Source organism: Stenotrophomonas sp. MMGLT7, assembly GCF_021168555.1.
Lineage (GTDB): Bacteria > Pseudomonadota > Gammaproteobacteria > Xanthomonadales > Xanthomonadaceae > MMGLT7.
In genome coordinates this window covers 1-57,138 of record NZ_JAJOZS010000011.1, presented here as the reverse complement: position 1 = coordinate 57,138, position 57,138 = coordinate 1, and the positions used below count along the sequence as shown (strand labels likewise).

Annotated in this window: 49 protein-coding genes (1 of these 49 only partly in view); 15 read left to right on the top strand and 34 right to left on the bottom strand. The window is 70.5% G+C overall.

Annotation, left to right across the window (positions count from 1 at the left end):
* From LRX76_RS13695 to LRX76_RS13680, 4 genes are all read left to right on the top strand, one after another.
* Window positions 1–2,054: the 3' portion of a TonB-dependent receptor gene (locus tag LRX76_RS13695; RefSeq protein ID WP_231806146.1), read on the top strand. 484 nt of this gene lie to the left of the window's left edge; the window shows 2,054 of its 2,538 coding nt (coding positions 485–2,538); its start codon lies beyond the left edge, outside the window; it ends in the stop codon at window positions 2,052–2,054.
* 50 nt (window positions 2,055–2,104) lie between these two features.
* Entirely contained in the window at window positions 2,105–3,223 is a 1,119-nt protein-coding gene (locus LRX76_RS13690; protein WP_231806236.1) for a phytase, read from the top strand.
* Window positions 3,220–4,593: a metallophosphoesterase family protein gene (locus LRX76_RS13685; protein ID WP_231806144.1), complete on the top strand. Its 1,374-nt coding sequence runs from the start codon at window positions 3,220–3,222 to the stop codon at window positions 4,591–4,593. The genes LRX76_RS13690 and LRX76_RS13685 overlap by 4 nt, the downstream gene beginning before the upstream one ends.
* 338 nt (window positions 4,594–4,931) lie before the next feature.
* On the top strand, window positions 4,932–5,555 hold the full coding sequence (locus tag LRX76_RS13680; protein WP_231806142.1) for an inorganic diphosphatase: 624 nt from the start codon (window positions 4,932–4,934) through the stop codon (window positions 5,553–5,555).
* A gap of 64 nt (window positions 5,556–5,619) precedes the next feature.
* On the opposite strand, the gene LRX76_RS13675 is transcribed toward LRX76_RS13680, so the two are convergent.
* The gene (locus LRX76_RS13675; RefSeq protein ID WP_231806140.1) at window positions 5,620–7,125 is read right to left on the bottom strand and encodes an aminotransferase class III-fold pyridoxal phosphate-dependent enzyme; all 1,506 of its coding nucleotides are present in this window, start codon (window positions 7,123–7,125) and stop codon (window positions 5,620–5,622) included.
* Window positions 7,126–7,288: 163 nt separating this feature from the next.
* On the opposite strand from LRX76_RS13675, the gene LRX76_RS13670 reads away from it, so the two are divergent.
* The 6 genes from LRX76_RS13670 (at window position 7,289) to secF (ending at window position 13,660) form a co-directional block, all read left to right on the top strand.
* A complete protein-coding gene (locus tag LRX76_RS13670) occupies window positions 7,289–7,720 on the top strand; it encodes an Lrp/AsnC family transcriptional regulator (protein ID WP_231806138.1) in 432 nt (143 codons plus the stop codon).
* 192 nt (window positions 7,721–7,912) lie between these two features.
* On the top strand, window positions 7,913–8,965 hold the full coding sequence (gene queA / locus LRX76_RS13665; protein WP_231806136.1) for a tRNA preQ1(34) S-adenosylmethionine ribosyltransferase-isomerase QueA: 1,053 nt from the start codon (window positions 7,913–7,915) through the stop codon (window positions 8,963–8,965).
* A gap of 61 nt (window positions 8,966–9,026) precedes the next feature.
* On the top strand, window positions 9,027–10,184 hold the full coding sequence (gene tgt / locus LRX76_RS13660) for a tRNA guanosine(34) transglycosylase Tgt (RefSeq protein ID WP_231806134.1): 1,158 nt from the start codon (window positions 9,027–9,029) through the stop codon (window positions 10,182–10,184).
* Between the two features lie 226 nt (window positions 10,185–10,410).
* Entirely contained in the window at window positions 10,411–10,761 is a 351-nt protein-coding gene (gene yajC / locus LRX76_RS13655; RefSeq protein ID WP_231806132.1) for a preprotein translocase subunit YajC, read from the top strand.
* Window positions 10,762–10,818: 57 nt separating this feature from the next.
* A complete protein-coding gene (secD, locus tag LRX76_RS13650; protein ID WP_231806130.1) occupies window positions 10,819–12,672 on the top strand; it encodes a protein translocase subunit SecD in 1,854 nt (617 codons plus the stop codon).
* Between the two features lie 16 nt (window positions 12,673–12,688).
* Window positions 12,689–13,660, top strand: a complete 972-nt coding sequence (gene secF / locus LRX76_RS13645) for a protein translocase subunit SecF (RefSeq protein ID WP_231806128.1) — start codon at window positions 12,689–12,691, stop codon at window positions 13,658–13,660.
* 106 nt (window positions 13,661–13,766) lie between these two features.
* Here the strand turns inward: secF and LRX76_RS13640 are convergent, their stop codons facing one another.
* On the bottom strand, window positions 13,767–15,245 hold the full coding sequence (locus LRX76_RS13640; protein WP_231806126.1) for an efflux transporter outer membrane subunit: 1,479 nt from the start codon (window positions 15,243–15,245) through the stop codon (window positions 13,767–13,769).
* A 118-nt stretch (window positions 15,246–15,363) separates the two neighbouring features.
* Here LRX76_RS13640 and LRX76_RS13635 point away from each other — a divergent pair, with 118 nt between their 5' ends.
* From LRX76_RS13635 to LRX76_RS13625, 3 genes are all read left to right on the top strand, one after another.
* Window positions 15,364–15,966, top strand: a complete 603-nt coding sequence (locus LRX76_RS13635) for a TetR/AcrR family transcriptional regulator (protein WP_231806124.1) — start codon at window positions 15,364–15,366, stop codon at window positions 15,964–15,966.
* A 409-nt stretch (window positions 15,967–16,375) separates the two neighbouring features.
* On the top strand, window positions 16,376–17,569 hold the full coding sequence (locus tag LRX76_RS13630) for an efflux RND transporter periplasmic adaptor subunit (protein ID WP_231806122.1): 1,194 nt from the start codon (window positions 16,376–16,378) through the stop codon (window positions 17,567–17,569).
* The gene (locus tag LRX76_RS13625) at window positions 17,566–20,667 is read left to right on the top strand and encodes an efflux RND transporter permease subunit (protein WP_231806120.1); all 3,102 of its coding nucleotides are present in this window, start codon (window positions 17,566–17,568) and stop codon (window positions 20,665–20,667) included. Before LRX76_RS13630 ends, LRX76_RS13625 begins: the two co-directional genes overlap by 4 nt.
* Before the next feature lie 157 nt (window positions 20,668–20,824).
* Here LRX76_RS13625 and LRX76_RS13620 read toward each other — a convergent pair whose 3' ends face one another.
* The 11 genes from LRX76_RS13620 to LRX76_RS13570 all read right to left on the bottom strand — a co-directional run bounded on the left by LRX76_RS13620 (window position 20,825) and on the right by LRX76_RS13570 (window position 35,077).
* Window positions 20,825–22,660 (bottom strand): chemotaxis protein CheA, encoded by a 1,836-nt coding sequence (locus LRX76_RS13620; protein ID WP_231806118.1) that lies wholly within the window; start codon window positions 22,658–22,660, stop codon window positions 20,825–20,827.
* 301 nt (window positions 22,661–22,961) lie between these two features.
* Window positions 22,962–23,585 (bottom strand): protein phosphatase CheZ, encoded by a 624-nt coding sequence (locus tag LRX76_RS13615; RefSeq protein WP_231806116.1) that lies wholly within the window; start codon window positions 23,583–23,585, stop codon window positions 22,962–22,964.
* Window positions 23,585–23,977 (bottom strand): chemotaxis response regulator CheY, encoded by a 393-nt coding sequence (gene cheY, locus LRX76_RS13610; RefSeq protein WP_231806114.1) that lies wholly within the window; start codon window positions 23,975–23,977, stop codon window positions 23,585–23,587. The genes LRX76_RS13615 and cheY overlap by 1 nt, the downstream gene beginning before the upstream one ends.
* A 190-nt stretch (window positions 23,978–24,167) precedes the next feature.
* Entirely contained in the window at window positions 24,168–24,917 is a 750-nt protein-coding gene (locus LRX76_RS13605; protein ID WP_231806112.1) for an RNA polymerase sigma factor FliA, read from the bottom strand.
* The gene (locus LRX76_RS13600; RefSeq protein WP_231806110.1) at window positions 24,914–25,798 is read right to left on the bottom strand and encodes a P-loop NTPase; all 885 of its coding nucleotides are present in this window, start codon (window positions 25,796–25,798) and stop codon (window positions 24,914–24,916) included. Before LRX76_RS13600 ends, LRX76_RS13605 begins: the two co-directional genes overlap by 4 nt.
* Complete coding sequence (gene flhF / locus LRX76_RS13595) at window positions 25,785–27,188, bottom strand: flagellar biosynthesis protein FlhF (protein ID WP_231806108.1); 1,404 nt, start codon at window positions 27,186–27,188, stop codon at window positions 25,785–25,787. Before flhF ends, LRX76_RS13600 begins: the two co-directional genes overlap by 14 nt.
* Window positions 27,189–27,361: 173 nt before the next feature.
* Complete coding sequence (gene flhA, locus LRX76_RS13590; RefSeq protein ID WP_231806106.1) at window positions 27,362–29,449, bottom strand: flagellar biosynthesis protein FlhA; 2,088 nt, start codon at window positions 29,447–29,449, stop codon at window positions 27,362–27,364.
* Window positions 29,446–30,576, bottom strand: a complete 1,131-nt coding sequence (gene flhB / locus LRX76_RS13585) for a flagellar biosynthesis protein FlhB (protein ID WP_231806104.1) — start codon at window positions 30,574–30,576, stop codon at window positions 29,446–29,448. Before flhB ends, flhA begins: the two co-directional genes overlap by 4 nt.
* 392 nt (window positions 30,577–30,968) lie before the next feature.
* On the bottom strand, window positions 30,969–33,893 hold the full coding sequence (locus LRX76_RS13580) for a diguanylate cyclase (protein ID WP_231806102.1): 2,925 nt from the start codon (window positions 33,891–33,893) through the stop codon (window positions 30,969–30,971).
* Window positions 33,894–34,004: 111 nt separating this feature from the next.
* Window positions 34,005–34,796: a flagellar biosynthetic protein FliR gene (fliR, locus tag LRX76_RS13575; RefSeq protein ID WP_231806100.1), complete on the bottom strand. Its 792-nt coding sequence runs from the start codon at window positions 34,794–34,796 to the stop codon at window positions 34,005–34,007.
* A gap of 11 nt (window positions 34,797–34,807) precedes the next feature.
* Window positions 34,808–35,077 carry a flagellar biosynthetic protein FliQ gene (locus LRX76_RS13570; RefSeq protein WP_231806098.1) on the bottom strand — a complete coding sequence of 90 codons (270 nt, stop codon included), beginning with the start codon at window positions 35,075–35,077 and terminating at the stop codon, window positions 34,808–34,810.
* A 220-nt stretch (window positions 35,078–35,297) separates the two neighbouring features.
* Between LRX76_RS13570 and LRX76_RS13565 the strand changes: the two genes are divergently transcribed.
* Window positions 35,298–36,776, top strand: coding sequence for a catalase (locus LRX76_RS13565; RefSeq protein ID WP_231806235.1), 1,479 nt, complete (start codon window positions 35,298–35,300; stop codon window positions 36,774–36,776).
* Between the two features lie 65 nt (window positions 36,777–36,841).
* Window positions 36,842–37,387, top strand: coding sequence for an ankyrin repeat domain-containing protein (locus tag LRX76_RS13560; RefSeq protein ID WP_231806096.1), 546 nt, complete (start codon window positions 36,842–36,844; stop codon window positions 37,385–37,387).
* Between the two features lie 125 nt (window positions 37,388–37,512).
* On the opposite strand, the gene fliP is transcribed toward LRX76_RS13560, so the two are convergent.
* The 21 genes from fliP to fliD all read right to left on the bottom strand — a co-directional run bounded on the left by fliP (window position 37,513) and on the right by fliD (window position 56,886).
* Window positions 37,513–38,244 (bottom strand): flagellar type III secretion system pore protein FliP, encoded by a 732-nt coding sequence (fliP, locus tag LRX76_RS13555; protein ID WP_231806234.1) that lies wholly within the window; start codon window positions 38,242–38,244, stop codon window positions 37,513–37,515.
* A gap of 50 nt (window positions 38,245–38,294) precedes the next feature.
* Window positions 38,295–38,717 carry a flagellar biosynthetic protein FliO gene (fliO, locus tag LRX76_RS13550; protein WP_231806094.1) on the bottom strand — a complete coding sequence of 141 codons (423 nt, stop codon included), beginning with the start codon at window positions 38,715–38,717 and terminating at the stop codon, window positions 38,295–38,297.
* Window positions 38,714–39,058, bottom strand: coding sequence for a flagellar motor switch protein FliN (gene fliN, locus LRX76_RS13545; RefSeq protein WP_231806092.1), 345 nt, complete (start codon window positions 39,056–39,058; stop codon window positions 38,714–38,716). The genes fliO and fliN overlap by 4 nt, the downstream gene beginning before the upstream one ends.
* Entirely contained in the window at window positions 39,055–40,068 is a 1,014-nt protein-coding gene (fliM, locus tag LRX76_RS13540) for a flagellar motor switch protein FliM (RefSeq protein ID WP_231806090.1), read from the bottom strand. The genes fliN and fliM overlap by 4 nt, the downstream gene beginning before the upstream one ends.
* A 15-nt stretch (window positions 40,069–40,083) precedes the next feature.
* A complete protein-coding gene (locus LRX76_RS13535) occupies window positions 40,084–40,596 on the bottom strand; it encodes a flagellar basal body-associated FliL family protein (RefSeq protein ID WP_231806088.1) in 513 nt (170 codons plus the stop codon).
* Between the two features lie 243 nt (window positions 40,597–40,839).
* On the bottom strand, window positions 40,840–42,003 hold the full coding sequence (locus LRX76_RS13530) for a flagellar hook-length control protein FliK (protein ID WP_231806086.1): 1,164 nt from the start codon (window positions 42,001–42,003) through the stop codon (window positions 40,840–40,842).
* Window positions 42,000–42,455 carry a flagellar export protein FliJ gene (gene fliJ, locus LRX76_RS13525; RefSeq protein ID WP_231806084.1) on the bottom strand — a complete coding sequence of 152 codons (456 nt, stop codon included), beginning with the start codon at window positions 42,453–42,455 and terminating at the stop codon, window positions 42,000–42,002. The genes LRX76_RS13530 and fliJ overlap by 4 nt, the downstream gene beginning before the upstream one ends.
* A complete protein-coding gene (gene fliI, locus LRX76_RS13520; protein ID WP_231806082.1) occupies window positions 42,452–43,843 on the bottom strand; it encodes a flagellar protein export ATPase FliI in 1,392 nt (463 codons plus the stop codon). Before fliI ends, fliJ begins: the two co-directional genes overlap by 4 nt.
* Before the next feature lie 187 nt (window positions 43,844–44,030).
* A complete protein-coding gene (locus LRX76_RS13515; protein ID WP_231806080.1) occupies window positions 44,031–44,633 on the bottom strand; it encodes a FliH/SctL family protein in 603 nt (200 codons plus the stop codon).
* Window positions 44,630–45,646, bottom strand: coding sequence for a flagellar motor switch protein FliG (gene fliG, locus LRX76_RS13510; protein WP_231806078.1), 1,017 nt, complete (start codon window positions 45,644–45,646; stop codon window positions 44,630–44,632). Before fliG ends, LRX76_RS13515 begins: the two co-directional genes overlap by 4 nt.
* Window positions 45,636–47,342 carry a flagellar basal-body MS-ring/collar protein FliF gene (gene fliF / locus LRX76_RS13505; protein ID WP_231806076.1) on the bottom strand — a complete coding sequence of 569 codons (1,707 nt, stop codon included), beginning with the start codon at window positions 47,340–47,342 and terminating at the stop codon, window positions 45,636–45,638. Before fliF ends, fliG begins: the two co-directional genes overlap by 11 nt.
* A 13-nt stretch (window positions 47,343–47,355) precedes the next feature.
* Window positions 47,356–47,715 carry a flagellar hook-basal body complex protein FliE gene (fliE, locus tag LRX76_RS13500; RefSeq protein ID WP_231806074.1) on the bottom strand — a complete coding sequence of 120 codons (360 nt, stop codon included), beginning with the start codon at window positions 47,713–47,715 and terminating at the stop codon, window positions 47,356–47,358.
* 234 nt (window positions 47,716–47,949) lie between these two features.
* Window positions 47,950–49,341, bottom strand: a complete 1,392-nt coding sequence (locus LRX76_RS13495; protein ID WP_231806072.1) for an NAD-dependent succinate-semialdehyde dehydrogenase — start codon at window positions 49,339–49,341, stop codon at window positions 47,950–47,952.
* A 394-nt stretch (window positions 49,342–49,735) separates the two neighbouring features.
* Complete coding sequence (locus LRX76_RS13490) at window positions 49,736–51,193, bottom strand: sigma-54 dependent transcriptional regulator (RefSeq protein ID WP_231806070.1); 1,458 nt, start codon at window positions 51,191–51,193, stop codon at window positions 49,736–49,738.
* Window positions 51,190–51,570, bottom strand: a complete 381-nt coding sequence (locus tag LRX76_RS13485; RefSeq protein ID WP_231806068.1) for a response regulator transcription factor — start codon at window positions 51,568–51,570, stop codon at window positions 51,190–51,192. Before LRX76_RS13485 ends, LRX76_RS13490 begins: the two co-directional genes overlap by 4 nt.
* A gap of 10 nt (window positions 51,571–51,580) precedes the next feature.
* On the bottom strand, window positions 51,581–52,987 hold the full coding sequence (rpoN, locus tag LRX76_RS13480; RefSeq protein ID WP_231806066.1) for an RNA polymerase factor sigma-54: 1,407 nt from the start codon (window positions 52,985–52,987) through the stop codon (window positions 51,581–51,583).
* Between the two features lie 308 nt (window positions 52,988–53,295).
* The gene (locus tag LRX76_RS13475) at window positions 53,296–53,925 is read right to left on the bottom strand and encodes a response regulator transcription factor (RefSeq protein WP_231806064.1); all 630 of its coding nucleotides are present in this window, start codon (window positions 53,923–53,925) and stop codon (window positions 53,296–53,298) included.
* A gap of 194 nt (window positions 53,926–54,119) precedes the next feature.
* A complete protein-coding gene (locus tag LRX76_RS13470) occupies window positions 54,120–54,689 on the bottom strand; it encodes a PilZ domain-containing protein (RefSeq protein ID WP_231806062.1) in 570 nt (189 codons plus the stop codon).
* A complete protein-coding gene (locus LRX76_RS13465) occupies window positions 54,686–54,991 on the bottom strand; it encodes a hypothetical protein (RefSeq protein ID WP_231806060.1) in 306 nt (101 codons plus the stop codon). Before LRX76_RS13465 ends, LRX76_RS13470 begins: the two co-directional genes overlap by 4 nt.
* A complete protein-coding gene (fliS, locus tag LRX76_RS13460; protein ID WP_231806058.1) occupies window positions 54,991–55,404 on the bottom strand; it encodes a flagellar export chaperone FliS in 414 nt (137 codons plus the stop codon). Before fliS ends, LRX76_RS13465 begins: the two co-directional genes overlap by 1 nt.
* 147 nt (window positions 55,405–55,551) lie before the next feature.
* A complete protein-coding gene (fliD, locus tag LRX76_RS13455) occupies window positions 55,552–56,886 on the bottom strand; it encodes a flagellar filament capping protein FliD (protein WP_231806056.1) in 1,335 nt (444 codons plus the stop codon).
* Window positions 56,887–57,138: the final 252 nt, after the last annotated feature.

Genomic DNA, 57,138 nt, shown 5'->3' with positions numbered 1-57,138 from the left:
CCATCGGCGGCGCGATCCTGGTCGAGTCGGCCTCGGCGTTCGACCGCGACGGCCGCAGCATCCGCGGCAAGCTGGAAGCCAACCGCCAGCAGCTCAGCGGCAAGACCAGCCCCAAGGCCTCGTTCAACTACAGCGACATGTTCGCCGACAACACCTTCGGCGTGGCGCTGGGCGTGAACTACCAGGACCGCGAGTTCCAGTCCGACAACACCGAGGGCGAGTACGACGAGATCGGCAACGGCGACATGGTCATGATAGAGCAGCAGCGCCGCAAGTACTACGTGGACCGCAAGCGGGTCGGCGCCAACCTCAACCTCGACTGGCGCCCGGACGAGGACAACCGCTACTACCTGCGCACGCTGTTCAGCGACTACCAGGATGCCGAGACCCGCCAGAACACGGTGATCGCCTTCGATACCGACGATGTCGAGGCCAGCGGCGACGGCACCTATTCGGCGCCGGTCGACGAGATCACCAAGCGGGTGCGCTACCGCACCAAGAAGCAGGACACGCTGGCGGCCAGCCTCGGCGGCGAGAACCGCTTCGACGGCGCGGTGCTGGACTACCAGGCCGGCTACACCAAGACCCGCGAGCGGGTGAACGACGAGATGGAGGGGCGCTTCGAGTACGGCGGCGACGATCTCGACGCCACCATCGACCAGAACGGCAGGATCCCGGTGATCGGCCTGTCCAGCGACGACTGGATCTCCAACGGCAACTACGAGTTCGACAAGGTCGTGCTCTCGCCCGGCCGCACCGACGACGACGAGTACAGCGCCAAGGTCAACGTGCGCTTCGACGGCGACAACGCCAGCTACAAGTTCGGCCTGCTCGGGCGCTGGCGCGAGCGCAACGTCGACAAGAACGAGACCGAGCTGTCCGAGGGGCCCGACATCGATCTGTCCGGCTGGACCGTGGCGCCGCCCTCGCACCGTCGCAACAGCCTGGGCGAGGCGCTCAGCTCCTCGGCGATGCGCGCCTACTGGGCGCAGTACGGCCACCTGTACAGCGCCGACGAGGGCGATGCCAGCAGCAACGCGGTGAGCCTGCTGTCGGAGGACTATGCCGCCAAGGAGGACATCCTTGCCGCCTACGCGATGGGCACCTGGGACATCGGCGCGTTGCGGTTGATCGCCGGCGTGCGCGTGGAGAACACCCAGTTCAAGGCGACCGGCAACGAGGTCTCCGTCGCCGACGACGAGTCCTTCGCGGTGAGCCCGCTGGAGGCCAGCACCAGCTACACCAACGTGCTGCCGGGCCTGCACCTGCGCTGGGACAGCGGCGACGATTGGGTGCTGCGCGGTGCGGTCAACAAGACCGTCTCGCGCCCGGGCTTCGGCCAGATCGCCCCGCACGCGACCATCAACAACGCCGACCGCGAGGTCGAGCTTGGCAATCCGAACCTCGATCCGTACGAGTCGACCAACGTCGACCTGTCGTTCGAGAAGTACCTGGGCAAGAGCGGCATCGTCTCGCTGGGCCTGTTCCACAAGTCGATCGACGGCTACATCGTCGAGACCGTGAGCAACAACGATCCGGCCTATGTCGGCTACGACGTCAGCACGGCGATCAACGGCGACAAGGCCAAGGTCTACGGCGCCGAGTTCAACTGGCAGCAGCAGTTCGACTTCCTGCCGGAAGGCTGGGACGGCCTGCTCGGTGGCGTCAGCGGCACCTGGCTGCATACCGATTTCGACCCGGGCCTGGATGGCCGCGCCGGCGAGGACTTCAGCCTGCCGCGCGCCTCCAAGAACGTCTACACCGCCTTCCTCGGCTACGAGAAGAACGGCTTCTCCACGCGGCTGTCGGCGGTGCACCGCAGCGAGTACCTGGACGAGTTGGGCAAGGCCCGCGACTACGATATCTTCGTGGCACCGAACACCCAGCTCGATTTCAGCCTCGACTACCAGGTCACCGACAACGTGCAGCTCTACTTCGACGCCTCCAACCTGCTCGACAAGCCGCTGGAACGCTACCAGGGCACGCGCTCGCATACCCAGCAGTACGAGGAGTACGGCCGTACCTACGCCGTCGGCATCCGGGTGAAGCTGTGAGGGCGGCTGTGTCTATCCTGCGCCTGGGCACGCTGGCGCTGGCCTGCGGCCTGGCCGTGGCCTGCAGCAGGGCGCCGCAGGCCGAGGTTGCGCCGGCGAGCGCGCCAGCCGCGGCTGCGGCCGCCGACCGCGAACCGGACGAGCAGGCCGAGAAGGATCCGCTGCTGAGCGAGGCCCAGGTCCCGCACGAGGTGGTGGCCGAGGCCTTCGTCACCGCCGCGAGCCCGGCCGACAACCTCGACTCGCCGGCGAGCTGGATCGCGCCGGACGGCAAGCGCTGGGTCATCACCACCGCCAAGAAGAGCGGCGAGCTGGTGGTGTTCGACGGCGACAGCGGGCAGCGCCTGCGCAGCGTCGGCGGCAAGGGCAGCGCCCCCGGGCAGCTGGACCGGCCCAACGGCATCGCCGTGGTCGGCGACAAGGTGCTGGTGGTGGAGCGCGACAACCATCGCGTGCAGGTGTTCTCGCTGCCGGGATTCGAATCGCTGCTGACGTTCGGCGCCGAGGACCTGGGCAAGCCCTACGGGCTGTGGGCACGCGAGAAGGACGGCGGCATCGAGGTCGTCGTCAGCGACAACTACATGCTCGGCGCCGACGAGGAAACGGTGCCGCCGCTGGCCGACCTCGGCCACCGCTTCCGCCGCTACCAGTTGCAGGAGCAGGGTGGGACCTGGAGCGCGCGGCTGCTGCAGAGCTTCGGCGACACCGGCGAGGCGGGCGCGATCCGCATCGCCGAGTCGGTGTTCGGCGATCCCGCGCACGATCGCCTGCTGCTGGCCGAGGAGGACACCGCAGTCGGCACCCGGCTGCGCGAGTACGGCCTGGCCGACGGCAGGTACCGCGGCCGCGACATCGGCGCCGACCTGTACAAGGCGCAGGCCGAGGGCATCGCGCTGCAGGCCTGCGCCGACGGCAGCGGCTACTGGATCGGCACCGACCAGTTCAAGGACCGCAGTCTGTTCCACGTGTTCGACCGGCAGACGCTGGAGCACGTCGGCGCGTTCGCCGGCAAGGTCACCGCCAATACCGACGGCGTGTGGCTGGACATGCATGGCGACGCGCGCTTCCCGCAGGGCGTGTTCTACGCGCTGCACGACGACCAGGCGGTGGCGGCGTTCGACTGGCGCGACGTCGCCAAGGCGCTGGCGCTGAAGGAATGCGCGCAGTGAGGCGCAGGCATCCCAGGGGATGGGGCGGGGCGCTGCTGCTGGCGCTGGCATCGGCGTTCGCCACTGCCGCGCCGGCAGCCGAGCCCAACACCCAGGTGCCGGCGTCGAGCCGGCACTATGCCGCCAGCGGCTTTCCCGACCGCATCGTCGCCTCGCCGGCGCAGGACGGCGCGCACGGTTTCGCGGTGATGTGGCGGACCGATGCTTCGGTCGAGAAGCCGCTGCTGGAACTGGTGGTGGCCGGCGACTCGCCCGACCTGGGCACGCCGCGCCGCATCGTCGCCGCGACCACCGTGCTGGAGAGCGAGAACGGCCTCTCGCACCACCACCGCGCCGACATCGACGGGCTGCAGCCGGACACGCTGTACGCCTACCGGGTGCAGGGCGCGGATACCTGGGGTGCGTGGACCCATTTCCGCACCGCCGCCGCGGCCGGCGCGCCGCTGACCCTGCTGTACTTCGGCGACACCCAGAACAAGAATCTCAGCCATGTCTCGCGGGTGATCCGCCAGGCCTGGCGCAGCACGCCGGATGCGCGGCTGGCGCTGTTCGCCGGCGACCTGGTCAGCGGTGGCGACGGCGCCGACGACAGCGAGTGGGGCGAGTGGTTCGAGGCCGGGCGCTGGCTGCTGGAAGGCACCGCGGTGGCGCCGGCGGCGGGCAACCACGAGTACTTCGAGGAGTTCGAGGACACCCCGCAGGAGCGCCGCGTGCTCGGCCGGCACTGGCCGGCGACGTTCGCGCTGCCGCGCAACGGCGCGCCGGCGGCGGACGGTACCAGCTACTGGTTCGACTACCAGGGCGTGCGCGTCGCCGTGCTCGACGGCACCTCGGCGCTGGACCTGGGCACCGGTGCGGCGCAGGCGGCGTGGCTGGACAAGGTGCTGGCCGACAATCCGCATCCATGGTCGATCGTGATGGTCCACCAGCCGTTCTATTCGCCCAACGCGGCGCGCGAGAACGCGAAGCTGGCCGAGCAGGTGCTGCCTGTGATCCGCCGGCACAAGGTGGACCTGGTACTGCAGGGCCACGACCACACCTATGGTCGCCGCAGCGACGAGGGCAGTGCGTCCACGCCGGTGTTCGTGGTGTCGGTGGCCGGGCCCAAGCAGTACCGGCTATCGCAGCATGCGCGGCGGACGATGAAGCCGGTCGCCGAGGACACCCAGCTGTACCAGGTGCTGCGGATCGACCCGCAGCGGCTGGCCTACGAGTCGCGCACCGCCACCGGGCGGCTGTACGACGCCTTCGAACTGGTCCGCGACGGCGCCGGCAAGCGCCTGGTCGAGCACGAGGAAGGCCGCATCGCCCCGCGCGACTGCGCCCGGGCGGTGTCGCCGAAGGGCAGGGCGGACCGCTGCTGGGAATGACCGGGAGTCCGTTGCGGTGGCTCCGGATGGCGTCGGCTCCCGGGGATGTCTTCGATGGCGGACAGGCCGCTTCCCTTCTCCCGCTTGCGGGGGAAGGGGGCGCGCAGCGCCGGATGGGGGGAGCTTTTGCTGTGGCTTTCCCATGCTCCAGGCAGCCCCCATCCGCCCTTCGGGCACCTTCCCCCGCAAGCGGGAGAAGGGAGCTTTCAGCTGCTGTTGGATTAATAAGCAGGCGAAGGCGGAGACCGGGCGACTTGATACGCGCTGCCGCCTAGCACCGAGTCCCGCTTCGCGGGAACGACGGATCCGGACTCACACGTGGTTTGCGAGGAAATCCCATGACCAGGAAACGAACGATCCGCCCGCTGCTGCTGGGCCTGCTGCTCGCCGTGGCGACGGCGCAGGGTGACGACCACGTCCGCCACCCGTTCCTGGCCGCGCAGCCGGCGACCGCGCCGGATGAGGTGAACCTGGCGGTGGAGATCCCGGCCGGCAGCTTCACCAAGTACGAGATCGGCGAGGACGGGCTGGTGTTCGTCGACCGCTTCCAGTCGATGCCGGTGGCGTACCCGGCCAACTACGGCTCGATGCCGCGCACGCTGGCCGGCGATGGCGATCCGCTCGATGCGCTGGTGCTGACCCGCGAGCCGCTGTACCCGGGCGTGCTGATCCGCTTCCGCCCGATCGGGGTGCTGCGCATGATCGACGCCGGCGAGCACGACGAGAAGGTCGTCGGCGTGCCCACCGACAAGGTCGATCCCAGCTACGCCGGTATCCGCGACCTGGGCGACCTGCCGCAAGCCGAGCGCGAGCGCATCGAGGCGTTCTTCCGCGTCTACAAGGACCTGCCGAAGGGGCGCAATCCGGTCGAGCTGCACGGCTGGGGCGACGCCGCCGAGGCGCGGCGGCTGATCGGCGAGGCGCTGCAAAGGTTCGGCGAGCGGCAGGACAGATCCCCGTAGAGCGGAGCTTGCTCCGCTGGGGCTTTACCGGCAAAAGCAGCGGAGCAAGCTCCGCTCCACGCGCCTACGCCGCCGCGGCCTGCTCCCGCCGCGGGCCTTCGCGCAGCGCACGCCCGACCAGCCCGACCAGCAGGTCCAGCTCGGCCTCGTCGATGGCGAAGTGCGGGGTGAAGCGCAGCGAGTTGGCACCGCCATGGATCACGTTCAGGCCGTGCCGGCGCAGCCACTCCTCGGTCGAGCCGGCGCCGTAGCACTTGAACTGCGGCGCCAGTTCGCAGGAGAACAGCAGGCCGGTGCCCTGCACGCCGGTGATCAGTCCGCCCAGCTCCTTCTTCAGCGCCTCCAGCTTGCGCACCGCCTGCTCGCCGCGGGCGCGGATGTTCTCGCGCAGCTGCGGCGTCAGCAGCGCCAGCGTGGCGCAGGCCACGTCCAGCGCGCGCGGGTTGGAGGTCATGGTGTTGCCGTACACGCCCTTGCGGTACAGGCCGGCGGCGCGCTCGTTCAGCGCCAGCACCGAGAGTGGGAACTGCGCGGCGTTGAGCGCCTTGGAATAGGTCTCCATGTCCGGCGCGTCCTGATCCTCGAAGCCGGGGTAGTCGACGATCGACAGCACTCCCTGCGCGCGCAGGCCGGCCTGGATCGAATCGACCAGGAACAGGCTGCCGTGCTCGCGGCTCAGGCGCCGTGCGGCGGCGTAGAACTCCACCGGCACCGCGCGGCCTGGGTCGCCTTCGCCCATCACCGGCTCCAGGAACAGCGCCTCGATGTGCCAGCCGTTGGCCTCGGCGTCGGCGAAGGCGCGTTCCAGCGCGGCCACGTCGTAGGGGGCGATGGCGATCAGCGAATCCTCGCCGCGGTAGCTGGCCAGGTGCTGCAGGTAGCTCTTGCGCGAGGAGTCGGAGTAGCGCGCCGGCGGTTCGGTGCGGCCATGGAAGCTGCCCTTGACCACGACCCGCTTGATCGCGCGGCCGGCATGCGCGGCGCCCGGGTCGGTGGCCAGCTTGCTGTTGATGTCGGCGATGCGTCCGGCCAGGCCCACCGCCTCGGAACCGGAGTTCAGGCACATGAACCTGGTGTACGGGCAGCCGCCGCCCTGCGCGCGCGAATGGCCGATCTCCGTGCGCAGCGCCTTGTCGAAGCGCAGCTGCGCCAGGCTCGGGGTCATGATGTTGGCCATCACCTGCGGCCTGGCCAGCGCCGCCAGCACGGTTTCCGGCGTGTGGCCTGCGCCGAGCATGCCGTAGCCGCCGGCGTCGTACAGCACCGCGCCCTTGAGCGTGACCAGCCACGGCCCGCGCGCGGCGAGGGCGACGTAGGGCTGTACCGCGTCCTCGGCATAGAAGTTCACGAACCCGGCCTGGACGGCGCGGACCTGTGCCTCCTCGTCGCGGTCGAGCAGATCGGCGAACTCGTCCTTCAGCCGCAGGTACTCGGCGGCGGCGGCCTCGACGGCCTGCCGCAGCGTCGGGTGGGTCCGGCCCAGTCGCTCGATGGTGGCATCGTCCAGGCCGTGGGTGAGGCGGGCGCCGGCATGGGCGCGCAACGGGGCGAGGGTGTCGATGAGGGACATGCGGCTCTCCGGGTTCGTGGCGTCTTGATCCCCGCACAGGGCTGTGCGGGCGGCTGCGGGGGACTCGTCTCCTAACTTAACTGGAGCGTGTCGTCGTTTGGCAGCTATGATTCGTGCATTGAACCGGATTATTTCGTCGATTCGACGACAGGTATCGATCGAAATGAAAGCCACTCCCGCCGAAGAACAACTGCTTTCGCTGTTGCGCGAGGATGCCCGCGCCTCCACCGCGCAGATCGCGCGCCGGCTGGGGCTGTCGCGCACCACGGTGCAGAGCCGCATCGACCGGCTGGAGCAGCAGGGCATCATCAGCGGCTATACCGTCCGCGTCCACGACGACTACGAGCGCGGCCGCATCCGCGCGCACATCATGATCACCGTGCTGCCCAAGCACATGACCGCGGTGGTCAAGGCGCTGCACGCGATCCCGGAGGTGCGCGCGCTGCATTCGGTCAGCGGCGCGCACGATCTGATCGCGCTGGGCGTGGTGCCCACGGTCGGCGAGATGGACGTGCTGACCGACCGCATCGGCGCGATCGACGGCGTCGAGCGCACCACGTCGTCGATCGTGTTGTCCACCAAGTTCGAGCGGTGAGGGGCGGGGATTGGGGATTCGGGATTGGGGATTGGCAAGAGCGGCAGTTCACGCTCCGAGGCGGCTTCACGCTTTTGCGAATCCCCAATCCCCAATCCCCAATCCCCAATCCCCAATCCCGAATCCCGAATCCCGAATCCCGAATCCCCGCCCCCCAGCTACAATGCCCGCCCCCGGTTTCCCGCCCCCACCTTGAAGAAGTCCGATTTCCACTACGACCTGCCCGAGGAACTGATCGCGCAGGAGCCGCTGGCCGAGCGTTCGGCCAGCCGCCTGCTGGTGGTGCCGCCGGCGCCGGCCGCCTTCGCCGACCGCCAGGTGCGCGACCTGCCCGGCCTGCTGCAGCCGGGCGACCTGCTGGTGTTCAACGACACCCGGGTGATCCCGGCGCGGCTGTTCGGCCACAAGGCCACCGGCGGGCGGGTGGAGATCCTGATCGAACGGCTGCTCGGCGAGGATCGCGCGCGCGCGCAGCTGGGTGTGAGCAAGTCGCCCAAGGCCGGCGCCCGCATCGCCCTGGATGCCGGCGGCGAGGCGGAAGTGCTGGACCGCGACGGCGAGTTCTACGTCCTGCAGTTCCACCTAGGCGGGCCGCTGGAGCCCTGGCTGGCCGAGGCCGGCCGGCTGCCGCTGCCGCCGTACATCCACCGCCAGCCCGAGGCGGCCGACCGGGTGCGCTACCAGACCGTGTTCGCCCGCGAGACCGGCGCGGTGGCCGCACCCACCGCGGGCCTGCATTTCGACGAGGCGCTGCTGGCCCGGCTGCGCGAGCGCGGCGTGGAGGTCGGCTACGTCACCCTGCATGTCGGCGCCGGCACCTTCCAGCCGGTGCGGGTGGAGGACATCGACCAGCACGTCATGCACAGCGAGCGGCTGCACGTGGACGCGCCGCTGGTGGAGCAGGTGCGCCGTACCCGCGCCGCCGGCGGCCGGGTGGTCGCGGTGGGCACCACCGTGGTGCGGGCGCTGGAAAGCGCCTTGCAGGACGGCGAACTGCAGCCGTTCGCCGGCGAGACGCGCATCTTCATCACGCCGGGCTACCGCATCCGCAGCATCGATGCGATGGTGACCAACTTCCACCTGCCGGAAAGCACGCTGCTGATGATGGTCTCGGCCTTCGCCGGCCGCGAGCGCATCTTCGCCGCCTACCGCCATGCCATCGAGCAGCGCTACCGCTTCTTCAGCTACGGCGATGCGATGCTGCTGTGGAGCGGGGATTCGGGAGTCGGGATTGGGGATTCGTAGAACCTCGCCCGCGTTCGCTCTTGCAAATCCCCAATCCCGAATCCCAAATCCCGACCCCTCAATGTCCCGACTCCAGTTCCAGCTCCGCACCACCGATGGCCGCGCCCGCCGTGGCCAGCTGACCTTCCCGCGCGGCACCGTGCAGACGCCGACCTTCATGCCGGTGGGCACCTACGGCTCGGTCAAGGGCGTGCTGCCCGAGCAGATCCGCGAGCTGGGCGCGGAGATGATCCTGGGCAACACCTTCCACCTGTACCTGCGCCCGGGGCTGGAGGTGATCGGCGACCACGGCGGCCTGCACGGCTTTGCCCGCTGGGACGGGCCGATCCTGACCGACTCGGGCGGTTTCCAGGTGTTCTCGCTGGCGCACCGGCGCAAGATCACCGAGCAGGGCGTGACCTTCGCCGCGCCGACCGACGGTTCCAGGGTGTTCCTGGGGCCGGAGGAGAGCATGCGCATCCAGCAGGTGCTGGACTCTGACGTGGTGATGATCTTCGACGAGTGCACCCCGTACCCGGCGACCGAGGAGGTGGCGCGCCGCTCGATGGAGCTGAGCCTGCGCTGGGCCCGGCGCAGCCGCAACGCCCACGACGAGCTGGGCAACGACGCGGCGCTGTTCGGCATCGTCCAGGGCGGGGTGCATCCGGCCCTGCGCGACCGCTCGGCCGAGGGGCTGCAGGCGATCGGCTTCGACGGCTACGCCATCGGCGGGCTGGCGGTGGGCGAGCCCGAGCACGAGCGCAACGCCATGCTCGAGCACCTGCACCCGCTGCTGCCGGCGGACCGGCCGCGCTACCTGATGGGCGTGGGCCGGCCCGAGGACCTGGTGGAGGGCGTGTACCGCGGCGTGGACATGTTCGACTGCGTGATGCCCACCCGCAACGCCCGCAACGGCCACTATTTCACCGCCTTCGGCACGGTGCGCATCCGCAACGCCCGCTACGAGCGCGACCTCGACCCGATCGAGCCGGGCTGCGGCTGCTACGCCTGCCGCAACGGCTACAGCCGCGCCTACCTGCGCCACCTGGACCGCTGCAACGAGATGCTGGCGCCGATGCTGGGCACCCTGCACAACCTCTGGTACTACGAGAGGCTGATGGCCGACATGCGCGCGGCGATCGAGTCGGGAACCTTTGCCGCCTTCCGCCAGTCCTTCTATGCGGCCCGCGGCGGGAACCCCGTTCCCTCCGCGCCGGCCGAGGGGAACGGCCCGGGCTAGGCGCGTGGGCGGCGGAAGCCGCCCGGGTGCCCCGGTTCCGTGCCGCCCGGGCCGGCGGACGGGGCCGCCGGTGCCCGGCAGGTGCGGCGATGCGTCCCGTGGCGCCCCGCTTGGGCCTCCCGCGGCGACCTCGTGGCATAATCGTCGGCTTGATTTCCGCCTCCGGGCGGCCGCATGCACCGGTGCCCGCACAGGCGGGCCACCGACCAACCATAGGAAGCAACTGATGAACCTGCTCGATTTCCTGATTCCCGCCGCCCAGGCGCAGGCCGCAGGCGGCGGCCAGCCGGCCGGCGGCATGGGGCTCACCACGCTGCTGTTCCCGATCGTGCTGATCGCGGTGATGTACTTCCTGATGATCCGCCCGCAGATGAAGCGGCAGAAGGAGCACAAGGCGATGCTGGACAAGATCAACCGCGGCGACGAGGTGATCACCTCCGGCGGCATCGCCGGCGTCGTCACCGAGGTGGGCGAGAACTTCATCACCGTGGAAGTGGCCGACAACGTGCGCCTGCGCGTGCAGAAGGGCGCGATCGGCAACGTGCTGCCCAAGGGCACGCTCAAGTCCGCCGCCTGATCCAAGACTCCCCCCTACTGGGCGCGGTGCCGGGCCGGCACCGCGCGGGATTGCGCAATGCTCGAATTTCCCCGCTGGAAGTATTTCCTCATCCTTGCCGTGCTGGCGGTCAGCGTGCTGTACGCGCTGCCCAACATCTACCAGAAGGACCCGTCGGTACAGATCACCGCCAACCGCGGCGCGCAGATCGACGACGCCCTGCGTGACGGCGTGCTGGCCGACCTGAAGCAGGCCGGCGTCGACGCCACCTCGGTCAGCAAGGAGGGCGACAGCCTGCTGGTGCGGCTGCCCAGCCTGGATGCGCAGACCCGCGCCAACGACGTGCTGCGCGACAAGCTCGGCGAGAACTACGTCGTCGCGCTGAACCTGGCCTCGACCGTGCCGGACTGGCTGACCAACATCGGCGCCAAGCCGATGGTGCTGGGCCTGGACCTGCAGGGCGGCGTGCACTTCGTGCTGCAGGTGGACCAGAAGGCGGCGCTGGAAAAGCGCATCGACGCCTACGCCGAGGACATCCGCGTCACCCTGCGCGACAACCGCATCGCCTACCAGTCGGTGGAACGCCGCCCCGACCACAGCATCGTCGCGGTGCTGAGCCCGTCCGGCGGCGCCAGCGCCGCGGCGAGTGCGCGCGACGTGCTGGCCAAGTCGCAGCCGACGCTGAGCTACGGCATCGCCGGCAACCGCATCACCGTGACCATCCCCGAGAGCGAGCTGGCGCAGATCGCCTCCGGCGCGATCGAGCAGAACATCACCACGCTGCGCAACCGCGTCAACTCGCTGGGCGTGGCCGAGCCGATCATCCAGCGCCAGGGCGACGACCGCGTGGTCGTGCAGCTGCCCGGCGTGCAGGACACCGCCGAGGCCAAGCGCATGATCGGCGCCACCGCCACCCTCGAATACCGCGCGGTGGTCCCCGGCAACGCCCAGGACGCCATTGCCAGCGGCAACATCCCGGCGGAGGCCAAGGTCTACCGGATGCGCGATTCCGGCGCGCCGGTGCTGCTCAACAAGCGCGTCATCGTCACCGGCGACCAGATGGTCAACGCCACCGTCAGCACCGACCAGAACGGCCTGCCGGCGGTCAGCGTCACCCTGAACAACGCCGGCGGGCAGAAGATGTTCGACTTCACCAGCGCCAACGTCGGCAAGCCGATGGCGGTGGTCTACACCGAGCGCATCCCCACCGTGAACATGGTGGATGGCAAGGAGGTGCGCAGCTTCCGCATCAACGAGGAAGTGATCTCGGTCGCCAACGTCAATGGCGTGTTCGGCAAGCAGTTCATCACCACCGGCCTGGAGAAGACCGAGGCCGACAACCTGTCCAAGCTGCTGCGCGCCGGTTCGCTGGCCGCGCCGATGGACTTCGTCGAGGAGCGCATCGTCGGCCCCAGCCTGGGTGCGGAGAACGTCGAGCGCGGCGTCACCGCGGTGCTGTACGCGTTCGTGTTCACCCTGGTGTTCTTCACCGTGTACTACCGCATGTTCGGCGTGATCACCTCGCTGGCACTGCTGATGAACCTGCTGATCGTGGTGGCGGTGCTGTCGCTGTTCGGTGCCACGATGACGCTGCCCGGCTTCGCCGGCCTGGCGCTGTCGATCGGCCTGTCGGTGGACGCCAACGTGCTGATCAACGAGCGCATCCGCGAGGAACTGAGGCTGGGGTTGACGCCCAAGGCCTCGATCGTCGCCGGCTACGAGAAGGCCTCGGGCACCATCCTCGACGCCAACCTCACCGGCATCCTCGCCGGCGTGGCGCTGTACGCCTTCGGCACCGGTCCGCTGAAGGGCTTCGCGGTGACCCTGATCGTCGGCATCCTGGCGTCGATGTTCACCGCCATCACCGTATCGCGTGCGATTGCCGTGCTGGTCTATGCACGCCGCAAGAAGCTCAAGTCCCTGGCCGTCTGACGGGAGAGAACGAACGATGAAACTTTTCCCGTTGCACCTCATTCCGAACAACACCAAGTTCGACTTCATGCGCACCCGGCACATCGCCGTGGCGCTGTCGCTGCTGGTGCTGTTCGCCTCCATCGGCCTGATCGTGGTCAAGGGCTTCAACTACGCGCTGGACTTCACCGGCGGCACCGTCATCGAGGCGCGCTTCGAGAAGCCGGCCGACGTGGACGGCGTGCGCGAGCGCCTGGAGCGGGCCGGCTACGGCGGCGCCCAGGTGCAGAACTTCGGCAGCGGTGCCGACCTGCTGGTGCGGCTGCAGCCGCACGGCGAGGAGACCAGCAACAACGCCGAGGCCAACAACCGCGTCGCCCAGGAGGTGCTGGCCGCGATCTCCACGCCGGACAACCAGGCCACGGTGCTGCGCAACGAGTTCGTCGGCCCGCAGGTGGGCAAGGAGCTGGCCCGCAACGGCCTGTACGCCGCGATCTTCGTGATCGTCGGCTTCCTGATCTACATCGCGTTCCGCTTCGAGATGAAGTTCGCCATCGTCGCCAGCATCACCACGCTGTTCGACGTGGTGGTCACCGCGGCGTATTTCTCGCTCAGCGGCAAGGACTTCGACCTGACCGTGCTGGCCGGTTTGCTGTCGGTGATGGGCTTCTCGATCAACGACACCATCGTGGTGTTCGACCGCGTGCGCGAGAACTTCCGCAGCCTGCGGGTGGAGCCGCTGGAGGTGATGAACCGCTCGATCAACCAGACGCTGTCGCGCACCATCATCACCTCGCTGGTGTTCTTCCTGTCGGTGCTGGCGCTGTATCTGTACGGCGGCGGCTCGCTGGAAGGGCTGGCGCTGACGCAGATGATCGGCTGCGTGGTCGGCACCCTGTCGTCGATCTTCCTGGCGTGCCCGCTGCTGACCATGGGGCCGCTGAGGGTGACCAAGCAGGACCTGCTGCCCAAGGCCAAGGACGTCGAGGCGCTGGCGCGGCGGCCCTGAGCCGGCGGGTATCCATCGCCACTGGCTGGACCGGGAAAGCCGCGCATTGCGCGGCTTTTCCTTTGGCCGCCTGCACGCCGGATGTGGACGGACTCGGATCGCCGGGTCAGTGCGCCGGCTCCAGGCTGGCGCCGCCCACCGCCTTGTGCAGCGCGACTACCGCCAGCGCCTGCTGCTCGGCGGCGTCGGCGCCGCTCATCTGCGCCTGGCGCAGGGCGATGCCGGCGTCGAGGGTGTCGAACCGGCTGGCCATGCCGCGCCGGTACAGCATGTCGGCATGCTCGGCGGCGCGCCGGGTGGCCTGCAGGCGAATGGCCTCCTCGGCGGCTAGGCGGCGTCCGGCCTCGACCGCGGCCAGCGCGTTCTCGGTTTCCTCGATGCCTTCGAGCACCGCCAGGCGGTAGCCTTCGATCGCCGCGGCCAGTTCGGCCTCGCGCGCATTCACCACGGCACGGCGCGCACCCCAGTCCAGCAGGGGGATGCTGATCGACAGTCCCGCGGTGGCATTGCTGGCGTGCCCCGGCAGCGGCGTGCCGACCAGGTTGCCGCTGGCGATCAGGTCGCCCGCCAGGCTCAGGCGCGGGTAGAGGTCGGCGACGGCAATGCCCAGTTCCGCGCCGGCCTGCGCGACCGCGTGTTCGGCGCGCTGGATCTCGGGCCGGACACGCAGCAGGTCGGCCGGCAGCAGCGTCAGGGAGAGGTGCTCCGCCGACGGCTGCGGAGCCGGCTGCAGCAACTGCGGATCGACCGTGGCCTGGCCGGTCAGCACGGCGATGCGCTGGGCGGCCTGCCGGATGGATTGCCCCAGCAGGGGCAGCTGCGCCGCCGAGCCGGCGGCAGCGGCCAGGCTGCGGTCCACCTCCAGGTCGCTGGCGATTCCGGCGTCGCGGCGTTCGCGCGTCAGCGCGACCAGCCGGTTCTGGTCCTCCAGGTTCAGCGCCAGCAGGGCCTGGCGGCGCTGCGCGGCACGCAGTTCGACGTAGCTGCGCACCACCTCGGCCACCACCGATACCCGTGCCATGCCCGCGTCGGCCAGGGCGCCATCGGCCGCCGCGCGCGCGGCATCGCCGGCGGCGGCCGCGCGGCCGAACAGGTCGATCTCCCAGGCGGCATCGAAGCCGGCCTGGTAGTAGCCGCTGGCGCGGGCTTCCTCGCGCAGCAGCGGCGTGCCGTCGGCGCGCAACTCGCTGCGATTCAGGTCGATGTTGCCGGGGCCGGACAGGCGCTGCTGGCGGTGGCCGCCGGCGTTGGCGTCGAGCCGCGGAAAGCGCTGCGCCAATGCGGGCCGCACCATCGCCCGCGCGGCGCGCAGGCGATGGCCGGCCTGGGCCAGCGACAGGTTCTGCGCCAGCGTGCGTGCGACCAGGGCATCGAGCACCGGATCGTCGAAGCCCGCCCACCATCTGGCCGGGTCGGTGCCCGGGGTATCCGGCACGGCGTTACGGTTGCTCCATTGCGCCGCGACCGGCTGTACCGGGTCGGGCAGGGGGCCGAGCGAGACGCAGCCGCCCAGCAGGCTGGCGCCGGCCAGCAATGCCAGCGGCCAGGCCGCGCAGCGGAAGCGGGCAGGGGGCCGGTAGTCCATTGTCTTGTCCTTTCGTTCGTCGTCGCTTGACACGCGGCACGTCGGGCAAAATAATAGATTAAGTAGTTAGTCTAGTAAATAAGCAGGCAGGGCCAGCGCCCTGGATACGGAGAACGCGATGAGAAAAGTCGACCCGGCAAGGCACGAGGCCAAGCGCCGCCAGATCATCGAGGCGGCGCTGTCGTGCTTCGCGCGCAAGGGCTTCCACGGAACCTCGACCAACGAGATCTGCGCCGCCGCCGGAATGAGTCCCGGCAACCTGTTCCACTACTTCCCGAACAAGCAGGCGGTCATCGCCGCCATCGCCGAGGACGACCGGCGCGAGATGGTGGAGCGCTTCGCCGGCCTGGCCGGGCAGGACGATGTCGTGGCGGCCATCGAGCAACTGGCCGGCGAGCTGCTGCAGCAGTCGGCCGATCCGGTCTATGCGCGCATCAGCATCGAGATCGCCGCCGAGGCCATGAGCAACTCGGAGATCGGCAAGCTGTTCGCGGCCAACGAGGCGCGGGTCAAGGCGGACCTGGTGGCACTGCTCGAACGCGGCATCGCCAGGGGGCAGGTCGATCCGGAGCTGCAGCCGGAACTGGCCGCCACCTGGCTGATCGCGCTGGCCGATGGCGCGGTGGGCCGGGCCCTGATGGATGCCGACTTCGACGCCGCGAGCCATGCCCCGGTGCTGATGCGGATGATCCGCCGCTTCCTGGCGCCGTCTCCCGGCTAGGAACGCCGGCTCCCGGCCGCTGCCGGACCTTGTCCCGATCACCCACGGCACCGACCCGACAGCGGTGCCGCAGGTATCGCCGTGCCTGTCGAAATCCAGGGGAATCCCATGCAAAGCGCAGTCCCCCTTGCTGCAACGTCTCTCATCACGGAACAGCGATGGGCAAGTTCCCTTCTCCCGCTTGCGGGGGAAGGTGGCGCGGAGCGCCGGATGGGGGGCTTTTGCTCTGGCTTTCCCATGCTCCAGGCAACCCCCATCCGTCCTTCGGGCACCTTCCCCCGCAAGCGGGAGAAGGGAGATCCGGGGTGTTTCGATGTGATGAACAGACAGCCGCCGCTGTCGCCTTGCCCCGATTGCTGGCGGACCCACTTGCGCCCGGAAGCAACCGCTTCCTTTCCGAGCTATGCCGATGAATCGTTCCCGCGTTTCCCTTGTTTCCAGGATTCCACCCCGGCTGCGCCGCTGGCTGGTGGCCGTGGCGCTCGCGCTGGCGGCCCTGGTACTGGTCGTCCGCGCCTGGTCCGGCAAGCCGCCGGCAGCCGCCGCCGAGGCGCCATTGCAGGTCGGCACGGCCACCGCCGCGCCGGCGACGCTGGCACGTCCATTGCACCTGAGCGGCGTCCTGGTGGCGCGCGAGGACATCGCCATCGGCACCGCGCTGCAGGAGCAGCGGGTGGCCGAGGTGCATGCCGAGGTCGGTGACGTGGTGCGGCGCGGCCAACTGCTGGCGCGGCTGGAGGCCGACGGCGTGCAGGCGCAGCTGCGGCAGGCCGAGGCCGCGCTGGCGCGTGCCCGCGCCGCGCTGCGCCAGCAGCAGGCGCTGGACGAGGAAGCCCGCGCCAGCCTGCAGCGCATCGAGCCGCTGGGCCGCTCGGGATCGGTCAGCGCGCAGCAGGTCGACGAGCAGCGCGCCCGCGCCGCCGCGGCCACCGCCAGCCTGCAGGCCGCGCGTGCCGAGATGGAACAGGCGCAGGCGCAGGTGGCCGACAGCCGCAGCCAGCGCGGCAAGGCCGACATCCTCGCGCCTGCCGATGGCGTCATCGCCGCACGCACGGCGCGGGTCGGCGCCCTGACCGGCGCGGAGCCGCTGTTCCGGCTGATCCAGGACGGCGCGATCGAATTCGACGGCGAGGCGTCCGCCGCGGAGCTGGCGCTGCTCGCCCCCGGCATGCCGGTGCGGGTGGCAGTGGACGGCTTGCCGGCCGACCTCGACGGCGAGGTCCGGCTGCTGACGCCCGAGGTCGATGCGCGTACGCGGCTGGGCCGGGTACGCATCGCCCTGCGCCGCGCCGAGGGCCTGCGCGCGGGCGGCTACGCCGAGGCCCGGCTGGCGCTGCCGCCGCTGGTGCTGGCGCTGGCATTGCCTGCGCGCGCGGTGGCGGTGGCCGCCGACGGCGAGGCCTCGGTGATGCGGGTCGACGCGGCCGGGCAGGTGACGCGGCGCGTGGTGGTGCCGGGGCGGCGCGGCGGCGGCGTGCTGGAGATCCTCGCCGGCCTGCAGCCCGGCGAGCGCGTGGTGCTCGACGCCGCCGCCTTCGTGCACGAGGGCGACGTGGTTGCGGCGGCCGCCGCCAGCGGCGCCGCGGAAGGACGCACGCCATGAACCTGTCGTCGTGGGCGATCCGCCGGCCGATCCCGACCCTGGTGCTGTTCCTGGTGCTGGCCGTTGCCGGCTGGAGCGCCTTCGTCAGGTTGCCGGTCAACGCCAACCCGAGCGTGAGCTTCCCCGTCGTCACCGTCAGCATCGCCCAGCCGGGCGCGGCTCCCAGCGAACTGGAGAACGCGGTGACGCGCCGGGTCGAGGCGGCCATCGCCGGCCTGGCCGGCATCCGCCACCTGAGTTCGAGCGTGGCCGATGGCGTCTCGGTCACCACCGCCGAGTTCCAGCTGGGCATCGATCCGGACCGCGCCAGCAACGACGTGCGCGAGGCGGTGGCACAGGTGCGCGGCGACCTGCCGCCGACCATCCTGGAGCCGGTGGTCGCGCGCGTGGACGTGGAAGGCGGCGCGATCTTCCACTACGCGGTCAGCGCCCCCGGGCGCAGCCCGGCGGAGCTGTCCTGGTTCATCGACGACACCGTGAGCCGTGCCCTGCTGGCCGCGCCGGGCGTGCAGCAGGTGCAGCGCCTGGGCGGGGTGGGGCGCGAGATCCGGGTCGAGCTGCGGCCCGAGCGCCTGCAGGCGCTGGGTATCACCGCCGGCCAGGTCAACCAGCAGCTGGCGCAGTCCAACATCGACGTGCCGGGCGGCCGCGCCACGCTGGACGGACGCGAGCAGGCCATCCGTACCCTGGGCGGCGCCGCCAGCGTCCAGGCGCTGGGCGAGCGCCCGATCGCGCTGCCGGACGGAGGCCGGGCCAGGCTGTCGGAACTGGCGACGGTCAGCGATGCCAGCGCCGAGCCGCGCACCCGGGCCCGGCTCGACGGCCGCGAGGTGGTGGGCTTTGCCGTGTTCCGCAGCCGCGGCTCCAGCGATACCGTGGTCGCCAAGGGCGTGGAGTCCGCCATCGCCGGGCTGCAGCGCAGTCATGGCGACGTGCGCATCGAGCAGGTCGCCACCACCGTGGACTACACCCGCGCCAGCTACCGGGCGGCGATGAGCGCGCTGCTCGAGGGGGCGGCGCTGACCGTGCTGGTGGTGATGCTGTTCCTGCGCAACTGGCGCGCGACGCTGGTGGCGGCGATCTCGCTGCCGCTGTCGATCCTGCCCACCTTCGCGGTGATGCTGTGGCTGGGCTACACCCTCAACAGCATCACCCTGCTGGCGCTGACGCTGGTGGTCGGCATCCTGGTGGACGACGCCATCGTCGAGATCGAGAACATCGACCGCCACCTCGACCGCGGCAAGCGCCCGTTCCAGGCCGCCATCGACGCCGCCGGCGCGATCGGCTTCGCGGTGGTGGCGATCACCGCCACCATCGTCGCGGTGTTCCTGCCGGTGAGCTTCATCGGCGGCAACATCGGCCAGTACTTCAGCCAGTTCGGTGTCACCGTCTCGGCGGCGGTGCTGGCGTCGCTGCTGGTCGCGCGGCTGGGCACGCCGCTGCTGGCGGCCTACCTGATGCAGCCCAGGGACGGCGGCCGCGGCAGGGCCGAGGCCGGGCCGCACGGGCTGCTGGCGCGCTACCTGGGCCTGCTGGACTGGGCGCTGCGCCATCGCCGCGCCACCCTGGTGGCCGGCGCGGCCTTCCTCGCGGTCTCGCTGGCGCTGGTGCCGCTGCTGCCCTCGGGCTTCCTGCCGGTCAGCGACCGCGGCCTGTCGCAGCTCGACGTCAGCCTGCCGCCGGGCACGCCGCTGGCGCAGACCGATGCGCGCCTGCAGGCCGTCGCCACGGCGATCGGCCGGCGGCCGGAAGTGGCGGCGGTGTTCGCCAGCGCCGGCGGCGAGGACGTCGCCCGCGGCGAGCTGCTGATCCGGCTCAAGCCCGCCGGGCAGCGCCGGCTGGGCCAGAAGGAGTTCGAGCAGGCGCTGCGGCGGCAGCTGGCCGGCTTCGCCGACATGCGCTTCGCCTTCCGCGGCGAGAACGCCGCGCGCGAGCTGTCGGTGATCCTGGTCGGCGACGACCCAGCGGCCCTGTCCGGCGCCGCGCATGCCCTGCGCCGGCAGATGCGCGACCTGCCGGGAGTGGCCAACGTGCAGGTCGAGGAACCGCTGCCGCGCCCGGAACTGCAGGTGCGGCCGCGCCTGGACGAGGCGGCGCGCGCCGGGGTCTCGCCGCTGGCGATCGGCACGGCGCTGCGCATCGCCACCGTCGGCGACCTCGACGCCGACTCGGCGCGCTTCGACTTCGCCGAGCGCCAGGTGCCGGTGCGGGTGGCGCTGGCCGGGTCGGCCCGCGACGACCTGGACACCCTGCGCCGCCTGCGCGTGGCCAGCGACGACGGCGGCAGCGTGCCGCTGCATGCGCTGGCCGAGCTGCGCTTCGGCGAAGGCCCGTCGCGCATCGAGCGCTTCGACCGCCAGCGCCGCGTCTCGGTCGACGCCGACCTGGTCCCGGGGTTCACCCTGGGCCAGGCGCTGGCCGGCATCGACGCGCTGCCGGCGTTGCGCGCACTGCCCGCGGGCGTGCGCCAGGTCGAGTACGGCGATGCGGAGTACATGGCCGAGATGTTCGCCAAGTTCGGCACCGCGATGGGCTTCGGCGTGCTGATGGTGTTCGCCGTGCTGGTACTGCTGTTCCGGGACTTCCTGCAGCCGCTCACCATCCTCGTCGCGCTGCCGCTGTCGGTGGGCGGTGCGATCGGCGCGCTGCTGCTCTACGGCGCGGCGCTGGACCTGCCGGCGGTGATCGGCATCCTGATGCTGATGGGCATCGTCACCAAGAACTCCATCCTGCTGGTCGAGTTCGCCATCGAGAAGCGCCGCGCCGGGATGGCGCGCACGCCGGCGCTGCTGCAGTCCGGGGCCGAGCGTGCCCGCCCGATCATCATGACCACCCTGGCGATGGCGGCGGGCATGCTGCCGGCGGTGTTCGGCGGCGGCGCCGACGCCGGCTTCCGCGCGCCGATGGCGGTGGCGGTGATCGGCGGCCTGCTCACCTCCACGCTGCTCAGCCTGGTGTTCGTGCCGGTGGTGTTCGCCTGCATGGACGACCTGCGGCAGTGGCTGGCGCCGAAGCTGGCACGGCTGACCTCGGTGACGGCGCAGGACCGGCAGCAGGCGGAGGCCCGTGCGCAGGAGCGGCAGGCGGCATCGTCGTGAGGCGGGATTCCGGCGGGGAGGGGGCGGCCGATCGGGCACTGCGGTGGGGGAGCGGTCGCAGGAGCGACTTCAGTCGCGATCGGGCTCCACCGGGAAAGCCTTATCGCGACTGAAGTCGCTCCTACAGGTCGCTCTACAGGTCGCTCCTGCGGTCGGGCTAGCCGCGCAGCCCGTCCACGTCCAGGATCAGCGCCATGCGGCCGTCGCCGATCAGGGTGGCGCCGGCGTAGCCCTTGAGCCCGCGCAGCGACTTGGGCAGCGGCTTGATCACCACTTCCTCGCGGCCGCGGACCTGGTCCACCACCAGGCCGAAGCGCGATTCGCCGGCCTGCAGCACGACGATGGTCAGCAGCGCGGTGGTGGTCGCCGGCACGCCCATCCATTGCCGCAGGTCCACCAGCGGCAGGGTGTTGGACTGGCGGTCCAGCACCGAGCGGCCGTCGAACCAGCCCAGCGACCTGTCGGGCGCATGCAGCACCTCGACCACGCGCGCCAGCGGCAGCGCGTAGACCGGATCGCCGGCCTGCACCAGCAGGGTCGGCAGGATCGCCAGGGTCAGCGGCACGCGGATCAGGAAGCGGCTGCCGCGGCCGAGCTCGGACTGGATCTGGATCTGTCCGCTCAGCTCGCGGATGCGCGACTGCACCACGTCCATGCCGACGCCGCGGCCGGAGATGTCGGTGACCTCGGCCTTGGTGGAGAAGCCGGGCAGGAAGATCAGGTGCAGGCATTCCTCGGTGGTCAGCCGCGCCGCCGCCTCGGCGTCGATCAGGCCCTTCTCGCGGGCCTTGACCCGCAGCCGCTCCGGGTCGATGCCGGCGCCGTCGTCGCGCACCTCGATGCTGACGTAGTCGCCTTCCTGCTGCGCCGACAGCCGCACCTGGCCGACCCGCTGCTTGCCGGCGGCCTCGCGCAGGGCCGGCGTCTCCACGCCGTGGTCGATGGCGTTGCGCACCAGGTGCACCAGCGGGTCGGCCAAGGCCTCGACCAGGTTGCGATCCAGCTCGGTCTCGGCGCCGACCAGTTCCAGGTCCACTTCCTTGTCCAGCGAGCGGGCGACGTCGCGCGCCACCTTGGGAAAGCGCGCGAACACCTTGCCCACCGGCTGCATGCGCGTGCGCATCACCGCCGACTGCAGGCGCGCGGTGGCGATGTCCAGGCCGCTGACCGCGCGGTCCAGTTCCTCGTCGCGCAGGCGCGCGCGCAGGGTCTTGAGGCGGTTGCGCGAGAGCACCAGTTCGCCGATCAGGTTGACGATGGCGTCCAGCCGCTTGGTGTCCACGCGCACGGTGTGCTCGGCCTCGGCCGGCGGCCGCGGCGGCGGCCTGGGCGAGGGAGCCGCGGGCCTGGCCGGCGCGGGGGCAGGGGCGGGGGCCGGCGCCGGGGCATGCGCGCCCGGTGCGGCGGCACCGTGGATCTGGTCCAGCAGCGCCTCGAATTCGTCGTCGCTGATCTCGTCGCTGGGCTTGGCCGCGGTGGCGGGTGTGGCGCCGCCGGGCTTGCCGTGCAGTTCGTCGAGCAGGGCCTCGAACTCGTCGTCGCTGATGAGTTCGCTGTCCGCGGCCGGGGACGCCGGCTTGGCGGGCACCGGCGCGGGCGACGGCGCGGCTGGGGCGGCATGGGTGCCGAACTGGGCGATCAGGTCGGCGGGCGCAGCCTGGGGTTCCTCGCCGGCGGCGAAGGCGTCGAGCATGGACTGCAGGTAGTCCAGCGAACGCTGGGCGGCGTCGAAGTGGTGCGGCTGCAGCTGGACCTGGCCGGCGCGCGCCTGCCCCAGGGTGTCCTCGGCGGCGTGGCACAGCTCGACCATGGCGTGGATCGACAGGAAGCCGGCGCCGCCCTTGAGGGTGTGAAAGCCGCGGAACACCGCGTTGAGCTGCTCGCCGTCGGTGGGCGCCTGCTCCAGCGACACCAGCTGTTCGCCGAGGCGGTCCAGGATCTCCTGGGCCTCGACGATGAAATCGGCGGCGATGTCGTCGGGTATGGCGCTCATGGTCTAGGGCCTGCCGACGCTGTTGGAGCACACCACGTCGCCGCGTGCGGCCGCGCTTGCGCGCGGTGCTGTTTCATCACTCGGTGGTTTGTCGACATGGATTTCCTCGTTCTTGCTTGCCCCGCATGCACACGCGTACGGCGTGGCCTGTTCCGACCTGGTTGCCGCGATGGCGCATCCTGCTGCGTCGCAGCGCCGAGCCTGCCCGGCTGGCGCTTTATCGGCACCGCCCCCAGCCGAGCGGGCTCGGCGCTACGACGGGGCATCTGGGCAATCAGGATTCCCATGGCGTCGGCAGGCCCTACAGTCCCAGCCCGGAGAGCAGGGCGTCGGCGTCGTCCTGCGATACCGCGTGGCGGTCCAGCCCGGCCACGGCGGGGCCGGCCAGCTTGTTGCCCGGTTCCGGTTCCTTCGGCGGCAGGCCGAGGGCGCCGAAACCCTCGTGCACCCGGCGCACGATGCCGGCCACGCGGCGGATGATCTGCCCGGTGAGGTCCTGGTAGCTCTGGGTCAGCGCCATCTCGGTGAGGTTGTGGCGGATCTGCTCCAGTACGGCGTCCTGCGCCGGTTCCAGGCCGTCCGCGCGCAACTGCGCGGTCAGCGCGCGGCATTCCTCGGCCAGGTCCAGGGTGCGGTGGGTGGCCTGCTCGGTCATCTCCACCACGTGGTCCAGGCGCGAGCAGGCATCGTCCAGCTCGCCGGCCTCGTCCGGCACCGTGGGCAGTTCGCCCAGCGCCTGGCCCAGCTCGCGCGCGAGCCGGCTCAGCCCCTGCATCATCGGGCGCGTGCGCCAGGCGGCGAGGGTGTCGATCTCGCGGCGCCAGCCGGCCTCGTCGCCGCGTTCGAGCGCGTCCAGCGCGCCCTGCAGGCGTTCGACCAGCGCGACGCGTTCCTGGGCGAGGGTGTCCTGGTTGACGGTGTCCATCATGCGGTTGCCGCCAGGCGTTCGAAGATCTTGGCCAGCTTCTCGGACAGCGTCTGCGCGGTGAACGGCTTGATGATGTAGCCGTTCACGCCGGCCTGCGCGGCCTCGATGATCTGCTCGCGCTTGGCCTCGGCGGTGACCATCAGCACCGGCAGGGTCTTGAGCTTGTCGTCGGCGCGGATCGCGCGCAGCAGCTCGATGCCGGTCATGCCGGGCATGTTCCAGTCGGTGACCACGAAGTCGAAGGGTGCCGAGCGCAACGCCGCCATCGCGCTGTGGCCGTCCTCGGCCTCGGCGGTGTTGCTGTAGCCCAGGTCGCCGAGCAGGTTCTTGACGATGCGGCGCATGGTCGAGAAGTCGTCGACGATCAGGATACGCATGTTCTTGTTCACTGTTTTTCAGGCTCCTGGGTTTGTGGGGCTGGGATTCGGGATCGGGGATTCGCAACAGCGGGTCCCCGCGGGCGGTGAGAACACTGCGCCGGGAGCGTCGAGGACATCGACGAAGAGCGGGCACAGACCACCGGGCCGGGCCAGGCTGGCCGCCTTTGCGAATCCCCGATCCCGAACCCCGAGTCCGCTCTCATTCTTCCTCCGCCACGCCGGCATCGGCCAGCTCGAAGGCCTTGAGGCGGCCGCGCAGGCGCACCACGGCCTGGCCGTGGATCTGGCAGACGCGCGATTCGCTGACGCCGAGCACGGCGCCGATTTCCTTCAGGTTGAGTTCCTGCTCGTAGTACAGCGACAGCACCAGCTGCTCGCGCTCGGGCAGCAGGCCGATGGCCTTGCCCAGCTCGCGGCCGAACTCGCTGCGCTCCAGCATCTGCTGCGGATTGGGGCCGCCCTTGCTCGGCGTGTCCAGCTCGCCATGGTCCTCGATGCGCGACTCCAGGCTCAGCACCTGGCCGCGCGAGGCATCCTCCATCAGTCGCAGATACTCGGGCAGCGGCATGTCCAGCGCGGCGGCGACCTCGTTGGCCGAAGCGGCGCGGCCGCTGGCCTGCTCGATCCTGCGGATCGCCGCGGCGGCGTCGCGGGCGCGGCGGTGCACCGAGCGCGGCACCCAGTCGCCGCGGCGGATCTCGTCGATCATCGAGCCGCGGATGCGGATCGAGGCATAGGTCTCGAACGAGGCGCCCTGTTCGGAGTCGTAGCTGCGCGAGGCCTCGATCAGGCCGATCATGCCGGCCTGGATCAGGTCGTCCACTTCCACGCTGGCCGGCAGCCGCGCGGCCAGGTGGTGGGCGATGCGGCGCACCAGGTCGGCGTGCTGGGTGACGATGTCGTTGCCGTGGTTGCGCTGGACGGCCTTGTACTGGGCGGCGGCGTTCATGCGGCCACCCCGCGCTGGATGATGCGCTCGACGAAGAACTCCACGCCGCCGCGCGGTGCGCTCGGCGCCTGCCAGCGCGCGGTGCGGCGGGCGATCTCGGCGATGGCCTTGGCCGACGGGCTGGCCGGGTAGGCCTTGACCACCGGCTGCTGGCGCTGCACCGCCAGCCGCAGCCAGTCGTCCTGCGGCACGCAGCCCAGGTAGTTGAGCGAGACGTCGCCGAGGAACTTCTCGCACACGCGCGAGAGCTTGTCGTACAGCAGCCGGCCCTCGTTGAGGTCGCGCACCATGTTGGCCACGATCTGCACCCGGTCCACCCCGCGCTCGCGCGAGAGCACCTTGATCAGGGCGTAGGCGTCGGTGATCGAGGCCGGCTCGTCGCACACCACCACCACGGTGTCCTGCGCGGCCTGGCAGAAGGTCAGCACGCTGTCGGTGAGGCCGGCGGCGGTGTCGATGACCATCACGTCCAGCTCGCGCTCCAGCTCGGAGAACACGTTCACCAGGCCGACGTTCTCGGCCGGCTTGAGCTCGGCCATGTGGCGGCGGCCGGAGGCGGCCGGGGCGATCAGCAGGCCGCCGGGACCGACGATCAGCAGCTCTTCCAGGGTGCAGCGCCCGGCGACCAGGTCGGCCAGGGTGAAGGTGGGGGTCAGGCCCAGGATCACGTCGATGTTGGCCAGGCCCAGGTCGGCGTCCAGCAGCAGGGTGCGCTTGCCCATCTCGGCCAGCGCTACCGCCAGGTTGGCGGAGATGTTGGTCTTGCCGACGCCGCCCTTGCCGCCGCTCACGGCGATGGTCCGCACCGGGCCAAGGGGCTCGGTACGGGTCGCCGACAGCGGGAAGGTGGTGGTCAGCTTGGCGTAGTCACGCGACGGCATGGTTCTGCTCCGGAGTACTGGGCTTATCGGCAGCGCGCCGCAAATCTTCAAGGCGCAATACGAGGCTGGCGGCATTGGCGCGGTGCAGGTCCTGCGGCACGTGCTGGCCGTCGGTGACCCAGGTGATCGGCAACTGGTGGTCGACCACCACCGACAGCGCGCTGCCCAGGCGGCCGGTCTCGTCCAGCTTGGTCAGCACCACGCCCTGCGGCCGGGCGCCGGCAAACCGGCGCGCCACTTCGTCCAGGTCGGCGAAATGGGCGTTGGCCGGCAGCACCAGCAGCGAGGTGACCTGGCGGGCGGCGCGCAGCCAGCCGAGCTGGGCGGCCAGGGCGCGGTCGCGCTGGCCCATGCCGGCGGTGTCGATCAGCACCAGCTTGTAGTCGGCCAGGCGTTCGAGCAGGGCGATCAGGCCGGCGTCGCTGTCGGCCTCGTGCACGGCGATGCCGAGCTGGCGGCCGTAGCTGTGCAGCTGCTCGCGGCCGCCCACGCGCAGGATGTCGGTGGTGACCAGGGCGATGTCGCGCGCGGAGTGCTTCTCGGCGAAGCGCGCGGCGAGCTTGGCGATGGTGGTGGTCTTGCCGGCGCCGGTGGGGCCGATCAGGGCGATCACGCCGCCGATGTCGAGCGGATCGACTGGGGCGATCGGCAGGCGCTTGGACAGCAGCCCGAGCATCAGCCCGCGCCCGCGCGGCAGCGGGGTGTCGGCGGGGATCTGCAGGGCGACGTCGCGGGTGAGGCCGGCGTCGAAGCCGTAGTCGTCCATCAGGGCCAGCGCCTGCGCGCGCACCGGCGAGCCACGCAGGCGCTCGTCGGTGAGGCGGTTCATCTCGCGCTCGATCATCTGCCGCATCAGCGCCAGTTCCTCGCGCAGCTGCGTCAATTGTTCGTCGTTCTGCGGCGCCGGCAGGGCCGCGGCCGGGACTGTCGCCAGCGCGGCCGGCGCCGCAGGCGGGGCGGGAGGCAGCGACTGCGCCAGCTTCTGCGCGAAGCTGTGCACGATCGCGGCCGGCGCCGGGCCTGGCTCGGCGGCGGGCCGGGCCAGGGGGGCGGAGACCTGTTGCGGCGGCGTCGCCGGCGCCTGCAGCGCCGCGGCGGGCTGTTCCTGGCGGCGGCCGATCGCCTGGATCATCGCCTCGGCAGGCGAGGGCGCGGCGGTGCGCAGCGGGGCCGCCGCGGCCGCGGGAGCGGAAGCGGACTCCGCGGCCGGCGGCTGGGCCGCCTGCAGGGCGCGCTGCACCAGGTCCTCGTCGTAGTTGCTGGCGGCGACGATCTCCACGCCCTCGGCGGTGCGGCGGTTGGACAGGATCACCGCGTCGGGACCATGTTCGTCACGCACCATGCGGAAGGCGGTGCGCATGTCGGGGGCTACGAAGCGCTTGATCTTCATGGCTGGGAGCCGGGAATGGGGAATCGGGAGTGGAGAATCGGGAAAAGCCGGGCCACGGCGAGTGCTGGCCTTCGGGGGATCCTGCCTGTGTTCGTTGCGACCATCGTTCTCTCTCCTCTAAGGGGAAGCCGCTCTTGCGATTCCCCACTCCCGATTCCCGATTCTCGGCACGATCAACTGATCGTCCCCACCAGCTTCAACCGCTTGTCCTCAGGCACCTCGCTGTAGGCCAGCACCGACAGCGAGGGCACGCTGTGGCGGACCAGCCGCGACAGCGCTGCGCGGACCTGGCCCGGCACCAGCACCACGGCCGGCTCGTTCCTGGCCTCCTGGCGGCTGACGCAGTCGGCCAGGCTCTGGTGCAGGCGCTCGGCCAGCCCGGGTTCCAGCGCGGCGCCGTTGCCCTGGGTGCTGTCCTGCAAGACGCGTTCCAGTTGCGGCGCCAGGGTGTACACCGGCAGTTCCGGCGACATCCCGGCGATCTCCTGGACGATGAAGCGGCCCAGCGCGGTGCGCACGGCGGCGGTGAGCACGGACGGGTCCTGGCTCTGCGGCGCGTTCTCCACCAGGGTCTCGGCGATGCGGCGCAGCTGGCGGATCGGGATCTTCTCGATCAGCAGGTTCTGCAGCACCCGCACCACCACCGACAGCTGCAGGGCCTTGGGGGTGAGGTCCTCGACCAGCTTGGGCGCGCTCTTGGCCAGGGTGGCCAGCAGCTGCTGCACCTCCTCGTGGCCGAGCAGTTCGGGCGCGTGCTCGCGGATCAGGTGCGACAGGTGGGTGGCGACCACGGTGGCCGGGTCGACCACGGTGTAGCCCATAGACTCGGCCTGGGCGCGCTGGTGCGGCTGGATCCACACCGCGTCCAGGCCGAACGCCGGGTCCTTGCCGGCGATGCCGTCGATCGGGCCGAGCGCGCCGCCCGGGTCCAGCGCCAGCTCGCGGTCGGGATGGATCTCGGCGCTGGCCACCGGCACGCCCTGCACCAGCAGGCGGTAGCCGCTGGCCGGCAGTTCCAGGTTGTCGCGGATGTGCACCGGCGGGATCAGGAAGCCGATGTCCTGGGTGAGCTTGCGGCGCACGCCCTTGATCCGCGCCATCAGCTCGCCGCCCTGGTTCTTGTCCACCAGCGGGATCAGCCGGTAGCCGACCTCCAGCCCGAGCGGATCGATCGGGCGCAGCTCGTCCCAGCTCAGCTCGGCGCTGGCCTGCGCGGCCGGGGCCTGCGCCTGCGCGTCGGCCCTGGCCTTGTCGGCCGCTGGCGCCTCCACGCTGCGTTTCCACATCTTCCACGACAGGAAGCCGAGGATCGCCGCCAGCGTCAGGAAAGCGACGTTGGGCATGCCCGGCACCAGCCCGACCAGGCCGAGGATGGCCGCGGCCACCGCCAGCGCGCGGTGCTGGCCGAACACCTGGCCGATCATGGCCTGGCTCATGTCCTGCGAGCGCGAGGCGCGGGTGACCAGCAGCGCCACCGCCGAGGACACCAGCAGTGCCGGCAGCTGCGCGACCAGGCCGTCGCCGATGGACAGCAGGGTGTAGGTCGTGGCGGCCTGGCCGAACGGCATGCCGTGCTGGAGCATGCCCACCGCCATGCCGCCGAGCAGGTTGATGAACAGGATCAGGATGGCGGCGATGGCGTCGCCGCGGATGAACTTGCTGGCGCCGTCCATCGCGCCGTAGAAGTCGGCTTCCTCGCGCACTTCCTCGCGCCGGGCCTTGGCTTCCTCGCGGGTCAGCAGGCCGGCGTTGAGGTCGGCGTCGATGGCCATCTGCTTGCCGGGCATGGCGTCGAGGATGAAGCGCGCGGTCACCTCGGACACGCGCCCGGCGCCCTTGGTGATGACCACGAAGTTGATGATGGTCAGGATCGCGAACACGACGATGCCGACGGCGTAGTTGCCGCCGATGACGAACTCGCCGAACGAGGCGATCACCTTGCCGGCGGCCTCGTGGCCGTCCTGGCCGTTGAGCAGGATGACGCGGGTGGAGGCCACGTTCAGCGCCAGCCGCAGCATCGTGGTCATCAGCAGCACGATCGGGAAGATGGTGAACTCCAGCGGCCGCTTCACGTACAGCACCGCCAGCAGCACCATCAGCGAGATGGCGATGTTGAAGGTGAACAGCGCATCGAGCACCGGCGCGGCCAGCGGCACCACCACCATGGCCAGCATCGCCAGCACCATGATCGGCGCGCCCAGGCCGTGGCGCACCATGTCCAGCAGCTTGCGCGCGTTCAGTTGCGTGGGTTGGCTGCTCATGCGCCGCGCTCCTGGCCGAACTCATCCAGCTCGATGTCCGGCAGCGACGGCATCGGGCCGCCGTTCCAGCCGCGCAGCTGGTAGACGTAGGACAGCACCTGGGCCACGGCCGAATACAGTCTCACGGGGATTTCCTTGCCGAGTTGGCCTTCCCGATACAAGGCGCGTGCCAAAGGCGGCGCCGAGACCACCGCCACCCGGTGCTGCTCGCCGATCTCGCGGATGCGGAAGGCGATCTCGTCCACGCCCTTGGCCACCACCTTGGGCGCGCGCATGCTGCCGCCCTCGTACTTCAGCGCCACCGCGTAGTGGGTGGGGTTGACCAGCACCACGTCGGCGCTCGGCACCGCCTCCATCATCCGCCGCTGCGACAGCTGGTGCTGGATCTGGCGGATGCGGCCCTTGACCTCGGGGCTGCCTTCGTTCTCCTTCATCTCGCGCTTGAGTTCCTCGCGCGTCATCTTCAGCTTCCGCAGCCAGTTCCACTTCTGGTAGGGCGCGTCGATCGCGGCCAGCAGCGCCATCGCCCCGGCGGTGGCCAGCAGCACGGTCATGGTGAAGGCCAGGCCGTGGGCGGCGGCGGCCTCGAGCGGCTCGTTGACCAGAGCCCGCAGCCGGTGCATGCCGTGCCAGATGCACAGCCCGGCGGCGAGGCCGACGAAGACCACGCGCAGCAGCGACTTGACCAGCTCGGCGATGCCTTCCGGGCCGTACAGGCGCTTGATGCCGCTGAGCGGGTTGAGCCGCTTCGGGTCCGGCACCAGCGACTTGCTGGAAAAGCGCAGCCCGCCCATCGCCGCCGGGGCGACGAAACCGGCCAGCAGGCATACGCCGATCAGCGGCAGCATCACCCACAGCAGTTGCAGCAGCAGGCTGCCGACGTGCCCGAACAGCGCCATCGGGGTGTGCCGCAGCTGCGGATCCGGGGACAGCGCCTGCCGCAGCCAGCCGCCGGCGCCGCGGGCCAGCGTGCCGGACATCGCCATCAGCGCGAACACGCCGGCGGTGAACACCGCGGCGGTGGCCAGCTCGCGCGAACGCGGGATGTTGCCCTGCTCGCGCGCTTCGCGCAGGCGTTTCTCGGTGGGCTGTTCGGTGCGTTCGCCGGCTTGTTCGTTCTCGGACATCGCGCTTGCAGGGCAGGGGGCCACGGCGACGATGCAAGCGGCGTGCCGCGATGGCGCGAAGCCGGGGCGGCAGCCATGGCTAAGGACCCGTGCGCCGGCCGGGCGAGGCCGAGCCAGGGCTACCGCCCCACGCGTCCGTCGCACGGGGTGCATGCCGGGCGACCGGGTGCGGGGACTGCGACGGCAAGGCTTGGCCCGGGTGAGCGCAGCGCACCCGGGACCCCGATCACCCCGGTGCGCTGCGCCTGCCCGGGCTACGGGGCCGCGGCATCCATGCGCCCCTGCGCTTGGCCATCGTGGTCCCCGTGAAATCGGGGAGCCAGCGACTCTGGCGCGATCCGGACGGACGACACCGGGGCCCCGTCTTGGCGTTTTCGGGAGTGCTGCCCCTCTCAGGCCGAAGGGGCCGGCGATTCCAGCTCGATGCGGTTGCGGCCCTTGTGCTTGGCGCGGTACAGCGCCTCGTCGGCGCGCGCCAGCAGGTGCTCCAGGGTCTCGCCGGGGCGGTACCAGGCCACGCCGACGGAGCAGGTCACTTCCAGGACCTTGTCGTCGATGACGAAGGGGGTGGAACTGATGGTCTGGTGCAGCGCGTTCAGGCGGCTCCCGGCGCCGGGGGAGAGCCCGGGCAGCAGCGCCAGCAGCTCCTCGCCGCCGTAGCGGCCGATGCGGTCGGAGCCGCGCAGCCCGGCGTTCAGGCGCTTGCCGATGCGCGCGAGCACCGCGTCGCCGGCCAGGTGGCCGTAGCGGTCGTTGATCTGCTTGAAGTAGTCCAGGTCGATCAGCACTACCGCCAGCGGCCGGCCCTCGGCACGGGCCACCTCGATTTCCGCCTGCATCGCCTTGAGGATGCCGCGCCGGTTGAGCAGGCTGGTCAGTTCGTCGTGGTGCGCGGTGAAGGACAGCGCCGCGCGCGCGGCTTCCAGTTCGGACTTGTCGCGTTCCAGCTCGGCGGTGCGCTCGGCCACGAGCTGTTGCAGCTCGCGCTCGCGGGCCAGCAGGTGGCGGGTGCGCCAGCGCAGCAACAGCAGCACCAGGCCGGCAGCGGCCAGCGCGTACAGCAGCCAGGCGAAGCGGCTGCGCCACCAGGGCGGCAGCAGTTCGAAGGACAGCGTGGCCACGTTGCTGACGCTGCGCTGCTGCTCGTCCATCGCCTGCACTTCCAGCAGGTAGCTGCCGGGCGCCGGCAGGTTGTAGGTCAGGTGGTTCTGGGTGCTGCGGGACCATTGCCATTGCAGCCCGCGCAGGCGGTAGCGGAAATGGGTGCGGCCGGGGCCGGTGACCGAGCCGGGCAGGCTGAAGTCCAGCTCCAGCGGCGCCTCCCCCCACAGCAGCTTCTGGCCGTCGTGCACCGGCTGCCCGCCGCGGCGCACGTTGGCGATCTGCACCCGCAGCGGCGCGATGGCGAACATCTGCAGCGGATCGGTGAACTGGCTCACCCCCTTGCTGTTGCCGATCCACACGCTGCCGTCGCCATCCTCGAAGAACGCGCCCTCGGAGGTGTCGTCCCACAGCAGTCCCTCGTTCTGGGTGACCCGCACCCAGCGGCCGTCGCGATACACGTCGATGCCCAGGCTGCTGCCCACCCACAGCCAGCCGCGGCTGTCGTGGGCGAGCACGTAGGGCATGATCCGCGAAATCAGCGGGTCGCTGACGCGGTGCAGCGGCAGCGCGCCATCGGCCCTGAGGTTGCCGCGCCACAACCCGGCGGCGGCCACCGCCAGCCAGGCCGACCCGTCCTGCGCGATCGATATCCGGGTGAACTCGCGACTGGGCAGCTGGGCGTGCACATCCACCCCGTGCCATCGATCGCCGATCCGGCGGAACAGCCCGGCGCTGCCCAGCGTCCACGGCCGGCCGCCGCGGTCCAGGGCGATGTCGTTGAAGGCGGCATCGGGCAGCTGCGGCTCGCGCAGCGGCACGGTGGCCCCGACCGGGAGGCTGTACATGCCGCGGCGGGTGGCGATCCACAGCGTGCCGTCGCCGGCCACGGCCAGTTTCAGGATGGCGCCGGGCAGCGTGGCCACCGCCGAGGTGCCGCCGTGGCGCGGGTCGCGGCGCAGCAGCCTGCCCGAGGTCTCGCCCAGCCACACCGTGCCGTCGTCCTGCCGGGCCATGCGCAGCAGCTGCTTCAGCGCCGTGCCGTCGTCGGCGGTCCATGGCCGCATGCGGCCGCCGGCCGGATCGAGCCGGTTGCCGCCGCCGTCGCTGCCCAGCAGCAGCTCGCCGTCCAGACTGCGCAGGATGGCCCAGGTCGGCGCCATCGCCAGGCCCTGCGATTCGTCCCAGTGGCGGATCTGGTCGTAGCCGAGCCAGCGCTGGATGCCCAGGCCGCGGGTGCCGATCCACAGGTGGTTGGCCTGGTCGACCAGGATCGGGCCGATGTTGGGGGCCAGGCCGCTGCCCGGGCCGTGGACGAAGGCCTGCCAGTCCTGGCCGTTCCAGCGCAGCAGGCCTTCGTCGCTGCGGGTGAGGACGCGGCCGCGGGCATCGGCGGCCAGGTTGGTGCCGCTGACATGCGCGCTCAGGGTGCTGCCCGGCGGCGGCGGGTGCAGCCGGAAGCGGCTCTCGCCCAGCGGGCGCGACAGTACATGGTGGAGGCCGCGCACCCACAACGTGCCCTGGCGGTCGATGAAGAAGGCGACCCAGCGGTCCGCCGGCACCCCGTCGTCCGCCCCGAGGCGATGCAGCACGCCCTGGTCGTCGCGCCGGCACAGGCGTTCGCCGCAGCCCATCCACAGCGTGTCGTTGTGCGCGAACAGCGCATTGAAGCGCTCGTCCGCGGCGGCGCCGTCCAGCGGCAGCGGCGCGATCTCCCAGTCCCCGGCCTCGTCGGGGCGCACCTGCAGCAGTCGCTGGCGGCTGACCACGGCGACGCCGCCGCGGTAGGCGGCGATGTTGTTGCCCAGGTCGATCGACAGGTGCTCGCGCTGCGCGTCGATGCGGCGGAAGCGGCTGCGCTCGCGCAGGTACAGGCCGTTGACGCTGCCCACCCACATGCGTCCGGCGGCGTCGGCGGCGATCGCGGTGATGTTGCTGTCGACGCCGGAGGTCTGGTCCACCCGCTGGAAGCGTTCGCGGTCGTAGCGGTGCAGGCCCAGTTCGGTACCGGCCCAGATCACGTGCTCGCCGTCCTCGAACAGCGCGGTGATCGACAGTCCCTGCAGGCCGTCGCCCTGCGCGTAGTTGCGGAAGCTGTAGGTCTGCGCCCGCAGCGGCCACGCCGACAGCAGCAGCCACAGCGCGATGAACGCAAGCCAGGGCCATGCCGCTGGAGGGAAGGAGGGGTCACCCGGTTGGAGGAAGGGTGCAGTCACTAGTCGGGGTAAGCGCTTCTCGGAATCTGGAGCCGTGAAAGTCGTTAATGCCGCATGTGTGGTATCGGCTGCAACGGGCCGCGACTTGAACCGGAGCATGCCATGCGCCGGCTACATCGTGACCTGGCGCGCGGCGTCGAAGGCGGCGTCGAACATGCGTTGCACCGGCGGGCCGATCTCGCTGGACAGCATCGCCAGCAGGAACAGGCCCAGCAGCAGCGCCACCGGCAGGCCGAGCTGGATCGGGTTGAGCGCCGGCGCGGCCTTGGCCAGCACGCCGAACGCCAGGTTCACCGCCAGCATCGCCACCATCACCGGCAGCGCCAGCAGCAGGCCGCTGCGCAGCACCTGCAGGAAGAAGGTCGGGGCGATCTCGGCGAAGGCGTGCAGGTCCGGCAGCGCGGTGCCGACCGGCAGCGCCCGGTAGCTGTCTACCAGCAGCTGCACCAGCGCCAGGTGGCCGTTGGCGGCGAAGAACAGCAGGCCGAAGCCGATGTAGAACCATTGGCTGACCACGCCCGAGCTGGTGCCGCGCAGCGGATCGGTCATCTGCGCGAACGACAGCCCGGTGCCCTGCGAGATCAGCTCGCCGGTCAGCGCGCCGGCCTCGAAGATCAGCTTGAGCATGAAGCCCATGCTGGCGCCGACCGCCAGTTCGCGCGCCACGCTCAGCACCACCGCGGCATCGAAGCCGTTCCAGTCCGGCACCGGCGGCAGCAGCGGCGCCAGCGCCAGCGCCAGGGTGGCGGCCAGCAGCACCCGTATCCGCACCGGCACCGCGCGGGTACCGATCAGCGGCATCGCCATCAGCAGCGCGCCGATGCGCAGCATCGTCCACAGCACCGCGCCGATCATCGCGAAGGCGCGCTGTCCGTCGATGACCATCTGCGTGGCGGCGTCCATGGGCGGGCGCCTCAGCCGATCAGGTGCGGGATGCGCTGGTACAGCGCGGTGGTGTACTCGACCAGGTAGGCCACCAGCATGCTGCCGGTGGCGAACAGCACCACGGTCAGCGCCACCGCCTTGGCGATGAAGGCGATGGTCGGCTCGTTGAGCTGGGTGGCGGCCTGGATCACGCCGACGACGATGCCCACCACCAGCACGGCGATCAGCATCGGTCCGGCGACGTACAGCACGGCGACCAGCCCGCCACGCAGTTCGGTAAGGGCAAGTTCGGGACTCATGCGCGGGTCGAGGCAAGAAGCGTGCCGCGACCGCGGCAGGCGCGGCGCGGGCGGCGCGCGAGGCCGATCGCGGCATTCGATCGGCCTATGGCAGCGATCGCAACTAATGAATTCACAGGCCCGGGGCGTTCACGGATCATCCGCGCACCACCCAAGCCAGAGAGACTACATGCGAGCCGGGAAATTGACGTTGACGGTCCTGCTGCTGCCGGCAGCCCTGATGGACACCGCGATGGCGCAAGCCGTCCTCACCCGCGACAACGGCGCCGCCGTGGGCGACAACCAGAACTCGCAGACCGCCGGCGCCACCGGCCCGACCCTGCTGCAGGACGTGCAGCTGATCCAGAAGCTGCAGCGCTTCGACCGCGAGCGCATCCCCGAGCGCGTGGTGCATGCGCGCGGCACCGGCGCCCACGGCGAGTTCACCGCCACCGCCGACCTGTCCGACCTGACCATCGCCAAGGTCTTCACCGCGGGCGAGACGACCCCGGTGTTCGTGCGCTTCTCCTCGGTGGTGCACGGCAACCACTCGCCGGAATCGCTGCGCGACCCGCGCGGCTTCGCCACCAAGTTCTATACCCGCGACGGCAACTGGGACCTGGTCGGCAACAACTTCCCGACCTTTTTCATCCGCGACGCGATCAAGTTCCCCGACATGGTGCACGCGTTCAAGCCCGACCCGCGCACCAACGTCGGCGACATGGCGCGCACCTTCGACTTCTTCTCGCACGTGCCCGAGGCGACCCGCACCCTGACCCTGCTGCTGTCCAACGAGGGCACCCCGGCCGGCTACCAGTACATGGACGGCAGCAGCGTCCACGCCTACAAGCTGGTCAACGCCCAGGGCCAGGTGCACTACGTCAAGTTCGCCTGGAAGACCCAGCAAGGCGTGCGCAACCTCGACCCCAAGCAGGTGGAGCAGGTGCAGGGCAAGGACTTCAACCACATGACCAACGCGCTGGTCGAGGCGATCCGCTCCGGCAACCACCCCAAGTGGGACCTGTACCTGCAGGTGCTGGCGCCGGAGGACCTGGCCAAGTTCGACTTCGACCCGCTGGACGCCACCAAGATCTGGCCGGAGGAGCTGGTGCCGAGCCGCAAGATCGGGCAGATGGTGCTCAACCGCAACGTCGACAACTTCTTCCAGGAGACCGAGCAGGTCGCGCTGGCGCCGTCCAACCTGGTGCCGGGCATCGAGCCGTCGGAGGACCGCCTGCTGCAGGGCCGCCTGTTCTCCTATGCCGACACGCAGATGTACCGCGTCGGCGCCAACGCCCTGAGCCTGCCGGTGAACCGGCCGCGGGTGGCGGTGAACAACGGCAACCAGGACGGGGCGATGAACCCCGGCCACACCACCAGCGGCGTCAACTACGAGCCCAGCCGCCTGCAGCCGCGCCCGCAGAGCGAGCAGGCGCGCTACAGCCAGCTGCCGCTGTCGGGCACCACCCAGCAGCAGAAGATCCACCGCGAGCAGAACTTCAGGCAGGCCGGCGAACTGTTCCGCTCGTACGGCAGGAAGGAGCAGCAGGACCTGATCAACACCTTCGGCGGCGCGCTGGCCGGCACCGCCGACGAGGCCAAGCACGTCATGCTTTCGTACCTGTACAAGGCCGACGCCGACTACGGCACCGGCGTGGCCAAGGTGGCCGGCGGCGACCTTGCGGGGGTCAGGGCGCGGCCCGCCACGCTGCAGGACTGATGCATCCAGGCGGCGCACCGCGGACAGCCGCGGTGCGCCTTCTCCCCCCGAGCGAAACGACGACCATGCGCAAACTTCTTCTGGCGGCGCTGTGCGCGGTCGCCGCGAACGCCTTCGCCGGCCCGGCGCAACAGCCCGATCCTGCGCAGCTGCGGGCGCAGCTCAGGCAGTACTTCTTCGATGCCGCGCGCGAGGGGCGCGGCGACATGCTGGCCGAGTTCATCGACGCCCGCTACGACCTCGATACCCGCGACGACCAGGGCTACACCGCGCTGATCCTGGCCGCCTACCACGGCCAGCGCGAGGCGGTGGAACAACTGCTGGCCGCTGGCGCCGATCCGTGCGCGCAGGACAGGCGCGGCAACACCGCGCTGATGGGCGCGATCTTCAAGGGCGAGCTGTCCATCGCCCGCCGGCTGATGCAGGCCGGATGCGCGCCGGACCAGCGCAACAACGCCGGGCAGACCGCGGCGATGTACGCGGCGCTGTTCCAGCGCAAGGACGTGCTCGACGCGCTCGCGGCCAAGGGCGCCGACCTGAAGGCCCGCGACCACGCCGGCAACGATGCCGAACGGCTGCAGCGCGGGGAGTTCGCCACCGCGCCGCGCTGAAGTGCGCGCGAAGGGCGTGCCGCCGTTCTCGTAGAGCCGAGCTTGCTCGGCTGGGGCTCTAACGGGAAGGCTTCAGCCGAGCAAGCTCGGCCCTACGGTGGGGCGGGATGCGCTGGGGAATCCGCTCAGTTGAAGCTGGCCGCCAGCGTGCCCACCACCAGCACCCAGCCGTCCACCAGCACGAACAGCAGGATCTTGAACGGCGCCGACACCAGCATCGGCGACAGCATCATCATGCCCATCGACATCAGCACGCTGGCCACCACCAGGTCGATGACCACGAACGGGATGAAGATCAGGAAGCCGATCTCGAACGCGGTCTTCAGCTCGGAGGTGACGAACGAGGCGACCAGCACCGGGAACGGGATGTCGGCCGGGCTGCCGTAGGTGCCGTTGCCGGCCATGCCGGCGAAGGTCATCAGGTCGGTCTCGCGGATCTGCGCCAGCATGAACGCGCGCAGCGGCTCGGTGGTCAGGGTCCAGGCGGTCTGGAAGTCGATCCGGCCGTCGAGGTACGGCCCCAGGCCGGCGCTCCAGGCCTTCTGCCACACCGGCATCATCACCAGCATGGTCAGGAACAGCGCCAGTCCCAGCAGCACCTGGTTGGACGGGGTCTGCCCGGTGCCCAGCGCCTGCCGCAGCAGTGCCAGCACCACGGTGATGCGGGTGAAGGCGGTCAGCACCAGCAGCAGCGACGGCAGCAGGGTGATGGCCGTCATCAGCAGCAATGTCTGCAGCGGCAGGCTCACCGGCGCATCGCCGATGCGGCCGACATTGACGTTGGGCAGCGACGGCATCTGCGGCGCCGCCGCCGGCGCGGCCCAGGCCAGCGCTGGCAGCAGCAGCGGCAACAGCATCGGCAACAGCAGCAGCCAGCGGCGCGCGGAGGGGCGGGGGTGAGGCATGGTCAGCGGTCCTTGCGCAGCTTCTGCGCCAGCAGCTGGGCGAAATTGGGGAGTTGCTTGAGGTCGGGCAGCTTGGGAGCCGCTGCCTGCGGCAGCGGTTCGGCCAGTTCGTGCAGGGTGCGGATGCCGCCGGCGGTGACGCCCAGCAGCAGCTGCCGGCCGCCGACGTCCACCACCACCACGCGCTCCTTGGCGCCCAGCGGCAGGCTGGCGACCAGCTTCAGGCCCTCGGCGGGGCGGAAGCCGCCGCCGGGCAGGCGCCGCAGCAGCCACGCCAGCGCGAAGATCAGCGCCACCACCAGCGCCAGCGCCACGAACGCGCCGAACAGCCCCGGCGTGGACGGCGCGTGGCTGCCGACCTGTGCCGCGGCGGCCTTGCCGGCGCTGCCGCCGGCGGCGGCCACGGCGAGCAGGGCAGGGGTCACCGCAGTCTCCGGATGCGCTCGGACGGGCTGACCACGTCGGTCAGGCGGATGCCGAAGCGGTCGTTGATCACCACCACCTCGCCATGGGCGATCAGGGTGCCGTTGACGTAGACGTCGAGCGGATCGCCGGCGCCGCGCTCCAGCTCGACCACCGAGCCCTGGTTGAGCTGCAGCAGGTTGCGGATCGGCATGCGGGTGCGGCCCACCTCCAGCGACAGCGTCACCGGCACGTCCAGGATCACGTCGAGGTTGAGATCGGCATGCTCGCCGTGCTGTTCGGCCTGCAGGTCGTCGAATCGCGCCGGGGCGGCGCCGGCTTCGGTCTGTTCGTTCTCGGTCATGGGTTTTCTTCCTGGGAGACGATCGCGCGCGGCCTGAAGCCGGGCGGATGGACGGCGGTGATCTTCACGGAATTGCTGCCATTGGCCACGCCGAAGGTGCCGGTGAACACCGGGATGTCCTCCACGCACAGCGGCACTTCGTGCGGCAGCTCGATGGGCAGGATGTCGCCGACCTTGAGCCGGGTCAGCTCGCGCAGGGTCATGCGGCGCTTGGCCAGCACGCTGGACAGCGTGACCTCGGCGACGTTGAGCTGCTCGCGCAGCATCGTGTTCCAGCTCTCGTCGCGGTCGACGCGGTCGCTCTGGATACCGGCGTCGAGCAGCTCGCGGATCGGCTCGAGCATCGAGTACGGCAGGGTGACGTGGATCTCGCCGCCGCCGCCTTCCAGCTCGACGTGGAAGCGGCTGACCACCACGTACTCGCGCGGGGTGACGATGTTGGCGAAGTGCGGGTTGATCTCGGAGTTGATGTACTCCGGCTCGATCTCCAGCACCGGCGCCCACGCCTCGGTGAGGTCGGCGAAGGTCTGCTTGAGCAGCAGCTGGATCACCCGCATCTCGGTGGCGGTGAACTCGCGGCCCTCGATGCGGGTGGGGTAGCGGCCGTCGCCGCCGAAGAAGTTGTCCACCACGGTGAACACCAGGGTCGGCTCGAACACGATCAGCCCGGTGCCGCGCAGCGGCTTGAACTTGATCAGGTTGAGGTTGGTCGGCACGTACAGCGAGTGCATGTAGTCGTTGAACTTGACCAGGTCGATGCCGCGCACCGACAGGTCGGCCGAGCGCCGGATCAGGTTGAACAGGCCGATCCGCCACAGCCGCGCGAAGCGCTCGTTGACCATCTCCAGCGTCGGCATGCGGCCGCGGATGATGCGGTCCTGGCTGGCGAAATCGTAGTTGCGCGCCTCGCCGGGCTCGGCCGGCGCCGGCCCGGTGTCGACCGCGCCGGCATCCACGCCGTGCAGCAGGGCATCGATCTCGTCCTGGGATAGCAGGTCGTTGACGCTCATCGGCGGTCGCCTTCCTTACTGGGTCACGAAGCTGGTGAACAACAGGTCGTCGGCACAGGGCTTGCCGGTCTCGGCCTTGAGCCGCGCCTGCACCTCGGCCAGCGCCTGCTTCTGCAGCTTCTCCTTGCCGGCACGGTCGGCGATGGCGGCCGGGTCCACCTGCGAGAACAGCATCAGCAGCGCGGCGCGGATGGCCGGTGCGTTGGCCTCGATGCTCTTGAGCGCCTCGGCGTCGCGGGTCATCAGCTGCACCTCCACCTGCAGGTAGCGCGGGCCGTCGGCCGGGCCGTTGAGGTTGACCACGAACGGCGGATCCATGGCGAAGTACTGCGCCGGCGCCGGCAGCGCGGGGGCCTTGGCGGCGGCCTGCGCATCCGCCGACTGGCGGCCGGCGAAGTACCAGGCCGCGCCGCCGGCGGCGGCACCCACCACCACCACGGCGGCGATGGCGATCAGCAGCAGCTTGGAGCGGCCGCCGCTGTTCTCCTTGGCGGCGGTTTTCTTGTTCTTGTCGGCGGCTGTGGCCACGGGGCGGAAACTCCGGCAGAGATGACTGCCGCTGGTGATGCAAGGCGTGTGCCGTTAGCCGCCCAGGCCGATGGCGGATTGTTGGCGGAGCAGGGGTTCGGGGGACAAGCTGCACCGTAGGAGCGACTTCAGTCGCGATGAAGCTTTACCGATAAAGCCCATCGCGACTGAAGTCGCTCCTACAGGTCGCTCCCGCATGAGATCGTGAACAGGCTCTTGCGAATCCCCAATCCCCAATCCCGCTCAGGCATAGGCATCGAGCAGCCCGCGCAGGCGCAGCGCCACCGGGGAGAGCGTGGCCGTGGAGGCCTCGATCCCCTCCATGCCGTCGATGCCGTCGGCCAGCATGCCCTCGGCCTGCGGCGCGCCGCCCTGGCCCTGCTGCTGCCGGCCGACGTCGGCCTGCGCCAGTTGCAGGCCCTGCTGGCCGAGCATCTCGCGCAGGCGCGGCAGGCTGTCCTCCAGCGCCTGCCGCACGTCGGCGTGGGCGCTGCTGAAACTGGCGTGCACGCGGTCGCCGTCCAGTTGCAGGCGCACTTCGACCGGGCCGAGCTTGTCCGGATTGATATGGATGTGCGCGTGGCCGACCTTCTGCTCGGCCAGCCAGCCGAGGCGGACTCCGACGGCGTCGCCGAAGTCGCCGTCCAGGTCGGGCGTGGCGGTCGGCGATCCGGCGAACACCGTCGATTCGGCCTTCGCCGCGGCTGCGGGCTGGGCGGCGGACAGCAGCGCGGCGAAGCCGTCGCCGTCGCGCGCCGTCGCCTGCAGGCCGCTGTCCTGGGCGGCGTTGTCCAGCGACGGGCCGTCGCCGGCTGCCGCAGCGAGCAACTGCACCGCGGCCTCGGCGGCAGGCGCGGCGGCGTCGGCCTTGCCGGGTGCGGACAGCGCTGCGGCGCCCGCCGCTGCCGCTGCCGCGGCTGCCGGCGCGGCAGGGCCGTCACCCGACGCCGGGGCTCGTGCCGCCGCGGCGGCATCGCCGGGCGGCGGGGCCGCCGTGGCCGGGGCGGACGCGGGGACGAGGGCCAGCCCGGCCAGCCCGGCCGGCGGCCACGGCGGGCCGTCCGCGGCGGCGTCCTCGTGCTCCTCGGCCGGCTGCGCGGACCCGGGCGCGTCGGTCGCGTCGGTTTCGGCCGCCTGCTGCGTGTCGGCCGGCTTGTCCATCTTGTTTCCCGGTGGCTTGGAGGCCTTGCCGGCATCGTTGCCGCTGCCGCCGTCGGCGGGCTGCCTCTGTTTGCCCGCCGCCGCCTTGTCGGCCGGGGCCGGCGTCCTGGCGCTGCCGGCGCCGATCATCTGCGCGAACGCGCCATCGCCGCCGGCCGATTGGGTGTCGTCGGCCGGCGCGGAACCCGCCGTGCCGCGGGCGGAGCCGGTCGCGGAAACCGAGGCCATCGACGACAGCCCGCTCACGTGTCGTTCCCGCTTTCGTCGTCCAGCCGCGACAGGCGCGCGCGGCGTGCGCCGAGGTCGTCCATCTCGCGCTGGTCGCGGCGGTCGCTGACCACCTTTTCCTGGGCGCGGTAGCTGGCCGCCAGCTGCTCCAGCACCTGCTTGTCGCGGCTGGCCAGCAGCAGCCGCGCGCGCTCGGCCTCGACCTTCTCGCGGTTGCGGTCCACGGTCTGGCGCTGCTGCTGCACCGCGCTGTCCAAGCGCTCGATGAAGGCGCGGCGGTTGGCCAGCTGCGCCGGGCTGGTCAGCGCCATCTGGCTGTTGGCGTATTCCTCGGCGTAGCGGCGCAGTTCTTCCAGCCGCGAGGTATGGGTGTCGAGCGCACGCTGGCGCTCGGCGAGGTCGCGGGCCACCTCGTCCTCGTGGTCCTGGGCACGGCGCAGCAGGGGATCCATTCGTCGGGATTGCATCATGGTGCGGTCTCATGTTCTACCAGCCGCTTCAATGCGGCCTGGCTGTGCGGCAGGTCCGCGGCGCGGGCCACGTCCTGTCCGAGGAATTCGACGATTTCCGGCCAGCGCTCCAGCGCCTCGTCGGTGGCCGGGTCGTTGCCGCGCTGGTAGGCGCCGATGGCGATCAGGTCGCGGTTGGCCGAGTACGCCGACACCAGCCGCTTGAGCTTGCGGATGCGCAGCCGCCACGGTTCGTCGGCGATGTCCTGGACCACGCGGCTGACCGAGGACTCGACGTCGATGGCCGGGTACAGGCCGCTGTCGGCGACCCGTCGCGAGAGCAGGATGTGGCCGTCGAGGATGGCGCGGGCGGCGTCTGCGATCGGGTCCTGCGGGTCGTCGCCCTCGGTCAGCACGGTGTAGAAGGCGGTGATCGAGCCGCGGCCCTTGGCGCCGTTGCCGGCGCGCTCGACCAGCGCCGGCAATTTGGCGAACACGCTGGGCGGGTAGCCGCGGGTGGTCGGCGGCTCGCCCACCGACAGGCCGATCTCGCGCTGGGCCTGGGCGAAGCGGGTCAGCGAGTCCATCAGCAGCAGCACGTTCAGGCCCTGGTCGCGGAACCATTCGGCGATCGCGGTGGCGCGGTAGGCGCCGTGCAGGCGCGCCAGCGGCGGCCGGTCGGCCGGCGCGGCGACCACCACGGCGCGGCGCAGGCCTTCCTCGCCCAGCGTGGTCTCGACGAAGTCGCGCACTTCGCGGCCGCGCTCGCCGATCAGCCCGACCACGATCACGTCGGCGGCGGTGTAGCGGGTCATCATCCCCAGCAGCGTCGACTTGCCGACGCCGGAGCCGGCGAACAGGCCCACGCGCTGGCCGCGGCCGATCGGCAGCAGTGCGTTGATCGCGCGCACGCCCACGTCCAGCGGCTGGGTGATCGGCTCGCGCGCGAGCGGGTTGATCGATACGCCGGCCATGCCGGTGGTGCCCTCGGCGCGGATCGGGCCCTTGCCGTCCAGCGGCACGCCGTCCGAATCGATGACGCGGCCGAGCAGGCCTTCGCCGACCTCGACGCCGCCGCGGCGCTGCGACGGCACCACCCGCGCATTGGGCAGCAGGCCGTGCAGCTCGGCGCTGGGCATCAGGTAGGTGCGCTCGCCGGCGAAGCCGACCACCTCGGCATCGACCCAGCCGCCGTCTACCACTTCCACCTTGCAGGTGGCGCCCAGCGGCGCCTCGCAGCCCACCGCCTCCAGGGTCAGGCCGACGGCGCGGCGCAGGATGCCCTCGCGGATCAGCCCGCGGCCCTGCGCCGGGTCCAGGCCGAGCGCGCCGAGCCGGGTGGCGATGCGCAGGCTGCGCGCGGCGGCCCATTCGGCCGGGGCGGTGGAGGGGAGCAGGTTGGCGCTCATGGGGTGTACCGCCGACGGCCCCTGGCGTTCCCTTCTCCCGCTAGCGGGAAAAGGTGACGCGAAGCGCCGGATGAGGGGGCTTTGGAGGCATTGCGGTACTTCGGGCAGCCCCCATCCGCCCTTCGGGCACCTTCCCCCGCAGGCGGGAGAAGGGAAATTTCAAAGGACTGGGCGGGCGTGGCGGCGGTCACAACCCGGCCCCCGCCTTGCGCAGCACGGTCTGCAGCGCCGTGCGCAGGCGCGCGTCCAGGGTGCCGTCGATGCGCACGGTCTCGGCATGCACGCGCAGGTCGCCGCGGCCGAGCGCCAGGTCCGGGACCAGGCGGATCCCGGTCATCATCGACAGCAGCGGCGTCAGCGCGGCGATGTCGTCCGGGTGCAGGCGCACCTCGACGTCGCGGGCGGCACCGCCGACGGCATCGACGGCCTCGCCGACCAGGTCCGACAACAGCACCGGGTCGGCCTCGTAGGCGCGCCCGACCAGGCTGCCGGCGATGCGCACGGCCAGTTCGCCCAGGGCGCCGACGACCTCGTTCTCCAGCCGTGCCAGCGGCCGGCTGAAGTTGTCCAGGATGCCCTCGATCTGTGCGGTGAGGCGGCGGATCTCCGCCTGTCCCTGCGCCAGGCCCTCGGCGTGGCCGTTGTCGAAGCCCTCCTTGCGGGCGTCGTCCTGGATGGCCTGGATCTCCTCCAGCGTCGGCGGCCGCAGCACCGGTTCGGCGATTTCCTCCACCGGCGCCGGCGGCACCGCGTCGAATTCGGGGAAGGCCCAGCGCACGACCTGGCTCATACCAGCGGCTCCGCGCCGCCGGCGCCCAGGTTGATGACGCCTTCATCGGCCAGCCGCCGCACGATGCCGAGGATCTCCTTCTGCGCGGCCTCCACGTCGGACAGGCGCACCGGCCCGCGCGCCTCCATGTCCTCGAGCAGGATGTCGGCGGCGCGCTGGGACATGTTGCGGGTGATCTTGTCGCGCACCTTGACGTCGGCCCCGCGCAGCGCCAGCCCCAGGCGTTCGCCGGAGACCTCGCGCAGCATGGTCTGCAGGTCGCGGTCGTCCAGGTCCACCAGGTTGTCGAACACGAACATCTGCTCCTGGATGCGGTTGCCCAGCTCGGCATCGACCTTGCTGATCGCCGCGAGCAGGCCCTGGTCCTGGCCGCTGTCCATGAAGTTGAGGATGTTGGCTGCCACTTTGATCCCGCCGATGCTGGAGGACTTCAGGTTCTGGTTGCCGGCGAACTGGCGCTCCATGATCTCGTTGAGTTCGTTGAGCGCGTTGGGCGGGATGCCGTCGAGGGTGGCGATGCGCAGCAGCACGTCGGCGCGCACGCGGTCGGGCAGCAGCTTCAGCGCCTCGGCGGCCTGGTCGCTGTCAAGGTGCGCCATGACGATGGCGATGATCTGCGGGTGCTCGTTGCGGATCAGGTCGGCGACCGCGCGCGGGTCCATCCACTTGAGCGTGTCCAGCCCGGTGGTGTTGCGGCCGAGCAGGATGCGGTCGATCAGCCCGGACGCCTTCTCCTGGCCAAGCGCCTGCACCAGCACGTTGCGGATGTAGTCGTCGGCGCCCACACCCAGCGAGGTCTTGTTGCCCAGCTCGGCATTGAACTGGTCCATCACCCCCTCGACCTGTTCGCGCGAGACCCCGCTCATGGTCGCCATGGCGATGCCGATCTTCTGCACCTCCTTGGGGTCCATGTGCTTGAGCACCTCGGCGGCGTCGGCCTCGCCCAGCGACAGCAGCAGCACCGCGGCGCGCTGCACGCCGGTGAGCGGCGACGTGTTCGGATCAGGCTTCATTGGCCACCCATCCCTTGACCACCTGCGCGACCCGCTTGGAGTCGGTCTTCACCGCCTCGCGCGCCTGCCGCAGCCGGTCCTCGTAGGCATTGGAGGGCAGGGCGATGGCCGGCGACTGCGCCGGCTTGGCGCTGCTCTCCTCCAGCGTCGGCAGCAGATCGTCGTCGTCGTCCATTACCTGGACCTCGGCGGTCTGCGGCTCGCTGCGGTCGGCCTTGCGGGCCGGCGCGGGGCCGGCGATCTGGCGCAGGGCCGGGCGCAGCACGCCGAACAGCAGCGCCAGCACCACCACCGCGCCGAGCACCAGCCGCAGCGCGTCCTGCACGCGCGGGTCCTCCCACCAGTGCGGCGCGTCGCCGGGCTCGGCGGTCTCGCGCACGAACGGGGCGTTCATCACCGACACGGTGTCGCCGCGCGCGGCGTCGAAGCCGACCGCCTGTTTGACCAGCGCCTCGATCCGGGTCAGCTCGGCCGCGCTCAGTTCCTGCTGCACGGTCCTGCCGTTGGCGCCGGGGCGCGGTACGTGGTCCAGCAGCACCGCGACGGAAACCCGGCGGATGCGCCCGGCCGGCTGGCGGGTGTGCTGCAGGGTGCGGTCCAGCTCGAAGTTGCGGGTGGCGCTCTTGGCGCTTTCGGTCGGCGCGGCCGCGGCGGCGGCCTGCGCGTTGGCCGGGTTCGCCGGGTTGGCGCCGGCGGCGGGCGCCGGCTGGCCGGGCACGGCCGGGCCGGGCGGGGTGTTGCTGGCGGCGCCGGGCACGCCCTGCGGCCCCGGCGTGCTGGTGCTGTTCTCGCTGACCTGTTCGCTGCGCAGCTTCGGCGGCTCGCCGTTGTAGAGCTCGCGCGCCTCCTCGACCACCGAGAAGTCCATGTCGACGCTGACTTCCGGATTGACCCGGCCGGGGCCGGTCATCGGCTCCAGCAGCTCGCGGATGCGCTGGTTGTACGAGTTCTCCTGGCGCCGCACCTGCTCGAACTGGGCGGCGTTGAGCGCGGCGTCGCTGTCCGGGTCGCTGATGGTGAGCATGCGCCCGCTCTGGTCGACCACGGTCACCCGCTCCGGCGCCAGGTCCGGGATCGAGGAGGCGACCAGGTGCACGATGGCATCGACCTGGTTGCGCTCCAGCGTCTGCCCGCCGCGCAGCTCCAGCACCACCGAGGCGCTGGCGACGTCGCGCTGGCGGGTGAAGGCGCTGGGCTTGGGGATGGCCAGGTGCACGCGCGCGTCGCGTACCGGCCGCAGGGTGCTGATGGTGCGCACCAGCTCGGTTTCCAGCGCGTGCTGGTAGCGCGCGTTCTCGACGAACTGGCTCACGCCGAAGCCCGGGTCGCGCTCGATCATCTCGAAGCCGAAGCGGCCGCTGTCGCTCAGGCCGGAGCCGGCCAGCTTGAGCCGCGCGTCGTAGAGGTTCTTCTCCGGCACGGTGATCGCGCCGGTGGCCGGATCGATCTTGAACGGGATCTTGGCGGTGCGCAGCAGGTCGGTGGCCTCGGCCGTGGCCTTCTCGTCCAGGCCGGTGTACAGCGGGGTGAAGCCGGGCTTCTGCGACCAGAAGAACACCGCCAGCCCGGCCGCCACCGCCACCGCGATCATGCCCATCAGCGCCAGCTTGCGGGTGATCTGCAGGCTCTGCAGGCGGTCGAACCAGGCGCCGGCCTTTTCGCTGCTGAATGTGTCCTTGGTGAGCGCGAGTGCCATGCGTTCCTATCCCCTACAGCGACATGTTCATGACGTCCTGGTAGGCCTGGACGAGTCGGTTGCGGACTTCCACGGTGGCGCGGAACGCCACCTGGGACTGTTGCGAGGCGATCATCACCTTGGCCAGGTCGGCGCTGGGATCGCCCAGTTCGAACGCCTTGGCCAGCGCGCCGGACTTCTGCTGCGCCTCGTTGACCCCGGCCACGGCGCTGCGCAGGGTCTCGGTGAAGCTGGGCGCCTGCGCCGGCGCGCTGCCGCCCAGCCCCGAGATGGCATTGCTGCGCGCCGCATCGCCCAGCGGCGCCACGTTCTGGCCCATCTGGTTCTGGTAGCTGCGGATCTGCGACAGGATCGAGTTGATGGAATCGGTCATCGTGGCAACGCCATGCCGGGAGGCTGCCACGGGTGATGCAAGAGGTGTGCCGGAGTGGCTGGGATTGGGGATTGGGGATTCGGGATTCGGGATTGGGGATTGGGGATTGGCAAAAGCCAGGGCTCCCGCTCTTACGAATCCCCAATCCCTAATCCCCAATCCCTAATCTCCAGACAACGAAAAACCCCCGGCAAGCCGGGGGTTTTCCTGTCTCGGCTCAGGGAGACGGCTGGATCAGAACGCGCCGTCGATGTCCGTCACCGTGATCAGCTTGTGGTTGACGAACTCCTTGATGCCCAGTCCGACCAGCTCGCGGCCATAGCCGGAGCGGCGCACGCCACCGAAGGGCAGGTCCGCGGCCACGCCGGTGGGATGGTTGATGTAGACCATGCCGGTGGAGATCTTCTGCGCCACCTCGACGCCGTGCTTGATGTCGGTGGTGAACACCGAACCACCCAGGCCGAACGGCGAGTCGTTGGCGATGCGGATCGCGTCGGCCTCGTCCTTGGCGCGGATGACCTGCGAGACCGGGCCGAAGAATTCCCAGTAGTGCGCCGGGTTGTCGTCGGTCACGCCGGTCAGCAGCACCGGGCGGAAGAACGAACCCTGGGACGGGATCTCCGGGCCGATCACCTGCACCTTGGCGCCGTGCCCGACCGCTTCCTCGACCTGCTTGTTGAGGTCGTCAAGCGCGCCCTTGGAGGACAGCGGGGCGAGCGTGGTGGACGGGTCCAGCGGATCGCCGGCCTTGAGCTTGCCCACGCCGTCGATGTACTTCTTCAGGAACTCGTCGTAGATCTCGTCGACCACGATGATGCGCTTGGATGAGCAGCAGACCTGGCCGGCATTCCAGTGGCGGCCGGTCACGGCCCACTTGACCGCCTTGTCCAGATCGGCGTCCTTGAGCACGACGAAGGCGTCGGCACCGCCGAGCTCCATGGTGGACTTCTTCAGCGCCTTGCCGGCCTGGGCGGCGACGATCGCGCCTGCGCCCTCCGAACCGGTCAGGGCCACGCCCTGCACACGCGGATCGTTGATGATGGTTTCCAGCTGGGTGCGGTTGGGATACAGGTTCTTGAAGCCGCCCTCGGGCAGGCCGGCCTCGCGGAACAGCTTCTCGAACACGGCCGCGCACTGCGGCACGTTGGAGGCATGCTTGAGGATGATCACGTTGCCGGCGGAAAGCTGCGGCGCGGCGATGCGCACGACCTGGTAATAGGGGAAGTTCCACGGCTCGATCGCCAGCAGGATGCCCTGCGGTTCGTGCTCCACCCAGGCCTCGCTGTAGGCCGGATGCTTGGTGGACAGCTTCTCCGGGGCGAGCAGCTTCTCCGCGTTGTTGGCGTAGTACTCCAGGATCTGCGCCGACAGTTCCACCTCGCCCTCGGCCTCGGTCAGCAGCTTGCCCATCTCCAGGGTCAGGATCTTGGCGTACTCGGTATGGTCCTTGCGCAGCAGGTCGGCGGTCTTCTGCAGGATCTTGCTGCGTTCGGCAAAGCTGGTCAGCTTCCACTGCTCGAATGCCTTCTGCCCGTTGTCCAGCGCCTGAGCGACCTCGGCGTCGGTGGAGTTGGGGAAGGTCTTGAGGGTTTCACCCGTATACGGGTTGGTTGTTGCGTAAGCCATGGCGTTACTCCACGTTGGAATCTGCCTGAACTGCCCGGATCCAACTTGCGTAGGACAGTCCTTGTGTATGGAAGATCATCTTCCCATGAGTCGGTAGTGCCCTTGATCTCGATCAAACTAGGCATGTACGACATGCGGCCACATCGATGCATTTGCAATCGAGGGCCGCCCGGGACGCTATGTTGCGCCACGGCAGGTGCGACGGAGTGAAAACTGTGTAAAGCCGTCCGCTGGCGTGGCTGGCGCCGACGCATCGGGCCGCGCGGGACCTGTAGAGCGACTGTATGGACGCTGTCGTAGGAGCGACTTCAGTCGCGATGAGGCTGCACCGGTAAGGCCCGATCGCGACTGAAGTCGCTCCTACGGTCGCTCATCCCGCATCGCGGCCCCCGGCTCAGCCGGCGAGTTGGGTCGGCTCGCGGTCCACGCCGTACTTGCGCAGCTTCTCCACCAGCGTGGTGCGGCGCAGGCCCAGCAGCTGCGCCGCATGGGCGACCACGCCCTGGGTGCGTTCCAGCGCCTCGTTGATCAGCGAAAGCTCGATGGTCGCCATGTGCCCGCGCAGGTCGATGCCGTTCTCGGGCAGGTGGAGGACATCCTGGTCGGTCGCCGCGGCCACCGGCCTGGCGGCGGCCAGCAGTTCGGTCGGCTTTTCGCCCGGCAGTTCCAGCGGATGCTCCTGCGGCGGCAGCGGGAAGTCGCCGCGGTAGCGTGCCGGCAGGTCCTGCACGCGCACCAGCCCACCCGGGTGCAGCACCGCAAGCCGCTCGACCAGGTTGGTCAGTTCGCGCACGTTGCCCGGCCAGGCGTAGCTGCGCAGTGCCTGCAGCGCCTCCTCGGCGAAGCGGACCTCGCCGCGGCCGGTGCGCGCCAGCTGCGCGGCGATGGTGGACACCAGCGCCGGCAGGTCGTCGGCGCGCTCGCGCAGCGACGGCATCTCGATCGGGAACACGTTGAGCCGGTAGAACAGGTCCTCGCGGAAAATGTCGTCGGCGATGCGCTGTTCCAGGTCGCGGTGGGTGGCGGCGATCACCCGCACGTTGCAGCGGATGGTCTGGCCGCCGCCGACGCGCTCGAAGCTGCGCTCCTGCAGCACGCGCAGCAGCTTGACCTGCATCGGCAGGCTCATGTCGCCGATCTCGTCCAGCAGCAGGGTGCCGCCCTCGGCCATCTCGAAGCGGCCCTTGCGCGCCGACAGCGCGCCGGTGAAGGCGCCCTTCTCGTGGCCGAACAGCTCGCTCTCCAGCAGGTCCGGCGGGATGGCGCCGCAGTTGATCGCCACGAACGGACCGTCGCGGCGCGGCGACAGGCGATGGATGGCGCGCGCCACCACTTCCTTGCCGGTGCCCGATTCGCCCAGCACCAGCACCGTGGTGTCGAAGCCGGCGACCTGGTCGATCAGCCGGCGCAGGCGCACCACCGCCGCGCTGTCGCCGGTGGGGGAAGGGTCGTCCACGGCGCCGGCCTGGTGCTCGGCATCCAGGCGCTTGAGGCTGGCCCGGCGCAGCAGCAGCTCCAGCTGGGCGTGGCGCAGCGGCATCTCCAGCGGCCATACGTTGGCCTCGTGCAGGCCGTGGCGCGAGGCGAAGCCGGCGCTGTCCTGGTCGAGCAGCAGCAGCGGCGGCGGCAGCGCCGAGCGCCCCAGCCAGGCGAAGAAGGCATCGGCGTCGGCAGGGGTGTCCAGCGTGCCGACCACCACCGCGACCCAGTCGCTCTGGCGGCTGCGGGCCAGGTTGATGTCGCCCGGCTCGCTGACCCAGCGCGGCGTGAAGTCCATGAATTCGAGCAGGCCCGAGATGCGTTCGGCGCGTTCGGCGTCGCCATCGAGTACCAGGATGCGTGATTCGCTCATGACGGTTCCCCTTGGACCAGGTTCTCCAGGATCGGCATGACCTCCTGGATGTACGAAAGCTTGCTTACGAAGTTGTCGGCGCCGGCGCGCAGGGCGTGCTCGCGGTGTTCGGCGTCGTCGAAATGGCTGGCGATGACGATGTACGGCGGCTCGTCCTGGGTCTTGATCAGGCGCGTGGCCTGCAGCCCGCCCATCTCCGGCATCGCCAGGTCCATCAGCACCACCTGCGGGCGCAGCGCCTCGGAGCGCTCGATCGCCTGCAGGCCGTTGCCGGCGCTGCCGACGATCTCCAGCCAGTCGACCTTGCGGAAATGGCGCATGGCGGCGTTGATGAAACCCTCGTGGTCGTCGACCAGCAGTACCTTGAGCTTGCTCATTCCTTGATCCTCAGCCCGCACGGGCCAGTTGTGGCTTGGCATTGCGGCGGCGTTCCCGTGCCGGGGCGATGTCGAGCTGTTCGCGATACTTGGCCACCGTGCGCCGGGCGATGTTCACGCCCTGTCGCGCCAGCAGCCCGGCGATGGCCTCGTCGGCCAGCGGCCGCGCCGCCGGTTCGGATTCGATCAGGCGCCGCACCATGGCCTTGACCGCCTGCCCGGAGACGCTGGCGCCCTCCAGGCGGACGGCGAAGAAGTGCTTCAGTTCGAAGGTGCCGCGCGGCGTCTGCAGGTACTTGCCGGTGGTGATGCGCGAGATGGTGGACTCGTGCATGCCGATCTCGTCGGCGATCTCCTTGAGCGTCAACGGTGCCATCGCCTCGTCGCCGCGGCTCAGGAAGGCGGCCTGGCGCTCGACGATGGCGCGGGTGGCGCGCAGCAGGGTGTCGTAGCGCATCGACAGGCCGCGGGTGAGCCAGCGCGCCTCCTGCAACATCTCGCGCAGCGGCTGGGCGCTTTCGCCGGCGGCGGCCAGGGCGCGCTCGTAGGTGGGGTTGATCGCCACGCGGCGGCTGGTGGCCGGATTGAGCGCCACCCGCCAGCTGCCGTCGGCATGCCAGGCGACCACGTCCGGTATCACCGCCACCCGGGTTTCGGGCAGCAGGCTGTCCCCGGGGCGCGGCTGCAGCGACAGGATCAGGCGCACCGCCGCGCGGATGTCCTCGGCCTCGGCGTCGAGCAGCTGCGCCAGCGCCGGGTAGTCGTGTGCGGCCAGCAGCGCCAGGTCCTGCGCGAGGATGCGGGCGGCCAGCGGGCGGCCGGCGACGCGGCCGGGCAGGGCGGCCAGCTGCGACAGCAGGCATTCGCGCAGGTCGCAGGCGCACAGGCCCGCCGGTTCGCCATGCAGCAGGCGCTGGCGCACGGCCTCGATCGCGGCGGCGTCGAGGTCGAAGCGGGCCGAGGCGCGCAGGAGCAGTTCCGCGCGCGGCGCCGACAGATAGCCTGTGTCGTCGCTGTGCTCCAGCCAGAATGCGGCGATCTCCAGTGACCTGGGGTCCAGCTCCAGTGCCAGCCGGGCGAGCACGCGCAGCTGCGGGTCGCTGGATTCGCCGGCGGCCACGCGCTGCATGCGGTCGTCGTCGGCATCGTTCCAGCTGCCGCCGGGCACGTCCCACATCGAGGATTCGGGCAGTTCGTCGAAGGCGGCCGTGTCCAGCGCCGCATCGTCCCCGGCACCGGCGGGTTCGTCGCTCTCGCTCTGCTGCTCTTCCAGCTCCAGCAGGGGATTGCTCTCCAGGGCGCGGCGGATCTCCAGCTCCAGCTGCATCCCGTCGAGTTGCAGCAGGCGGATCGACTGCAGCAGCTGCGGCGTCAGGTGCAGCTGCTGGCCGAGCTGTACGGCGATGGTGGGTTTCATGCGCTTCCCCGGAACCGGCGCCAGCAACTTGGCGCCCGTGCAGCCATCTTGCGGCGGCGGCGACGGTTTCGTAATCGGGGGGATTCCGTGGCGGGTCGTCGGTTTCCTGACACTATGTGGGGAAAACCCCTACATCGCCCCGGCCTCCCCGGCGGCCGTGCCAGCGTCCCGTCGCCGCAGGGCTGGCGGAGATAGGCCGATCCCTGCACTCAGGCAAGTGCCGTGCCGGAATGCCGACGGCGCGTCCTGTCCATTACCCTCGGCATCCATGGTCCCGGCTGCGCACCCGGCGGCCGCGACGGGCCGAGCTACAGTTCGTTCTGGTAGCGGGCGGCGAGCAGCAGCAGCTCGTTGGCGCGGCGGCAGCCCAGCGATTCCATCATGCGGGCACGGTGGGTCTCCACCGTCTTGACGCTGATCTCCAGGTCGGCGGCGATCTCCTTGGTGCTGCGGCCACGGCCGAGTTCGCGCAGGATCTGCCGCTGCCGCGGCGACAGCGCGGCCACGCCCTGCGGCCGCTCGCGGCCGAGCATCGGCGCGATCATCTTGGCCGAGATCTGCGGGCTCAGGAACACCTGGCCGGCCTGGGCCGCGCGCAGCGCCAGTTCCAGTTCCAGCGGGGCGGCATCCTTGACCACGAAGCCGGAGGCACCGCGATCGAGCGCATCGCGTACATGCACCGCATCGTCGTGCATCGACATCATCACCACGCGCGTGCCGGGGACCGCCTTGAGCACGTCGCTGAGCGCATCCAGTCCGTTGCGGCCCGGCAGCGACAGGTCCATCAGCACCAGGTCGGGCCGGTGCAGCACCGACAGGTCCAGCGCCTGCTGGGCGTTGCTGGCCTCGGCCACCACGTCCACCCCGGCGAATGCCTGCAGCAGGCGACAGAGACCGGCGCGGACCAGGGTGTGATCGTCGACGATGATGACTCGCACGTAAGGCTGCTTGTTTCCCCGAGGGGTCCACCTTAGCGGAGCGGCGCGCCCGCGCCAACCGGTGGAACCACGATGGCCGGCGCAGGCGCCGATTGCACGGCGGCCGTAGGAGCGACTTCAGTCGCGATGGGGCTCTGCCGGGAAAGCCACATCGCGACTGAAGTCGCTCCTACGGGCGCTACCCTGCAGGGGGCTCAGGAAGCCTGCCGCGCCTTCGCCACCTGGCGGCGGTGCAGGCGGAAGATATGCCGCTCCATCGCTGCTTCCAGGCCGGCGTCGAGCGCATCGAAGCGCAGCCACAGGTAGTGGCTGCCCACGCCGCTGGCGGCTTCGGCGATCACGCTCACCGGCAGTTCCAGGTGGTCGGGCAGCCATTCGGCCGGCTGCAGCCTGACGATGCCGGCCGCGGCGCCGTGGCGCACGCCGGTTTCCAGCCGCAGACCGCGCCGCGACCAGCGCACCGGGCGCAGCGGCAGTTCGTCGCCCTGCTGCCGCGCCAGCCGTCCCAGCAGCACCAGCAGCAGGTCGAGCTTGGCGTCCATGCGCTGCACCAGCGGCGGCAGGTTGCCGCGGTCCTCGTGGACGTCGTCGTTGCGCGCTTCCTCCACCTGCGCCAGGCCGCGCAGCAGGGCCTCGGCGCTGCCCGGACGGCTGGCGCGCTGGCTGCCCGCGACGAACTCGGCGGGGATGTCCAGCTCGCAGCTCAGGGTGTCGTCGAACAGCTCGGCTTCGGCGCGGTGGTGGATGGCGGTGCCGGTGGTCATGACAGTCCTCCCTGGACATAGGCACGCGCGGCGTGGCCGGAACGGCGCTGGGTCTGCATCAGTGCCTTCAACTTCTGCTGGAACTGGCGCATTTGCGCGATCGCCTGCATCTGCATCGCCTGCAGCTGCCGCAGTTCCTCCTTGAACCTCTTCGCATCCGCGCCGGCGCAGAACTCGCGCAGGTGCAGGTCGTGCTGGCTCAGCATCTGCGGCAGCGGCTCGAGTTCCTCGCGGGCCAGCGCATCCTGGATCGCGGCGACCTCGGCCCGCAACGACGCGACGCTGTGCAGCGGGGATTCCATCAGGGCGTGGCCGGGATGTTGCGCTGCGCCTGCGGGATGGCGTTCCAGGCCGAGTCGATCTCGCCGAGCAGCTGCAGCGATTCGGCCAGCGCCGATTCGTCGTTGTGCAGGTTGGCCTCGGTGAGGCGATGGATCAGGTAGTCGTAGAGCGCGGACAGGTTTCCGGCGATCTCGCCGCCGGCCTCGTGGTCCAGCGAGCCGTTGAGGTGGCCGATGATCGCGCAGGCCTCGCCGATGGCCTTGCCCTTGCGTGCCAGGTCGCCCTGGGCAATGCCGGCCTGGGCCTGGCGGATGCGCTGGCAGGCGCCGTCGAACAGCAGCGCGATCAGCTTGTGCGGATCGGCATCGGTCACGCTGGTGGATACGCCGACCTTGCGGTACTGCTCGGCGAACTGGCGGCTGGAACCGTACATGGGATCATTCCTTGGATGGCGGGACCCGGCGATGGCGCGGCTCGACACTGCCCCTGCGGCAGGAGCCAAGACAAGCACGGCCGGGGTGGCGGACAGGATCTTTATCGGCATGCCGCGGCCGCGACTTGAGCGTCATGCGCGCCATCGTCAGTCGGACGAGCTCGACAGCAGGCTGTTGAGCGAACTGGCGCTGCTCTGCAATTGCACGATCATCGTTTCCATCGCCGTGAACTGGGCGGTGTACAGGTCCGACAGCTTGGTCATGCGGGTGTCGAGGTCGTCGAGCTGCTGTTCCAGGTCGGCGATCTGCTTGTTGAGGCTGGTGGTGCGCTGCACCAGGGTGCCGCTGGTGGAATTGAGGTTGCTGTCCAGCAGCGAGGTCAGGCTGGCGCTGTAGCTGCCGTTCTTGCCGAACATCGCAGCAGCCGCATCCGGATCAGCGGCGATCGCGGTGTCGAAATCGGTACTGCTGAAGCTCATCACCCCGTCCTTGTCCAGGGTGATGCCCAGCGTCTTCAGATCGCCGATGTTGGCGCTGACCTGGCTGCGCAGTTGCTGTTGCAGACCACGGATCAGGGAGTCGCCGGTCAATGCGGAGGCAGTCTGGGTGGTGGCGTCATAGGCGCTGCTGCTCTTGAGCAGGGTGTTGGCGGCGTTGTAGGCCGAGGCGTATGCGGTGAGGTTGGCCTTGAGGGTGCTGGTGTCGGTAGCTACGCCCACGGTATAGGTCTTGCCTGCCTCGGCCTGGGTGAGGTTGAGCACCACGCCGGGGACGAGATCGGCGATGGTGTTGCTGCTTACCGTGCGCTCGAAGCCGTCCACCCGCACCAACGCGTCGGTGGCGGCGACGGTCTCGGTCAGGCTGCCTCCGTCGCCATTGGTCAGCGCCTGCAGGGCATCGTCGCCGCTGGCGGTGATGGTTAGCGCATTCTCCGTGCCCAGGCCGACGGCACTGAACATCAGGTGCTGGCCATCGTCGGCGGTCACCACGCTGGCGACCACGCCCTTGCCGCCGGCGGCCTTGTTGACCGCCGCGGCGATGTCGGCCAGGGTGGCGTCCTCGCCGATCTCGACATCGATGCTGTTGTCCTCGCCATAGGCGATGCTCAGCGTACCGCTGCCTATCGTGGCATCGGCCTCGTAGGCGGCCGAGGAAAGCTTCTGCGCGGTCGCCAGCCGGGCCACCTCCACGCTGTAGCTGCCGGCCACGGCACTCGACGTGGTGGTGGCGGTGAAGCCGGCGCCGCTGGCCACCGTGGCCTTGTATGCGGTGCTGTCGGCGCTGCTGATCACGCTGTTCAGCGCGGTCTGCAGGGTGGTCATGACGTTCTTGACCTGGCTGATCGCCGAAAGCTTGGCGGTGGCCGTGGTGCCGGCGGTGTTGATGCGGGTCTCGGTCGGGGTGCGCGCGGCGGTGACCAGCTGGGAGACCAGGGTCGGTATGTCCAGGCCTGAGCCGGTTGCTGAGATCGAAGTCGCCATGGTGCTGTTCCTGTAGGGCCGCTCGCGGTGTGTGACGGACTCTCGACAAGCCTTATCGGCTGCCGTACCGCGACCTTGAGCGGCCAGTCGCGGCCATGCCGTTGCACAGGCAAGTCCCGTGCCAGTCTGGCAAGCGGAGAGGTACCTTCAGGTTCATGAGGCGTCGGGCGTGGGTGTATGCCCAGGCATGCGCCATGTCTGTAGGAGCGGCGTAAGCCGCGAGGGCTTTACTGGGGAAAGCCCTCGCGGCTT

Excerpts from the sequence above, each read along its gene's own strand:
- LRX76_RS13635 (WP_231806124.1), top strand. The coding sequence starts at position 15,364 with ATGAGAAAAGTCGACCCGGCAAGGCACGAGGCCAAGCGCCGCCAGATC.
- secD (WP_231806130.1), top strand. The coding sequence starts at position 10,819 with ATGCTCGAATTTCCCCGCTGGAAGTATTTCCTCATCCTTGCCGTGCTG.
- fliI (WP_231806082.1), bottom strand. The coding sequence starts at position 43,843 with ATGAGCGCCAACCTGCTCCCCTCCACCGCCCCGGCCGAATGGGCCGCC.
- LRX76_RS13630 (WP_231806122.1), top strand. The coding sequence starts at position 16,376 with ATGAATCGTTCCCGCGTTTCCCTTGTTTCCAGGATTCCACCCCGGCTG.
- LRX76_RS13565 (WP_231806235.1), top strand. The coding sequence starts at position 35,298 with ATGGACACCGCGATGGCGCAAGCCGTCCTCACCCGCGACAACGGCGCC.
- tgt (WP_231806134.1), top strand. The coding sequence starts at position 9,027 with ATGTCCCGACTCCAGTTCCAGCTCCGCACCACCGATGGCCGCGCCCGC.
- secF (WP_231806128.1), top strand. The coding sequence starts at position 12,689 with ATGAAACTTTTCCCGTTGCACCTCATTCCGAACAACACCAAGTTCGAC.
- fliF (WP_231806076.1), bottom strand. The coding sequence starts at position 47,342 with ATGGCACTCGCGCTCACCAAGGACACATTCAGCAGCGAAAAGGCCGGC.
- LRX76_RS13515 (WP_231806080.1), bottom strand. The coding sequence starts at position 44,633 with ATGAGCCAGGTCGTGCGCTGGGCCTTCCCCGAATTCGACGCGGTGCCG.
- LRX76_RS13615 (WP_231806116.1), bottom strand. The coding sequence starts at position 23,585 with ATGGACACCGTCAACCAGGACACCCTCGCCCAGGAACGCGTCGCGCTG.
- fliG (WP_231806078.1), bottom strand. The coding sequence starts at position 45,646 with ATGAAGCCTGATCCGAACACGTCGCCGCTCACCGGCGTGCAGCGCGCC.
- LRX76_RS13485 (WP_231806068.1), bottom strand. The coding sequence starts at position 51,570 with ATGAGCAAGCTCAAGGTACTGCTGGTCGACGACCACGAGGGTTTCATC.
- LRX76_RS13670 (WP_231806138.1), top strand. The coding sequence starts at position 7,289 with ATGAAAGCCACTCCCGCCGAAGAACAACTGCTTTCGCTGTTGCGCGAG.
- fliN (WP_231806092.1), bottom strand. The coding sequence starts at position 39,058 with ATGACCGAGAACGAACAGACCGAAGCCGGCGCCGCCCCGGCGCGATTC.
- LRX76_RS13570 (WP_231806098.1), bottom strand. The coding sequence starts at position 35,077 with ATGAGTCCCGAACTTGCCCTTACCGAACTGCGTGGCGGGCTGGTCGCC.
- LRX76_RS13680 (WP_231806142.1), top strand. The coding sequence starts at position 4,932 with ATGACCAGGAAACGAACGATCCGCCCGCTGCTGCTGGGCCTGCTGCTC.
- fliD (WP_231806056.1), bottom strand. The coding sequence starts at position 56,886 with ATGGCGACTTCGATCTCAGCAACCGGCTCAGGCCTGGACATACCGACC.
- LRX76_RS13625 (WP_231806120.1), top strand. The coding sequence starts at position 17,566 with ATGAACCTGTCGTCGTGGGCGATCCGCCGGCCGATCCCGACCCTGGTG.
- LRX76_RS13640 (WP_231806126.1), bottom strand. The coding sequence starts at position 15,245 with ATGGACTACCGGCCCCCTGCCCGCTTCCGCTGCGCGGCCTGGCCGCTG.
- fliR (WP_231806100.1), bottom strand. The coding sequence starts at position 34,796 with ATGGACGCCGCCACGCAGATGGTCATCGACGGACAGCGCGCCTTCGCG.
- LRX76_RS13600 (WP_231806110.1), bottom strand. The coding sequence starts at position 25,798 with ATGCCGTCGCGTGACTACGCCAAGCTGACCACCACCTTCCCGCTGTCG.
- LRX76_RS13560 (WP_231806096.1), top strand. The coding sequence starts at position 36,842 with ATGCGCAAACTTCTTCTGGCGGCGCTGTGCGCGGTCGCCGCGAACGCC.
- fliP (WP_231806234.1), bottom strand. The coding sequence starts at position 38,244 with ATGCTGTTGCCGCTGCTGCTGCCAGCGCTGGCCTGGGCCGCGCCGGCG.
- yajC (WP_231806132.1), top strand. The coding sequence starts at position 10,411 with ATGAACCTGCTCGATTTCCTGATTCCCGCCGCCCAGGCGCAGGCCGCA.
- flhA (WP_231806106.1), bottom strand. The coding sequence starts at position 29,449 with ATGAGCAGCCAACCCACGCAACTGAACGCGCGCAAGCTGCTGGACATG.
- rpoN (WP_231806066.1), bottom strand. The coding sequence starts at position 52,987 with ATGAAACCCACCATCGCCGTACAGCTCGGCCAGCAGCTGCACCTGACG.
- LRX76_RS13490 (WP_231806070.1), bottom strand. The coding sequence starts at position 51,193 with ATGAGCGAATCACGCATCCTGGTACTCGATGGCGACGCCGAACGCGCC.
- LRX76_RS13495 (WP_231806072.1), bottom strand. The coding sequence starts at position 49,341 with ATGGCTTACGCAACAACCAACCCGTATACGGGTGAAACCCTCAAGACC.
- LRX76_RS13465 (WP_231806060.1), bottom strand. The coding sequence starts at position 54,991 with ATGGAATCCCCGCTGCACAGCGTCGCGTCGTTGCGGGCCGAGGTCGCC.
- fliE (WP_231806074.1), bottom strand. The coding sequence starts at position 47,715 with ATGACCGATTCCATCAACTCGATCCTGTCGCAGATCCGCAGCTACCAG.
- LRX76_RS13470 (WP_231806062.1), bottom strand. The coding sequence starts at position 54,689 with ATGACCACCGGCACCGCCATCCACCACCGCGCCGAAGCCGAGCTGTTC.
- LRX76_RS13675 (WP_231806140.1), bottom strand. The coding sequence starts at position 7,125 with ATGTCCCTCATCGACACCCTCGCCCCGTTGCGCGCCCATGCCGGCGCC.
- LRX76_RS13620 (WP_231806118.1), bottom strand. The coding sequence starts at position 22,660 with ATGAGCGCCATACCCGACGACATCGCCGCCGATTTCATCGTCGAGGCC.
- fliS (WP_231806058.1), bottom strand. The coding sequence starts at position 55,404 with ATGTACGGTTCCAGCCGCCAGTTCGCCGAGCAGTACCGCAAGGTCGGC.
- fliM (WP_231806090.1), bottom strand. The coding sequence starts at position 40,068 with ATGAGCGTCAACGACCTGCTATCCCAGGACGAGATCGATGCCCTGCTG.
- flhB (WP_231806104.1), bottom strand. The coding sequence starts at position 30,576 with ATGTCCGAGAACGAACAAGCCGGCGAACGCACCGAACAGCCCACCGAG.
- flhF (WP_231806108.1), bottom strand. The coding sequence starts at position 27,188 with ATGAAGATCAAGCGCTTCGTAGCCCCCGACATGCGCACCGCCTTCCGC.
- fliJ (WP_231806084.1), bottom strand. The coding sequence starts at position 42,455 with ATGATGCAATCCCGACGAATGGATCCCCTGCTGCGCCGTGCCCAGGAC.
- LRX76_RS13605 (WP_231806112.1), bottom strand. The coding sequence starts at position 24,917 with ATGAACGCCGCCGCCCAGTACAAGGCCGTCCAGCGCAACCACGGCAAC.